General features: G+C 60.4%; 52 protein-coding genes and 1 riboswitch (1 of these 53 running past the window's edge). Of the genes, 40 read left to right on the top strand and 12 right to left on the bottom strand.

Annotated elements, in window-relative coordinates; translation table 11 throughout:
• The 25 genes from BN1125_RS14080 to tldD all read left to right on the top strand — a co-directional run.
• Positions 1–627, top strand: partial view of a hypothetical protein gene (locus BN1125_RS14080; protein ID WP_042013022.1) — the 3' portion only. It extends 237 nt beyond the left edge of the window; only the last 627 of its 864 coding nucleotides appear in the window; the start codon falls outside the window, past its left edge; the stop codon is at positions 625–627.
• 100 nt (positions 628–727) lie between these two features.
• Positions 728–1,321 carry a PilN domain-containing protein gene (locus BN1125_RS14075; protein ID WP_042013021.1) on the top strand — a complete coding sequence of 198 codons (594 nt, stop codon included), beginning with the start codon at positions 728–730 and terminating at the stop codon, positions 1,319–1,321.
• Positions 1,321–1,968 carry a hypothetical protein gene (locus BN1125_RS14070; protein WP_042013019.1) on the top strand — a complete coding sequence of 216 codons (648 nt, stop codon included), beginning with the start codon at positions 1,321–1,323 and terminating at the stop codon, positions 1,966–1,968. Before BN1125_RS14075 ends, BN1125_RS14070 begins: the two co-directional genes overlap by 1 nt.
• Positions 1,961–2,290, top strand: a complete 330-nt coding sequence (locus BN1125_RS14065; RefSeq protein WP_042013018.1) for a SctD/MshK family protein — start codon at positions 1,961–1,963, stop codon at positions 2,288–2,290. Before BN1125_RS14070 ends, BN1125_RS14065 begins: the two co-directional genes overlap by 8 nt.
• A gap of 70 nt (positions 2,291–2,360) precedes the next feature.
• The gene (gene mshL / locus BN1125_RS14060; RefSeq protein WP_042013017.1) at positions 2,361–4,040 is read left to right on the top strand and encodes a pilus (MSHA type) biogenesis protein MshL; all 1,680 of its coding nucleotides are present in this window, start codon (positions 2,361–2,363) and stop codon (positions 4,038–4,040) included.
• 92 nt (positions 4,041–4,132) lie between these two features.
• Entirely contained in the window at positions 4,133–5,023 is an 891-nt protein-coding gene (gene mshM / locus BN1125_RS14055) for an MSHA fimbrial biogenesis protein MshM (RefSeq protein WP_042013015.1), read from the top strand.
• Positions 5,020–6,114, top strand: coding sequence for a tetratricopeptide repeat protein (locus BN1125_RS14050; RefSeq protein WP_042013014.1), 1,095 nt, complete (start codon positions 5,020–5,022; stop codon positions 6,112–6,114). The genes mshM and BN1125_RS14050 overlap by 4 nt, the downstream gene beginning before the upstream one ends.
• A 74-nt stretch (positions 6,115–6,188) precedes the next feature.
• Positions 6,189–7,898 carry an MSHA fimbrial ATPase MshE gene (gene mshE, locus BN1125_RS14045; RefSeq protein ID WP_042013013.1) on the top strand — a complete coding sequence of 570 codons (1,710 nt, stop codon included), beginning with the start codon at positions 6,189–6,191 and terminating at the stop codon, positions 7,896–7,898.
• 3 nt (positions 7,899–7,901) lie between these two features.
• Positions 7,902–9,122, top strand: a complete 1,221-nt coding sequence (locus tag BN1125_RS14040; protein WP_042013012.1) for a type II secretion system F family protein — start codon at positions 7,902–7,904, stop codon at positions 9,120–9,122.
• A 248-nt stretch (positions 9,123–9,370) separates the two neighbouring features.
• The gene (locus BN1125_RS14035; protein WP_042013011.1) at positions 9,371–9,832 is read left to right on the top strand and encodes a hypothetical protein; all 462 of its coding nucleotides are present in this window, start codon (positions 9,371–9,373) and stop codon (positions 9,830–9,832) included.
• 77 nt (positions 9,833–9,909) lie between these two features.
• Complete coding sequence (locus tag BN1125_RS14030; RefSeq protein WP_042013009.1) at positions 9,910–10,581, top strand: prepilin-type N-terminal cleavage/methylation domain-containing protein; 672 nt, start codon at positions 9,910–9,912, stop codon at positions 10,579–10,581.
• A gap of 14 nt (positions 10,582–10,595) precedes the next feature.
• On the top strand, positions 10,596–11,033 hold the full coding sequence (locus BN1125_RS14025; protein WP_042013007.1) for a prepilin-type N-terminal cleavage/methylation domain-containing protein: 438 nt from the start codon (positions 10,596–10,598) through the stop codon (positions 11,031–11,033).
• Between the two features lie 56 nt (positions 11,034–11,089).
• The gene (locus BN1125_RS14020; RefSeq protein ID WP_042013006.1) at positions 11,090–11,590 is read left to right on the top strand and encodes a prepilin-type N-terminal cleavage/methylation domain-containing protein; all 501 of its coding nucleotides are present in this window, start codon (positions 11,090–11,092) and stop codon (positions 11,588–11,590) included.
• Complete coding sequence (locus BN1125_RS14015) at positions 11,577–12,203, top strand: type IV pilus modification PilV family protein (RefSeq protein WP_042013005.1); 627 nt, start codon at positions 11,577–11,579, stop codon at positions 12,201–12,203. Before BN1125_RS14020 ends, BN1125_RS14015 begins: the two co-directional genes overlap by 14 nt.
• The gene (locus tag BN1125_RS14010) at positions 12,203–13,072 is read left to right on the top strand and encodes a PilW family protein (protein ID WP_084202318.1); all 870 of its coding nucleotides are present in this window, start codon (positions 12,203–12,205) and stop codon (positions 13,070–13,072) included. Before BN1125_RS14015 ends, BN1125_RS14010 begins: the two co-directional genes overlap by 1 nt.
• Positions 13,062–13,529 (top strand): MSHA biogenesis protein MshP, encoded by a 468-nt coding sequence (locus BN1125_RS14005; RefSeq protein WP_042013003.1) that lies wholly within the window; start codon positions 13,062–13,064, stop codon positions 13,527–13,529. The genes BN1125_RS14010 and BN1125_RS14005 overlap by 11 nt, the downstream gene beginning before the upstream one ends.
• Positions 13,526–17,269 carry a DUF6701 domain-containing protein gene (locus BN1125_RS14000; RefSeq protein ID WP_244268504.1) on the top strand — a complete coding sequence of 1,248 codons (3,744 nt, stop codon included), beginning with the start codon at positions 13,526–13,528 and terminating at the stop codon, positions 17,267–17,269. Before BN1125_RS14005 ends, BN1125_RS14000 begins: the two co-directional genes overlap by 4 nt.
• A 203-nt stretch (positions 17,270–17,472) precedes the next feature.
• Entirely contained in the window at positions 17,473–18,513 is a 1,041-nt protein-coding gene (locus BN1125_RS13995; protein ID WP_005340051.1) for a rod shape-determining protein, read from the top strand.
• A gap of 42 nt (positions 18,514–18,555) precedes the next feature.
• Positions 18,556–19,446 carry a rod shape-determining protein MreC gene (mreC, locus tag BN1125_RS13990; RefSeq protein ID WP_042013002.1) on the top strand — a complete coding sequence of 297 codons (891 nt, stop codon included), beginning with the start codon at positions 18,556–18,558 and terminating at the stop codon, positions 19,444–19,446.
• Positions 19,446–19,931, top strand: coding sequence for a rod shape-determining protein MreD (gene mreD, locus BN1125_RS13985; RefSeq protein ID WP_042013000.1), 486 nt, complete (start codon positions 19,446–19,448; stop codon positions 19,929–19,931). Before mreC ends, mreD begins: the two co-directional genes overlap by 1 nt.
• A 2-nt stretch (positions 19,932–19,933) precedes the next feature.
• On the top strand, positions 19,934–20,521 hold the full coding sequence (locus tag BN1125_RS13980; RefSeq protein ID WP_042012999.1) for a Maf family protein: 588 nt from the start codon (positions 19,934–19,936) through the stop codon (positions 20,519–20,521).
• A 95-nt stretch (positions 20,522–20,616) separates the two neighbouring features.
• Positions 20,617–22,086, top strand: coding sequence for a ribonuclease G (gene rng, locus BN1125_RS13975; protein WP_042012996.1), 1,470 nt, complete (start codon positions 20,617–20,619; stop codon positions 22,084–22,086).
• Positions 22,087–25,980 (top strand): YhdP family protein, encoded by a 3,894-nt coding sequence (locus tag BN1125_RS13970; protein ID WP_042012993.1) that lies wholly within the window; start codon positions 22,087–22,089, stop codon positions 25,978–25,980.
• A 98-nt stretch (positions 25,981–26,078) separates the two neighbouring features.
• Positions 26,079–26,900 (top strand): carbon-nitrogen hydrolase family protein, encoded by an 822-nt coding sequence (locus BN1125_RS13965; protein ID WP_042012991.1) that lies wholly within the window; start codon positions 26,079–26,081, stop codon positions 26,898–26,900.
• 259 nt (positions 26,901–27,159) lie between these two features.
• A complete protein-coding gene (gene tldD / locus BN1125_RS13960; protein WP_042012990.1) occupies positions 27,160–28,608 on the top strand; it encodes a metalloprotease TldD in 1,449 nt (482 codons plus the stop codon).
• Positions 28,609–28,739: 131 nt separating this feature from the next.
• Here the strand turns inward: tldD and BN1125_RS13955 are convergent, their stop codons facing one another.
• From BN1125_RS13955 to BN1125_RS13945, 3 genes are all read right to left on the bottom strand, one after another.
• On the bottom strand, positions 28,740–28,943 hold the full coding sequence (locus BN1125_RS13955; protein WP_042013093.1) for a hypothetical protein: 204 nt from the start codon (positions 28,941–28,943) through the stop codon (positions 28,740–28,742).
• A 159-nt stretch (positions 28,944–29,102) separates the two neighbouring features.
• Positions 29,103–29,825: a MarC family NAAT transporter gene (locus BN1125_RS13950; RefSeq protein WP_042012989.1), complete on the bottom strand. Its 723-nt coding sequence runs from the start codon at positions 29,823–29,825 to the stop codon at positions 29,103–29,105.
• Between the two features lie 140 nt (positions 29,826–29,965).
• On the bottom strand, positions 29,966–31,282 hold the full coding sequence (locus BN1125_RS13945) for an MFS transporter (RefSeq protein WP_042012988.1): 1,317 nt from the start codon (positions 31,280–31,282) through the stop codon (positions 29,966–29,968).
• 196 nt (positions 31,283–31,478) lie between these two features.
• On the opposite strand from BN1125_RS13945, the gene BN1125_RS13940 reads away from it, so the two are divergent.
• Both BN1125_RS13940 and aphA read left to right on the top strand, forming a co-directional pair.
• Positions 31,479–32,153 (top strand): Dph6-related ATP pyrophosphatase, encoded by a 675-nt coding sequence (locus BN1125_RS13940; RefSeq protein ID WP_042012986.1) that lies wholly within the window; start codon positions 31,479–31,481, stop codon positions 32,151–32,153.
• Positions 32,154–32,259: 106 nt separating this feature from the next.
• Positions 32,260–32,979 carry an acid phosphatase AphA gene (gene aphA, locus BN1125_RS13935; protein ID WP_042012984.1) on the top strand — a complete coding sequence of 240 codons (720 nt, stop codon included), beginning with the start codon at positions 32,260–32,262 and terminating at the stop codon, positions 32,977–32,979.
• An 87-nt stretch (positions 32,980–33,066) separates the two neighbouring features.
• Here aphA and BN1125_RS13930 read toward each other — a convergent pair whose 3' ends face one another.
• The gene (locus BN1125_RS13930; RefSeq protein WP_042012981.1) at positions 33,067–33,330 is read right to left on the bottom strand and encodes a hypothetical protein; all 264 of its coding nucleotides are present in this window, start codon (positions 33,328–33,330) and stop codon (positions 33,067–33,069) included.
• 176 nt (positions 33,331–33,506) lie between these two features.
• Between BN1125_RS13930 and BN1125_RS13925 the strand changes: the two genes are divergently transcribed.
• Together BN1125_RS13925 and BN1125_RS13920 are read left to right on the top strand one after the other, a co-directional pair.
• Positions 33,507–34,328, top strand: coding sequence for an HDOD domain-containing protein (locus BN1125_RS13925; RefSeq protein ID WP_042012979.1), 822 nt, complete (start codon positions 33,507–33,509; stop codon positions 34,326–34,328).
• Between the two features lie 128 nt (positions 34,329–34,456).
• Entirely contained in the window at positions 34,457–34,960 is a 504-nt protein-coding gene (locus BN1125_RS13920) for a GNAT family N-acetyltransferase (protein ID WP_042012976.1), read from the top strand.
• A gap of 156 nt (positions 34,961–35,116) precedes the next feature.
• On the opposite strand, the gene BN1125_RS13915 is transcribed toward BN1125_RS13920, so the two are convergent.
• The 5 genes from BN1125_RS13915 to BN1125_RS13900 form a co-directional block, all read right to left on the bottom strand.
• On the bottom strand, positions 35,117–36,307 hold the full coding sequence (locus BN1125_RS13915; protein WP_042012974.1) for a MalY/PatB family protein: 1,191 nt from the start codon (positions 36,305–36,307) through the stop codon (positions 35,117–35,119).
• 1 nt (position 36,308) lies between these two features.
• The gene (gene nhaC / locus BN1125_RS13910) at positions 36,309–37,772 is read right to left on the bottom strand and encodes a Na+/H+ antiporter NhaC (protein ID WP_042012971.1); all 1,464 of its coding nucleotides are present in this window, start codon (positions 37,770–37,772) and stop codon (positions 36,309–36,311) included.
• Between the two features lie 114 nt (positions 37,773–37,886).
• On the bottom strand, positions 37,887–38,909 hold the full coding sequence (locus BN1125_RS13905; RefSeq protein ID WP_042012968.1) for a LacI family DNA-binding transcriptional regulator: 1,023 nt from the start codon (positions 38,907–38,909) through the stop codon (positions 37,887–37,889).
• Between the two features lie 261 nt (positions 38,910–39,170).
• Entirely contained in the window at positions 39,171–39,347 is a 177-nt protein-coding gene (locus tag BN1125_RS19130; RefSeq protein ID WP_005340085.1) for a hypothetical protein, read from the bottom strand.
• Between the two features lie 497 nt (positions 39,348–39,844).
• Positions 39,845–41,122 carry a cation:proton antiporter gene (locus tag BN1125_RS13900; RefSeq protein ID WP_042012966.1) on the bottom strand — a complete coding sequence of 426 codons (1,278 nt, stop codon included), beginning with the start codon at positions 41,120–41,122 and terminating at the stop codon, positions 39,845–39,847.
• Between the two features lie 216 nt (positions 41,123–41,338).
• On the opposite strand from BN1125_RS13900, the gene metH reads away from it, so the two are divergent.
• Together metH and rimK are read left to right on the top strand one after the other, a co-directional pair.
• A complete protein-coding gene (gene metH / locus BN1125_RS13895) occupies positions 41,339–45,034 on the top strand; it encodes a methionine synthase (RefSeq protein WP_042012963.1) in 3,696 nt (1,231 codons plus the stop codon).
• 231 nt (positions 45,035–45,265) lie between these two features.
• Positions 45,266–46,162, top strand: coding sequence for a 30S ribosomal protein S6--L-glutamate ligase (gene rimK / locus BN1125_RS13890; protein WP_042012961.1), 897 nt, complete (start codon positions 45,266–45,268; stop codon positions 46,160–46,162).
• A gap of 154 nt (positions 46,163–46,316) precedes the next feature.
• On the opposite strand, the gene BN1125_RS13885 is transcribed toward rimK, so the two are convergent.
• Both BN1125_RS13885 and BN1125_RS13880 read right to left on the bottom strand, forming a co-directional pair.
• The gene (locus BN1125_RS13885) at positions 46,317–47,546 is read right to left on the bottom strand and encodes a sensor histidine kinase (protein ID WP_042012960.1); all 1,230 of its coding nucleotides are present in this window, start codon (positions 47,544–47,546) and stop codon (positions 46,317–46,319) included.
• A complete protein-coding gene (locus BN1125_RS13880) occupies positions 47,543–48,211 on the bottom strand; it encodes a response regulator transcription factor (RefSeq protein ID WP_042012958.1) in 669 nt (222 codons plus the stop codon). The genes BN1125_RS13885 and BN1125_RS13880 overlap by 4 nt, the downstream gene beginning before the upstream one ends.
• 88 nt (positions 48,212–48,299) lie before the next feature.
• Here BN1125_RS13880 and BN1125_RS13875 point away from each other — a divergent pair, with 88 nt between their 5' ends.
• Together BN1125_RS13875 and BN1125_RS13870 are read left to right on the top strand one after the other, a co-directional pair.
• Positions 48,300–48,722, top strand: a complete 423-nt coding sequence (locus BN1125_RS13875; RefSeq protein WP_042012957.1) for a hypothetical protein — start codon at positions 48,300–48,302, stop codon at positions 48,720–48,722.
• Between the two features lie 86 nt (positions 48,723–48,808).
• Positions 48,809–49,294, top strand: coding sequence for a hypothetical protein (locus BN1125_RS13870; protein WP_042012955.1), 486 nt, complete (start codon positions 48,809–48,811; stop codon positions 49,292–49,294).
• 164 nt (positions 49,295–49,458) lie between these two features.
• Positions 49,459–49,571: riboswitch (TPP riboswitch) on the top strand.
• A gap of 61 nt (positions 49,572–49,632) precedes the next feature.
• Here the strand turns inward: BN1125_RS13870 and BN1125_RS19725 are convergent.
• Entirely contained in the window at positions 49,633–49,755 is a 123-nt protein-coding gene (locus BN1125_RS19725; RefSeq protein ID WP_280136082.1) for a hypothetical protein, read from the bottom strand.
• A gap of 98 nt (positions 49,756–49,853) precedes the next feature.
• On the opposite strand from BN1125_RS19725, the gene thiC reads away from it, so the two are divergent.
• From thiC to BN1125_RS13830, 7 genes are all read left to right on the top strand, one after another.
• Positions 49,854–51,845, top strand: coding sequence for a phosphomethylpyrimidine synthase ThiC (thiC, locus tag BN1125_RS13860; protein ID WP_042012954.1), 1,992 nt, complete (start codon positions 49,854–49,856; stop codon positions 51,843–51,845).
• On the top strand, positions 51,842–53,440 hold the full coding sequence (gene thiE, locus BN1125_RS13855) for a thiamine phosphate synthase (RefSeq protein ID WP_042012953.1): 1,599 nt from the start codon (positions 51,842–51,844) through the stop codon (positions 53,438–53,440). Before thiC ends, thiE begins: the two co-directional genes overlap by 4 nt.
• Positions 53,430–54,224, top strand: coding sequence for a HesA/MoeB/ThiF family protein (locus tag BN1125_RS13850; protein WP_042012952.1), 795 nt, complete (start codon positions 53,430–53,432; stop codon positions 54,222–54,224). The genes thiE and BN1125_RS13850 overlap by 11 nt, the downstream gene beginning before the upstream one ends.
• Positions 54,221–54,427 carry a sulfur carrier protein ThiS gene (thiS, locus tag BN1125_RS13845; protein ID WP_042012951.1) on the top strand — a complete coding sequence of 69 codons (207 nt, stop codon included), beginning with the start codon at positions 54,221–54,223 and terminating at the stop codon, positions 54,425–54,427. The genes BN1125_RS13850 and thiS overlap by 4 nt, the downstream gene beginning before the upstream one ends.
• A 1-nt stretch (position 54,428) precedes the next feature.
• Positions 54,429–55,196 carry a thiazole synthase gene (locus BN1125_RS13840; protein ID WP_042012950.1) on the top strand — a complete coding sequence of 256 codons (768 nt, stop codon included), beginning with the start codon at positions 54,429–54,431 and terminating at the stop codon, positions 55,194–55,196.
• 95 nt (positions 55,197–55,291) lie between these two features.
• Complete coding sequence (gene thiH / locus BN1125_RS13835; RefSeq protein ID WP_042012949.1) at positions 55,292–56,437, top strand: 2-iminoacetate synthase ThiH; 1,146 nt, start codon at positions 55,292–55,294, stop codon at positions 56,435–56,437.
• Between the two features lie 263 nt (positions 56,438–56,700).
• Positions 56,701–57,486: a substrate-binding periplasmic protein gene (locus BN1125_RS13830; RefSeq protein WP_042012948.1), complete on the top strand. Its 786-nt coding sequence runs from the start codon at positions 56,701–56,703 to the stop codon at positions 57,484–57,486.
• Positions 57,487–57,671: the final 185 nt, after the last annotated feature.

Here is a 57,671-nt window from a genome sequence, read left to right as displayed (position 1 = left end):
CCTGCCGTGCCTGACGCCGAGATGGCGGGGGCGCTCCCCTGGGCCATCAAGGACTATGTCAGCGAACCCGTGCTGCAACTGGCGATGGACTATGTGGACTTGCCCACCCCACCTGCCGGTCGTCCGCGCATTAATGTGATCTGCCTGCCCAAGAGCCGGGTGCAACAGCTGGCCGATGCCATCAACGGCATCGCCACCCTGCAATCCATCATCAGCGACGAATTGGCGCTCACCTCTCTCTATGACGCTGACGAGACGGTGCGCATGCTGCTGTGGCAGCCCAAGGGGCAGGATATGCAACTGCTGGTGTTCCATCTGGGGGGGCTCTGCTTCTCCCGCCAGCTGCGCGGTTTCACCAGCCTGACCGGCGAACAGGAACCGGATACCATGCAGCTCGATTCACTGGCGCTGGAGATCCAGCGCTCCCTCGACTATCTGGCGGGCCAGCTGAAATTGCCCGAGCTGGGGCAGATGCAGTTTGCCGTCGCCTCGCCCTTTATCGGTACCCTGGTGCGCCACATGGAGCAGACCTTCGGCTTTGCCGTCTCCGCCATGGCCAACAAGGCGGTCCTAGCCGGCGTCGAATACCTTTCTGCCTATGCCGCCGCATTGGGGGATGATCAATGAGTGTGTTAATCCCCCTCGCTGCCATGGCCAACAAGACAATGTTGCTGGCTGGCGTTGAGTACCTTTCTGCCTACGCTGCCGCCATCGGGGAGGATGCGTGATGAAACGTCAGATAAACCTCTATGGCGCCGAGTTTCGCCCCAAGCTGCAGTGGGCCAGCCTCAATCAGATGGCGCTGGTGTGGGGCTTTGCGCTGCTGCTGATCCTGCTGACGGGGGTCGGTTACAGCTGGCAGCAGCAACAGGTCAGCCGGGCGCTGGCGCAACGCTCTGCCGAGCTTGAGCTCAAGCGCGGCGAGGCGCAGCGGCTCGATGCCGAGCTGACGCGCCATCAGGCAGATCCCCGGCTGCAACAGCAACTGGCCAACAAGCAGGATGAACTGACAGCCAAGCAGGGGCTGATGCGCCAATTGGGCAGCCTGGCCCTGCAAAAATCCCAGGGCTACGCCAGCGTGATGGCGGATCTCTCCCGCATTCGCAACAGCAACCTCTCGTTGCAGCGCATCGAGATCAACGAAGGGCGGATCAACCTCTCCGGCTTTGCTGGCCGCAGTCAGGATGTACCAGCCTGGGTCAACCGCTTCAAGCAGACCCCGAGTCTGGTGGGCAAAGAGTTTGGTGAGCTGACCCTCGGCCGTGACAAGGAGGGTCGCCTGACCTTCCAGTTGAGCGGTATTGCGCGGGAGAAACCCTGATGAACCTGAAAGGACAATGGCAGGCATGGGGCCAGCGTATCGCCCTGTTGAGCCAGCGGGAGCGGGTGTTGATCCTGCTGACCGGTCTGGTACTGTTGGGCGCGGCTGGACTCTACGGCTGGCTCGAAGGCGCCGATACCCGTCTGCAGCAGGATCGCATGGCCTTGAGCGCCGCCGAGCGCGACCTCGAGATCATGGCGCTGGAGAACCTCGGCAAACAGGCCCGGCTCAAGCGGGATCCCAATCAGGGGGTGCATGACCAGCTGGCACAGGTCGACGCGGATCTGGCCCGGATCGATGATGAGCTAAAGGCCCAGACCGTCGATCTGATCCCGGCGCACGAGATGCCGCTGGTGCTGGAGGCGCTGCTCTCCCGCTCCGCCAGTCTTCACATGCTGGCCCTCAGTTCGCTGGAGCCGACCCCGCTGATGGCGGGGGAGCAGAAGGTCAATCTCTACAAGCATGGTATCCGGCTTCAGCTTGAAGGCGGCTATTTCGATGTGTATCAATATCTTAAAGCGCTGGAAGCCTTGCCGCGTCACTTCTACTGGAAGCAGTTCGACTATCAGGTCAAAGCCTATCCCGGCGCGGTGGTGGAGATGGAGATCTACACCCTGAGTACCAGCAAGGAGTTTATCCGTGGCTAGAGTGTGTGCGTTGTGCTGTTGCCTGTTCAGCTTGCTGGTACAGGCACAGCAGGTCGAAGTATTGCAGGATCCCACCGCGCCGCTGGCGGATGTGGCGGTTGACGCCCGTGCGACCGGTGAGAGCAGTGCCGGTTTGCCGAAGCTGCAGAGTGTCGTACTGGGCAATGGCCCGGCACTGGCAGTACTTAATGGCAAGAGTTATCGGGTCGGACAACAGGTGGACGGCTATACGCTGGTGGCCATCAATGCCGATGCCGTGGTGCTGGAAAAGGCGGGAAAACGCCATGCGGTAACACTGTTTGCCAGCAAGATCCGGGTTTGAGTCGTGCTTGCCTCTCGAGAGGTGGATCGGCTTTATCGAGTTTAATTGCAAGTCAGGGTGCCCTAATTACATGAAAAAACACCGTCTCTGTCTGATCACCGTGGCCATGATGGCTGCAGGCTGTACCACGTATCAGCACCCCGAGCCGACCCAGGCCAAGGATGCCCTCAAACAGGCCATGAACGAACAGCAGAAGCAGGCTGCCCCTCTGACCACCTTGCCCAAATCGGTGCAAAGTGAATTGCTGCAGTTGAACCGGCCGCAGATGCCGGTCGGTATGCCGGAGAAGCGGTTGCGCATTGCGGCGCACGATGTGGAGGCGGTGGAGTTTTTCGGTTCCCTGTTCAAGGGCTCACGTTACAGCGTGGCGGTGCACCCCGGGGTGGCCGGGCTGGTCTCCGTCGAGCTCAAGGATGTGACTCTGCCGGAAGTGCTGGCGGTGTTGGGCGACATGTATGGCTTTGACGTACAGCGCAAGGGCAATGTATTCCATATCTATCCGGCGGGCCTGCGTACCGAAACTATCCCGGTCAACTACCTGATGATGTCCCGACGCGGTCTCTCCCGCACTTCGGTCAGCACCGGAGGGGTGACGTCCAATGACAGCAATAACAGCAGCAATAACAATAGCTTCGACAGCGCGTCCAACAACAGCGGCAGCAGCAACAGCTCATCCAGCAACAACTCGGGTGGCGACAATAACAACGGCACCCGGATCGAGACCGATACCAACAGCGACTATTGGACCGATCTACGTGACTCTCTGCAGACTCTGATTGGTTCTGGCGATGGCCGCGCCGTGATCACCAGCCCGCAGGCGGGTCTGGTGACCATTCGCGCCTATCCGAAAGAGCTCAAGGCGGTGCGTGAATTCCTCAATCAGTCCGAGAGCCACCTCAAACGGCAAGTGGTGCTGGAGGCGCGGATCATCGAAGTCGCCCTTAGCGAAGGGTATGAGCAGGGTGTAGACTGGAGCGGTCTCTCCGCCAGTTGGGACGGCAACAAGGGGATCACTGGCGGTGGTTCACTGTCCCCCTCCACATTACCCATCACCCCCAACCAGATCTTTACCGCGCTGGGTGGTGGCGCGGGTTTCAAAATCTCGGACGGCAACTTCAACGTGGCGGTTAACCTGCTCAAGACCCAGGGGGATGTGAATACCCTTTCGAGCCCGCGGGTAACGGCGACCAACAACCAGAAGGCGGTGATCAAGGTGGGGACGGACGAGTATTTCGTCACCAACGCCTCGACCACCATCACCACCAACTCCTCCGGGGTCTCCGACAAGACCCCCAACGTGGAGCTGACCCCCTTCTTCTCCGGCATCGCCCTGGATGTGACACCGCAGATCGACGAAGAGGGCAAGGTCCTGCTGCACATCCACCCCTCCGTCATCGACACCGAGGAGCAGAACAAGGTGATCGATATGGGAACCACAGGTGGCAAGCTGGAGCTGCCACTGGCCAGAAGCTCCATTCGGGAATCAGATACCGTGGTGCAGGCCAACAACGGCGACATCATCGTCATCGGCGGCCTGATGAAGACCGACAAGCAGGAGATCGTCAGCAAGGTCCCCCTGCTCGGCGACATCCCCTGGGTCGGAGAGGCCTTCACCAATCGCCGCGAAGGCTCCAGAAAGGTGGAGCTGGTGATCCTGCTCAAGCCGACCGTGGTGGGGAAAGATACCTGGCAGAACGAGCTGCAGCGCTCCGCCGATCTGCTTGACAAATGGTATCCCTCCAAGGGTTGATGGTATGAGCGCGGATCCGGTTTTGCCCCATGGTTTGGTGCTCGCGGGTGGTCTGTTGCAGGCCGCCCTGCTTGTGTGCGGGAGCTGACGGCATGTACCTGAACCACTTTGGTCTGCAGGAGGCCCCCTTCGGCCTTACTCCCAATACCGGCTTCTACTACGGCCTGCCACCTCACGAAGAGGCGCTGCAGGTGCTCAACTGGGCGCTGGCGCAGGGGGAGGGCTTTATCAAGGTGACCGGCGAGGTGGGCACCGGCAAGACCCTGCTCTGCCGCAAGTTGCTCAGCGAGCTGGGCTCGGAAGCGCGCCCGGTGCGTCTGGCCTGGTTGCCCAATCCCCATCTCGCGCCGGCCGAGCTGCGTATCGCGCTGGCACTGGAGCTGGGGTTGGCGGTGCGGGATCAGAGCGAGCTGGATCTGACCGATCGCATCCATCGTCACCTGATCAGCCTGCACCAGCAGGGCAGTAGGGTGGTGGTGTTGATCGACGAGGCGCAAGCGCTGCCGGACGAGACGCTGGAGGCGATCCGCCTGTTCGGCAATCTGGAGACCGAATCGAGCAAGCTGCTGCAGATCGTGCTGTTCGGTCAGCCGGAGCTGGATGCCAGACTGGCCAAGCCGCATCTGCGCCAACTGCGCCAGCGGATTGGCTTCTCCTACTGCCTGCGGCCGCTGCGCTTTGACGAGACCCGCGCCTATCTGGAGCACAGATTGCAGGTCTCCGGTTATCGCGGGGCACCGTTGTTTGCCGGCCGCGCAATGCGGATGCTGTGGCGGGCCTCGCGGGGGATCCCGAGACTGATCAATATCCTGGCGCACAAGTGTCTGATGCTGGCCTACGGTCAGGGTGCGCGCCGGATCGACAGCCATCTGGTGCGGCTTGCCATTCGCGATACCGACGATGCCAGCCGCTTTGCGCCAAGGCGCTGGTGGCCCTTGTTACTGTTGCTGGGGTGCGCCCTGGCTTATGGAGTCTGGCCATGAGCGTCATCAACCAGATGCTGAAAGACCTGGATCAGCGCCAGCAAGGATCCGAAGGTGCAGCCGTCTATATTGCCCCTGCACACCAGCAGGGGTGGTGGATGTTGCTGTTGACCCTGATCTGCGGTCTGGCACTGGGGATCCTCGGTTGGCGAACCTGGATCTACTGGCAGCAGACTCATCCTGTAGTCACCGCCAGCGAAGTGGTCAACCCTGATGCGGTGGCTCCCGATGTGGTGACAAGGGCCGCTGGGCCAGTCAGCCAGCCCGAGCCGGTTGAGGTGGCGGCCGTGCTGCCGCTGCCAAGTCAGGATGACGCGAACGATGAGGTTGGGGAACACGAGGCTGGCGACACGGCCTATGGTGCCCCTTTTGATGCTTCCAGTCATTTTGACGAGTCGGAGCCGACCGATGAAGAGCTGCAACCCGAGCTTTACGCCGAACTGGCGGCAGAGCAGCAGGCCGTTGCTAGCGCGCCGCGCAAACCGGGCGTATTGAAGATCGAGACGGTGGAACTGTCGGCCAAGGAGCTGGCGGCGCTGGCGGAGCGCAAGGCGACTACCGCCATGGCCAAGGGAAGCCTGCGGGATGCGCAGGACAACTACTATCAGGTGCTGGCCCACGACCCCTACAACCAGGGGGCGCGTGAGCAGCTGGCTGGCTTGCTCTATGGCGAGGGCCGCCTGACCGAGGCGCGCCAGCTGCTGGAGGAGGGGATCCTGCTCGATCCCCAACAGGCCGATTTTCGTCTGCTGCTGGCCCGCCTTGCTATCAGCGAGGGGCAGCAGCAGCAGGCGCTTGGCTGGTTGTCCGGTTATCAGCCGGATCTCGCCAGCAACCTGGACTACTACGCCACCTGGGCGGGACTGACCCAGGAGCTGGGCCAGAATGCCGAGGCGGCGGTGCTCTATGTGGAGCTGCTACGCCAGCAGCCGGATCAGGGGCGCTGGTGGCTGGGTCTCGGCGTGGCCGAGGATGGTCAGGGGCACAGCCAGCGTGCGCTCGATGCCTATCGCAACGCCCTGCTGCACGGCAACCTCGGCGAGGCATCGACCAACTGGCTGGAACAACGAATTGGCCAACTAACCCCTTGATAAACCGCAATTTCGATTAGCGAAGCCTAATCAAATGCGGCAACGGGTGTGAAGTAACAGAGATCGGAGCAAACATGGCACAACCCAGACTGAAAATGCGCCTCGGCGACCTGCTGGTACAAGAGCAGATCATCTCTGATGATCAGTTGCAGCTTGCCCTGCAGCAGCAGCGTCAGACCGGCCGCAAGCTGGGCACCACCCTGATCGACCTCGGCTTTATCAGTGAGGTGCAACTGCTGCAGTTCCTCGCCCGCCAGCTGGATGTGCCCTTCTTCGATCTTAACAACCTCACCATCGACGCGGCCGCGGTGCCGCTGCTGCCCGAAGTGCAGGCGCGCCGTTATCGGGCGCTGGTGGTTAACCTCACCGACAACAAGGTGACGGTGGCGATGTCGGATCCGGCTGACTTGAGCGCTCTTGATGCCATCGCCGCCCTGCTGAGCCCGCGCGAGATGGTGCTGGCGGTGGCGCGGGAAGGGCAATTGCTGGAGTATTTCGACCGCCTCTATCGCCGTACCCGCGAGATCGAGAGCTTCGCCGAGCAATTGCAGGAGGAGTACCAGGACACCGGTTTCGAGCTGGGGGCCAGCAACCTGAGGGTGGCCGACGAGGGGGAGGCAACGGTGGCCAAGCTGCTGCGTTCCCTGTTCGAGGACGCGGTGCAGGTGGGGGCCTCGGATATCCATATCGAGCCGGACGAGAAGGTGCTGCGTATTCGCCAGCGGATCGACGGCATCCTCCACGAGAACATCCTCAACGAGGTGCGCATCGCCCAGGCGCTGGTGTTGCGCCTCAAGCTGGTAGCGGGGCTCGACATCTCCGAGAAGCGCTTGCCGCAGGATGGTCGCTTTAACATGAAGGTGCGTGGCCGCGATGTGGATGTGCGGATGTCCACCATGCCGGTGCAGTACGGTGAGTCGGTGGTCATGCGGCTGCTGGATCAATCCTCCGGCATCCTGTCGCTGAGCGAGACCGGCATGCCGCCCGATATCCTGACCCGTTTCCGTCGCCAGCTAAAACGCCCCCACGGCATGATCCTGGTGACCGGCCCGACCGGTAGCGGCAAAACCACCACCCTCTATGGCGCCCTCTCCGAGCTCAATCAGTCCAGCAACAAGATCATCACGGTCGAAGATCCGGTGGAGTATCGCTTGCCCCGCGTCAATCAGGTTCAGGTCAATCCCAAGATAGGCCTCACCTTCTCCCACGTGTTGCGCACCACTCTGCGTCAGGATCCGGATATCCTGCTGGTGGGCGAGATGCGGGACAACGAGACGGTGGAGATAGGCCTGCGCGGTGCCATCACCGGTCACCTGGTGCTGACCACTTTGCACACCAACGATGCGGTGACCAGTGCCCTGCGTCTCATCGACATGGGCGCGCCCGGCTATCTGGTGGCGAGCGCCCTGCGGGCCGTGGTTGCCCAGCGTCTGGTACGGCGGGTATGTGAGCACTGCGCCAGCGAGAAGGCGCCGGACGAAGGACAGGCCACCTGGCTCACCGTGCTCTGTGGCGAGGTGCCCGGCCAGTATACCTATCACAAGGGACGGGGTTGCCAGAGCTGCAACTTTACCGGCTACGCCGGTCGGGTCGGGGTCTACGAGCTGCTGGAGCTGGATCAGCCGATGATGGATGCCTTGCGCCGCAATGATGCACAAGGGTTCGCCAAAGCCGCCCGCGAACACGCACACTATCGGCCGTTGGCCCTCACTGCGCTCGATTATGCCCGTCAAGGGATCACCTCGGTGGACGAGGTGCTGAGGCTGGCCGAGGATTTGGGGTAAGCGATGGCCAACTTTGCCTACAAGGGACGCGACAGCCAGGGCAATGCCACCAGCGGCGTGGTCGACGCGGCCAACGAGATGGCTGCCGCCGAGCAGCTGATGCGCCGCGGGGTGATGCCCACCGAGCTCAAACCGGGCAAGGCCAAATCCGCCGCCATCGACTGGTCTTTGTTGCTGGAAGGGGGCGTCAAGCTGGACGAGCTGGTGATCTTCAGCCGCCAGATGTATGCCCTGACCCGGGCGGGGATCCCGATCCTGCGCGCCATCGCCGGGCTGGAGGAGAGCACCCACAGCAAGCCGCTCAAGCGGGCGCTTCACTCGCTGGGGGAAGATCTTGGCAACGGTCGTCCGCTCTCCAGCTCGATGCAGGCGCACCCCAAGGTATTCAGCAGCCTGTTTGTCGCCATTATCCATGTGGGTGAGAACACCGGTCAGCTGGAAGAGGCCTTTTTGCAGCTGGCTACCTATTTCGAGCTGGAGCTGGAGACCCGCAAGCGGATCAAGACCGCGATGCGTTACCCCAGCTTCGTGATGATTGCCATCGGTATCGCCATGGTGATCCTCAACGTCATGGTGATCCCGGTGTTTGCCGGCATGTTCGCCAAATTCGGGGTGGAGTTGCCGCTGGCGACCCGCATTCTGCTCGCCACCTCGCACTTTTTTGTCCACTACTGGTGGCTGCTGCTCGCCATTGTGGCGGGGATGGTGTTTGGCTGGCGCCGCTGGGTCGCCACCACCGGTGGCAAGCTGACCTGGCACCGCTGGCAACTCAAGTTGCCCATCGTCGGCACCATCATAGAGCGCTCCCTGCTGGCCCGTTTTGCCCGCAGTTTTTCCATGATGCTCAAGGCTGGCGTGCCGCTCAACACGGCGCTGACCCTGGTGGCCGACGCGGTGGATAACGCTTATGTTGCAGGGCGGGTGCGGGATATGCGCGTTGGTATCGAGCGGGGTGAGAGCCTGCTGCGCACCGCCAGCAGCAGCGGCCTGTTTACGCCGCTGGTGATGCAGATGATCGCCGTGGGGGAGGAGACCGGTCAGGTTGATGACCTGCTCCATGAAGCGGCCGAGTATTACGAGCGGGAGGTGGATTATGACCTCAAGAGTCTCACCGCCCGCATCGAGCCGATCCTGATCGGGATCGTGGCAGTCATGGTGCTGATCCTGGCGCTCGGTATCTTTACACCGATGTGGGACATGATGAGCGCCGTAAGAGGCAAGTAACTCGGCATCTTCACGCTTGAGTGGTGGGACATGATGCGCGTCGTAAGAGGCAAGTAACTCGGCATCTTCACGCTTGAGTGGTGGGACATGATGAGCGCCGTAAGAGGCAAGTAACTCGGCATCTTCACGCTTGAGTGGTGGGACATGATGAGCGTCGTAAGAGGCAAGTAACTCGGCATATTCACGCTTGAGTGGTGGGACATGATGCGCGTCGTAAGAGGCCACAGGGCAATGGAGTCGAGGGGCGGATGAGCAGACAGAGCGAGCAGGATGATCGCTGGCTGGCCGGATATCGGCAGATCGCCGTGATCATCCTGCTGATGGTGATCGCCACGACCCTGGTACGCAGCTATCAGGGCCATCGGGAAGAGGCGCAGCAGCTCACTCTCACCTTGCTGGGGGAGCAATTTGCCGAGCGGGCACAGCGTTTGCACGGCATTTGGCTTGATGAGCGGCGCCCCGACACCCTGCATAGCGCGGGTCGTGGTTGGCAATTTGATGAGCGTGGTTGGCCACTGGGGTTATTGCCCCTGCAATCCCCATCAGAAAATTGTCGTCAGTTGTGGCTGGCATTGGTGGGTGAGACGGCGGGTGGCATGCCCCCGTTGCAGGTTCTGGCCCGCCCCGATGGCAGTGGGTGCGAGATGGGGTGGGATGGTGATTGGCTGATTTATCATTTTTCTGACGGGCGGGTGATGAAAAAGCCTTGAATGAAACTAATCATATGACCCAACTACATGATTTTTTTAGGTATGCATGAAATAATGCGGGCCATTACGGAGGGAGCATGACAATGAAACCAATGGCACCAACAATGCCGGAACAGGGGATGATGAGACGGGCCGCCGGCTTCTCCCTCATTGAGCTGGTGATCGTTATCGTGATCCTGGGGATCCTGGCAGTGACTGCGCTGCCGCGCTTTCTCGATGTGACTGACGAAGCGAAAAAGGCCAGCGTAGAAGGGGTCTCTGGCGGTTTTGCCACCGGCGTTTCACTGGTGCGGGCGCAATGGGAGGCGGAAGGTCGCGCCAAACAGGACAGTCTCAATACCGTACTCTATGACGGCAGTCGCTTCTATCTGACCACTCCGACCGAAACCCAGATCAGCAACGGCGAGCTATCGCCCGGCTATCCCATGGATACCGTTGCCAGCGGTAATCCGGATGTGGATCCGGCTAATCTGACAGCCGAACGTTGTCTCAATATTTGGGAGGGGTTGTTGCAAAACCCGCCCAAGGCTACGGCCAGCTTCAATGAAGTGCGTGGTAGCGGCAATGACCTGAAATACTATGCCACGGCGAGCAGTAATGGACTGGATTCGGTCTGCCGTTACTATCTGGTCAATAGTTTGAGTAAGGGCAGTGATGGCAAGTATCAGGATCCGCAAGGCAAGACTGATGCATTTATGAGTTTCAGTTACCGCCCGGCCTCCGGTCAGGTGACCACCAATATTAATTAACAGAGGAAAGTGAAATGAAAAAACAGGCGGGTTTTACCCTGATCGAACTGGTTATCGTGATCATCATTCTGGGTATTCTGGCGGTCACCGCTGCACCCAAGTTCCTGAATCTGCAGGATGATGCTCGTCTGGCTGCTGCCAATGGCGTGAAGGCATCTCTGCAAAGCTCGTCCCAGTTGGTATATAGCAAAGCTGCCATTCTGGGAATTGAGGGTACCTCTGGTGCTGTTTCTGTAGCCGGAACCACAGTTAACACCAAATTTGGTTACCCACTCACCACAGATGCAGGTAAAACAGTTGCTCTGGATGGCTGGAGTGAAGTATCTGGTACTCCTGGTACTTTTAAACCCAGCAACGAACCTAACAGTAAGTGTGCTGTGACTTATGCGAATACTATTACTGCTGTAGGTGGTGTCCCTTCCATCGCCGTCAGTACTGATTGCGGTCAGTAATTGTTAAAAAGGCGAGGCTTCGGCCTCGTTTTTTCTTCTCCCTGATGAGGAACCCCATGCCTGCAACCAAGGGCTTTACCCTGATTGAATTGGTACTGGTGATCTTGCTAATCGGGATTCTGGCCGCCTTTGCCGTGCCCAAATGGCTGGGCAAAGGCGGCTTTGAAACTCAAACCGTGCGTGACGAGCTGCTGACCCGGTTGCGGCTGGTACAGACCGTCAATATGCATGAACCCGCCGACCGCTGTACTCAGCTGGTGGTTGCCTCTCCCCGTTTTGCCCACCGTACTTATGCGGCGTGTCCCGCCAGCGATGATCTGGATACCAATAGTGGCTGGACTCCCCAGTTGGAGACCCGTGGTCGACTGGTTACGCCCTCTGCCGGTATCTCCATCTCCCTTGATAACAACAACCGCTTCGTGCTGCGTTTCGATCAGATGGGCAGACCGCTAGGCAGCTGTGCCGGTGCCAACGGTTGTACCTTGCTGGTAAGTGATGGCCGCGAAACCAGCCGTATCAAGATTGAATCCGAGGGGTTTATTCATGAGATCCCTTAAGCGCGGTTTCACCCTGATTGAGCTGATCGTCGGCATCGTGCTGCTGGCGGTGGCCTTGACCGGCATCTTGGGGCTGCTTATCAATCAGGCGCCGCAGGCGGTGGACCCGGTGCAACAGGTGCGTGCCGCTCAGCTGGCCCAGCGTCTGGCTGGCGAAATCCTGCAAAAGTCGTTTGATGAAAAATCAGACCATAACGGTGGTCGTTATCGCTGTGGCGAGACCTTCGATGACCAGTTTTACGGGGACTGCAGCTGCCCTGTTGGCGTGGCCTGTACCCAGAGGCCTCCTGTTCCGGCGATGACTGTTTGGCAGCCCAGCCTGTATGGCCCCGATGGTGAGCCGGCGCCTTATGCCTACAACGATGTGGATGACTTTGATACTGCAGGTAACTGGCGCGATGCCAGCTGGTTTACCCAGACCTCGGCGGGCGACAGTGGCGACGAGTACCCCAACTATCAGGTGAAAATTGCGGTGAGTGCTGTGGTGTTTAAAGCGGATGGCAGCTTCGATAGTTGTAGCGACCGCTGTTCGATGGGCAAACGCATCGATCTGCAGGTGAAGCTGCCGGATGGGAGTGTGCTCGACTTTGCCCTCTACCGGGGGAACTACTGATGGGCAAGTCTGTGCCAACCCAGACTTTCGGTGTTGGGCTTCGCAGGCTCAGCACCAACCTACCGCGTACCCAGGGTTTTACCTTGGTCGAGTTGGTGATGGTGATCCTGCTGCTGGGGATCATGGCCACCTTTACCAGCCAGTTTATCGGTATCGGCACCCAGATTTATGGTGATGCCAGCAGTCGTGAGCAACTGATGAGCGATGCCCGCTTCGCCATGGAGCGGCTGAACCGCGAATTGCGCGATGCGGTGCCGGGCTCGGAGCGCATTGAAGATCAGGATGGTAACTGGCTGGACCAAGGCCCCTGTCTGCGGTTCTGGCCGATCAGCAACTCTGGCCGCTATCTTGCCCTCAATCGCCCGTCGAGCAGTGCTTCTTCTCTTGAGCTGGTGATGGTAGCGCCGCTGGTAGCGGTTGAGCAGAACAAGGACTGGTTGGTGGTGTTTCCCCAGCCCGTATCCAGCGGTACGCAGACGATACGGGACCGCTGTGATTATGGCCGCTGCGTGGCTCAGGTGGGGCCAGTGGGTCCGGTGATCTCTGGCGCCCAAACAATAGGGTATAGCGGTGCGCCGCTGGATGGGCAGTCGCCCGGCAGTCGGGTCTATTTTGCCCGAGAGCAGGTGCGTTACTGTGTGCAAAATGGTGCCTTATATCGCGCCAGTGCCGGGATCAGTGCCGCTGGCAGCACCTTGCCTCTGGGGATCTTGATGGCTGAGTCGCTCCGGCCTGGCAATGTCTTCTATCGGGAAACCTCTGCCTCGACTTTTAACGCAGCTGGGGGATTTGGCATGCGCTTTGTTTTTGAGCGCAAGGGGGAGTCGGTCACCTTCAACCACAAGATAGAGGTGTTCAATGTGCCCTGATCCACAGGCTTTCGGACGGATGCGCGGCAGCGCCTTGATGATCGCCCTGTTTGTCATCGTGGTGATGGCCCTGCTGGCGGCTGCTATGGGCCGTTTTCTGGTCGACAGTGGTGAGAAAAATACCGTGGAGGTGCGCAGCGTGCGCGCCCTGCTGGCCGCCCAGAGCGGGCTGGAGATTGCCCTGTATCAGCTTTTTCCGAACCGACAGACCGCGCCACCTGCGGATCGATGCAGCTTGGTGCAGGACCCGCCTCAGTTTAGCAATCCCGGCTTGGTTGGTTGTCAGGTAGCCGTAATTTGCCGGAAGGTACCGGTGACCTATAACAACCAGAGCAGCCCGGGCTACCGTCTCGAGAGTGTCGGCACCTGTGGCAGCTCGGACCTTAAAAGCGCCAATCCTGATTTTGCCGTCAGTCGTTCGATGGTGGTGGAAGCCTTTGAGGAGGGCGAGTCATGATCTTCAAGCGTATTCTGATGGCCAGTGCGCTGATGCTGGCAAGCGGTTGTGTTGCCGCGTTCGAACCGGTCGATATTGCCACCTATTTCCCGGCGGTGGCGCAGGGCCATCATGGCAACAATAACAATACGTGTCATCAGATAACCCCCCCCCAATTCCGGCAATACAACACCAGCCGGGTCAATGGCACGCAAGGCAATGCCCTGCAGTTTTGTGGTATCAACTCCTCTTATGAGCGCCCCCCGCTGGGGTGTGATTCCGCTATCGGTGGCGATGGTCGTTACTGCACCGTCACGAATAGTGATATTCGGGGGCTGGCGACGAATGGCAATAATGAGTTTCTGAGCAGTAACGGTACGGCTGGCAGCATTGGGTACTGCAATAATGGTGACAATCTGACGCTGGGAGGCAGCGGCAACCAATATGGTTCTGTCGCGCTATATGCCCGCTGCACTGTCAGTGCCAGCCCGAACTTTTCCGAATACCGGTTCAAATCGCTGGAAATTGGCAGTGGAGCCCGTTTGGTGTTGACCGAGGGCGACTATTGGGTCGATCGGCTGTCCCTCGTTCAAGGGGGGGAGATTGTATTGCAAGGGAATGCGCGGATCTTTGTCAACCAGAGTACAACCATCAGCGATAGCCTGGTGAACATCTCGGCTCGCAACAGCTTGCTGCTGATCGCCTATAACAATCTGACATTGACCGGTACCAGCCAGGTGACGGGCTATGTTTACGCGGATCAAACGATTTCATTGAACAATAGTGCCGTCATAAATGGACGGACTACCAGCCGTTACCTGTTTATGGAGGGGCAGTCCCGGATTAATGACAGCCTCTTTGCCCCTCCCCCGTTAACCTGTTTTAACGATGATTTTTCATCAGGTTCGCTCAGCGGTGATTGGGTGGTTAAAACCAGCAGCGGCTCATTTACCCCCTCTATTGTCGGTGGTCGCTTGCGTTTGACCCAAGCGGTTGGCGACCAGTCAACATCGACAACGTATCAACGTCTGTTTCCTGCGGCCAACAATCTGGTGACGATAACCTTTAACCACTATGCCTATGGGGGTAACGGGGCTGATGGGATGGCTGTCGTGTTTTCTGATGCCAAGGTCACCCCCCAACCGGGCGCTTTTGGAGGGCCGTTAGGCTATGGTTTCAAGCCTCGCATTCCCGGGTTTGCCGGAGGATGGCTGGGTATTGGTTTTGATGAGTATGGCAACTATTCAGGGGAGGGGGGCACATACAATGTTGGGCGGCGCCGACAAGCCGTTGCTATTCGAGGGTCGGGGTCAGGCACGAGTGGTTACAGGTATTTGAAAGGAACCTGTAACGATGGGACAACCAATATAAATACGAACTGTTTGAATCCTGGCGTGGATGGCAATGGTGGTGCCAATCACAAATATCAGCTGACTATCGACTCACGTATAAGTGGACAATCCATGGTCAAAGTGGAGCGCGATAGCGGGAGTGGTTATGTCACGCTGATCGACGGGTTCAATGCCCAAAACCAGAGCGGTCAGGCTCAGGTTCCAAGCGATTTCTTGCTCTCTCTCACCGGTTCCACAGGCGGTTTAACCAACGTTCACGAACTCGACAATGTGCAGATCTGTGCCTTGCGTTCCAATCCGGTCGGGGTGCAGATTGACCACTTTCAGCTCGATCACTCTGGCCAGGCGCTGACCTGCAATCCCGAGACGGTGACGGTCAAGGCGTGCGCCGATGCCGCTTGTAACACGCTTATCACAGACCCGGTTACTGCGACCCTGAGTCTTACCCCTACTTCTGCCAGCAATGGTTGGATTGGTGGCAATACGGTGACCTTTAGCGGCGGTTCGACCAAGGTGCAGTTGCGCAACAATACGCCGACCGCGGTGACTATAGGCGTTTCCGGCTCGACTCCGACGACCAAGCCATTCAGTACCACCTTGTGCAAGGCCGGGGCCGGTACGCCCAGTGCGGCAGCCTGTACCCTGAACTTTGCCGATAGCGGCTTCTTCTTCGATGTGCCTGATACTTATTCCAACCAGCCGCAGACGGTGACTATCAAGGCGATCAAAAAGAGCGATGTGACCAAGCAGTGTGTGCCGGGGTTTGCCAGTCAGACCAAGAGCGTCAAGTTCTGGAGCAGCTATATCTCCCCCACCGGTAACCCCTATAACAGCCAGATGAGCGTCAATAGCAGTGCGATTGGTGCCAGTCAGGGGGCTGCAACACCGCTCTCCCTCGCATTTAATGATCAGGGGCAGTCGACCATCACGGTTAATTATCCGGATGCGGGCAAGGTGCAACTGGATGCCCGTTATGATGGCACCGGCAGTGAAGCCGGTCTGGTGATGCTAGGCGCCGATCAGTTTGTGGCACGTCCGGTCGGCCTGTGCATTACACCCCCGCAAGGGGTCTGCGCGGCAGGTGATAGCAGCTGTCCGGTCTTCAAAAAAGCGGGGGAGACGTTTCAGGTAGATATCAAGGCGATGGCCTGGGAATCCGCCAATGATGGGGATATCTGCGTAGGGAATCAGACTACGCCCAACTTTGCTTTGACTAACATCGCTCTTGGTACTCAACTGGTTGCCCCGATTCCCGGGCAAAATGCGCAGGTCGGTACAGCGAGCTATAACCACTCTAACGGGATGGACAGCAACAATCTCAATAAGGTCACCCAGTCAGTCAGCGAGGTGGGGGTGTTCAGAATGACGGCGACCCCGCCAGCCAACGGCTACTTCAATTACACCATCCCATCAGCCCAGAGCCAGCCGGTGGGCCGTTTCGTGCCTTGGGATTACAGTTTGAGTGGTGGTTTTATCACGCCTGCCTGCAATGTCTTTACATACATGAGTCAGCCCTTTGCCAGCGGCTTTGTACTCACTGCGCGCAATCTGCAGCAAGGGACGACACAGAACTATCAGGGGGCGTTCGCTAAAGGGGTTGCTGAGATGGTGGCGGCGAATGCTCTGGATGGGGTCGCGCGTGACAAGCGTATTACACTATCTCCCTCGCTCAGCTGGGCAAGTGGTATTGCGAGCGTTAATCAGCAGTCACCTTTGGGGCTGAATACCCGCTTTGATCGTGCAGCGAGTCCAGAAGCACCTTTCGCCACGTTGAGCTTTGGTCTCAAAGTCGATGATCAGGATGGCGGTAATACGCGGCTTGCGATGATGAATATGAATGCGGGAGTAGTTGGGGATTGTTCCAAATCGGGGCAAGGGTGTAATGCGGTGCGGCTGGGTACTCAAAAACTGTTGTATGGCCGCCTTTTGGCCGGGAAAAATCGTGGTGTGAACAGTGCCGAGTTGCCGGTGACGTTACTGATGCAGCGTTTTGAACCGGGCGGATGGGTGACCAACGACGAGGACAGCTGTACTCAGCTCTCGCTGGCAAATGATGGCTTTGATCCATTACCCGGTGAGTCGCCGATAGACAAAGAGCGCAAAATCAGTTTTAACAGTGCGAGCTCTTCTTACCAGGTTACCGGTAATGTACCCCGGCCCTATAGCAGTACGCTAACGTTGAGCGGGCAACAAGGGGCGGCCAGCTCAGCCACGGCAAAAAAAGGCGAGATTATTTTTCATTTCTCTGCCCCCAATGCGGATGTCGTCATTCCCTATCGTGTCGATTTGGCAAAACAGCCATCTTCGCCGACGTGGTTGTCTGACCCGACAAGCCTGCAAGGTGAGGCTCGTTTCGACTCCAGCCGGGGGAATGACAGAATTATTTATCGGCGCGAAGTATTGCAGTAAATGATGTGTAAGGGGGCTGGCGCAACAGCATCCCCCTAACACCTTGTTTATTAGCGTTTGTAAGCCCGAGCCAGTGAGTGATGACTCGCACTTTTGTCGCGACTGATTGAGTGGCGACAGTTTGAGCGCTTGCCCATTGGGGTGGGCATTGGTAAAGTTAGCCGGTTTTCTGCACCTCCAAATTCTTAGGATTTCCCGTAGCCATGTTCAAAAAGCTCAGAGGCGTCTTTTCCAACGATCTGTCGATCGACTTGGGAACTGCCAACACCCTGATCTATGTAAAAGATCAAGGGATCGTCCTTAACGAACCCTCAGTTGTCGCCATTCGCCAAGAGCGCGGGAACGCCAAATCGGTCGCTGCTGTCGGTCATGCCGCCAAGCAGATGCTGGGCCGTACCCCGGGCAACATCTCCGCGATCCGCCCGATGAAAGACGGCGTGATCGCCGATTTCTACGTGACCGAGAAGATGCTGCAGCACTTCATCAAACAGGTTCACGACAACAACTATTTCCGCCCCAGCCCGCGTGTGCTGGTGTGTGTACCGTGTGGCTCCACTCAGGTTGAGCGTCGCGCCATCAAGGAGTCCGCGTTGGGCGCCGGTGCCCGTGAGGTCTACCTGATCGACGAACCCATGGCTGCCGCCATCGGTGCCGGTCTGCCGGTCTCCGAAGCGACCGGTTCCATGGTGGTGGATATCGGTGGTGGTACCACCGAAGTGGCCATCATCTCTCTGAACGGTGTGGTCTACTCCCAGTCCGTCCGTATCGGTGGCGACAAGTTTGACGAAGCGATCATCAGCTACGTCCGTCGCAACTACGGCAGCCTGATCGGTGAAGCGACTGCCGAGCGCATCAAGCACGAGATCGGCTCCGCCTATCCGGGCGAAGAGGTGCGCGAGATCGAAGTCCGTGGCCGCAACCTGGCCGAAGGGGTACCGCGCAGCTTCACCCTGAACTCCAACGAGATCCTGGAAGCGCTGCAAGAGCCGCTGTCCGGTATCGTGGCTGCCGTCATGGTGGCGCTGGAGCAGTCCCCGCCCGAGCTGGCCTCCGACATATCCGAGCGCGGCATGGTGCTGACCGGTGGTGGTGCCCTGCTGAAAGATATCGACCGTCTGCTGATGGAAGAGACCGGTATCCCTGTCGTCGTGGCCGAAGATCCCCTCACCTGTGTGGCCCGTGGTGGCGGCAAGGCGCTGGAGCTGATCGATATGCACGGTGGCGATCTGTTCCACTACGAATAAGACCCAAAGCCGGCCAGCGTGCCGGCTCTTTTTTGACGACCCATGAAACCCATTTTTGGTAGAGGCCCTTCGCTTCAGTTACGGTTGTTTCTCGCCGTCATCATCTCCATTGCAGCCATCGTCGCGGATTCCCGCTTCGGTGTGTTTACTCATGTCCGCGTCTACCTGAGTTCACTCGTCAGCCCGTTGCAATACATGGCCAATGCCCCCGGTACCCTGCTCGACACCATGTCGACCCAGGTGCAGACCCGTGCCGATCTCATCGAGCAGACCAAGCAGCAAGAGCAGCAGCTGTTCACCCTGCGCTCGCGCCTGCTCAAGATGGATCATCTGGAACATGAGAACCAGCGTCTGCGTGAGTTGCTCGGTTCGCCGGTGCACAAAGAGTCCCGCAAGATGGTGGCCGAGCTGCTGTCGGTGGACTCCGACCCCTTCAGCCATCAGGTACTGATCAACAAGGGGGCGCTGGATGGCGTCTACAACGGTCAGGCGGTGATCAATGATCAGGGGGTGATTGGTCAGGTGCTGCACGTGGGCTCCACCACCAGTCGCGTGCTGCTGATCACCGACTTCAGCCACGGCATTCCGGTGCGGGTGCTGCGCAATGATCTGCGCGCCATCGCTGCCGGCAGTGGCGAGCTCGACAAGCTGGAGCTGCGCAACCTGCCGCGCAACACCGATATTCAGGTGGGGGATTTGCTGGTCACTTCCGGTCTGGGTGGTCGCTTCCCGGAAGGGTATCCGGTCGCCACCGTGACCCGCTCCGAGTATGTGGAGGGCAAACCCTTCGCCCAGATCGAGGCCAAGCCGCTGGTGGAGCTGGATCGGCTGCGCTATTTGCTGCTGCTGTGGACCGACAAGAAACCCGAAGTGCATGATGATGAGGGCGAGCGGGTGGCACCTGCTGCCTCCGCCGCAGGAGCCACCCGCTGATGCTGCAACCCGCAAGTGGCAGGATCTGGATCTGGATCTCGATCCTGCTGGCCTTGAGCCTGTCGATCCTGCCGCTTCCTTTCGAATTTGACCCATTCCGTCCAGACTGGCTGGCCATGGTGCTGATTTACTGGGCACTGGCCTTGCCGCACCGGACCAATGTCGGCACCGCCTGGGTGGCAGGCCTGCTGCTGGATGTGCTGCTCGGTAGCACTCTGGGGGTGCGGGCGATGGCCATGGCCATCACCACCTATCTGGCCGCCTTCCAGTTCCAGAAGATCCGCAACTTCTCTCTCTGGCAGCAGGCACTGATCATCGGTGGTCTGTCGCTGGTGGGCAAGCTGACGATATTCTGGGCCGAGCACCTGTTCAGTCGGGCCAGCCTTAACTTCGCCTACTTTTGGTCGACGTTGACGACGATGCTAATATGGCCCTGGGTGTTTTTGGTGCTGCGCAAGGTGCGGCGCCGCTTCAATATCAGGTAAATATGAGCAAAAACAAAGAACTGCAACTCTATCTCGCCTCGGGTTCGCCCCGCCGCCACGAACTGCTGGCCCAGCTTGGCTATCGTTTTGATGTGCTGAAACTGGATGTGCCGGAGCAACGGGAAGAGGGAGAGAAACCGCAGGATTACGTCTGCCGTCTCGCCCGCGACAAGGCGATGGCTGGCGTAGCGTGCGCACCGACAGCGTTGCCGGTGCTGGGGGCCGACACCATAGTGGTGCTGGGGGATCGGGTGCTGGAGAAGCCCTCCGATCTGCTCGATGCCAAGGATATGCTGGAGGCGCTCTCCGGCAAGGTGCATCAGGTGATGACGGCGGTGGCGCTGGCCACCCCCGAGCGCTGCGATGTGCGACTGGTCACCACCAACGTGGTGTTTCGCAAGCTGGATGAGGCCGAGATAGAGGCCTACTGGCAGACCGGTGAGCCCTGTGACAAGGCCGGGGCTTATGGCATTCAGGGTATTGCGGGCAAGTTTGTCAGCCGCATCGAGGGGAGCTACAGCGCCGTGGTCGGCCTGCCCCTGCTGGAGACGGATCTGTTGATCAAGCAGCATCAGGAACAACACAAGTAATTTTCCGTCAGCTGTGCTCTGCTGCGTTCTTCCTTGCGCGCGTTGTACCGGATTGGCTGTATAAGAATTCAAAACTGGAACAGGCAAGGTTAGTTATGTCGGTAGAACTGCTGGTTAACGTTACCCCCTCCGAAACCCGGGTCGCCCTGGTCGAAAACGGTTTGCTGCAGGAAGTGCATGTGGAGCGTCAGGCCAAGCGCGGCATAGTGGGCAACATCTACAAAGGCAAGATCAGCCGGGTGCTTCCGGGCATGCAGGCTGCCTTCGTCGATATCGGCATGGACAAGGCGGCCTTCCTGCATGCCTCCGATATCGTGCCCCATACCGAGTGTGTGGCGGTGAAGGAGAAGGAGCAGTTCCAGGTCGGCAACATCGCCGAGCTGGTCCGTCAGGGGCAGGACATCATGGTGCAGGTGGTGAAAGACCCGCTGGGTACCAAGGGGGCCCGTCTCACCACTGACATTACCCTGCCCTCCCGCTATCTGGTCTTTATGCCGGGCAGTGCCCATGTCGGCGTCTCCCAGCGCATCGAGTCCGAAGCGGAGCGGGAGCGCCTCAAGCGCAGCGTGGCCGGTTATGTGGACGAGTTGGGTGGCTACATCATCCGCACAGCCGCCGAAGGGGTGGGGGAGCAGGAGCTGGAGCAGGATGCGGCTTTCTTGAAGCGCTTGTGGCGCAAGATCCTCGAGCGCAAGCAGAAGTATCCCCCCTGCAAGATCCTTTACGCAGATCCCAGCCTGGCCTTTCGGGTGGTGCGCGACTTCGTCGGCGCCGAGCTCGACAAGATCCGGGTCGACTCGCGCCAGAGCTTCGACCAGCTCAAGCGCTTCACCGAGGAGTATGTGCCGGAACTGGCCAATAAGCTTGAGTACTACTCCGGCGAGTCCCCCATCTTCGATCTCTACGACGTGGAGAACGAGATACAGCGCGCGCTGGAGCGCAAGGTCGAGCTGAAATCCGGCGGCTACCTCATCATCGACCAGACCGAGGCGATGACTACGGTGGATATCAACACCGGTGCCTTCGTCGGCCACCGCAATCTGGAAGAGACCATCTTCAATACCAACGTCGAGGCGACGGCGGCCATCGCCCGCCACCTGCGCCTGCGCAACCTCGGTGGCATCATCATCATCGACTTCATCGACATGCAGTCGGAAGATCACCGCCGCCGGGTGCTGCACAGTCTGGAGCAGGCGCTGTCCAAGGATCGCGCCAAGACCAACGTCAACGGTTTCTCCCAACTCGGTCTGGTGGAGATGACCCGCAAGCGCACCCGCGAGAGCCTGGAGCATGTGCTCTGCTCCGAGTGCCCCGAGTGCAAGGGGCGCGGCCGGGTCAAGACGGTGGAGTCGGTCTGCTTCGAGATCCTGCGGGAGATCATCCGGGTCAATCGGGCCTACGACGCGGATCAGTTTACCGTTTACGCCGCCCCGGCGGTGGCCGACTACCTCCACGGCGAGGAGTCTCACAGTCTGGCGGAGCTGGAGGTGTTTATCGGCAAACAGGTGCGGGTAGTGAGCGAACCCCTCTGTGGTCAGGAGCAATTCGACGTGGTGATGATGTAATTGGTCTATCGCTGGCTGAGTCGGGGCTGGTTGGCCCTCGGGGTCCTGTTCGTACTGATGGCCATGCTGGTTACGCTGGTACGGGTTGGGGGTCCTTTGCTGAATCAGTATCGGGAGAGTCTGATCCACACTCTGCTCGGCGATTCGCAAATCAAGGTCAGTGTGGAGCAAGTGGGACTGGACTGGACACAATCAGGGCCAGCCCTCGAGTTGCAGCAACTTGCTATCGCCCCGGATTCGGGGCGTTTTACCGTACAGCTCGGCAAAGCCTGGGTGCATCTCGATGTCTGGCGCACCCTCAACGAGCTCAAACCGGTGTTTGGCGAGCTGATCCTCAGCGACGGCGATATCACCCTCGACTTGCGCCAACCGGCTGATGACAGTCCCTCCGGCGATCCTCAGCAGGGCGCCCTGCTGCGCTTCCTGCTGACTCAGCTCTCCACCTTTGATGTGCTCAACACCCGCCTCAACGTCACCACCGCTCTCGGTGAGTTGCGAGCTCTGGATATTGCCCAGTTGCGCTGGCAGAACCGTGGCAAGCGCCATCAGGGGGTCGGCAAGGCTTATCTGATCAACGGGGTGGGCGAGAGCACCATCGATCTGATTCTGGATGTGGATGCCCCGACTGCCCGCCTCGATCGCCTCAAGGGGCAGCTCTATCTGGGGGCGCGTCAGCTCGATATCACCCCGACCCTGGCCAAAATTCACGCAGGCGAACCCAAGGTCGCCGGTCAGCTCGACTTCCAGCTCTGGAGCGAGTTTGACAGCGGCAAGCTGGGCAACACCCTGCTGGAATTTGGCAACAACTATCTGATCTGGAAGGACCCCAAGAAAGGGGAGATGCACCGTTTTAGCCTTGACGGCGGCAAGATCCAGCTGCGCCGCGATGGTCAGAATTGGCAGTTGGCCAGCCACGATGTGGTCTTCACACTGGATGACAGGCCCTGGCTGCACAGCCGGTTGCAACTGGAGCGGTTCGACGAGCGGGTGCAGGGCTATGTGCCGCAGATCGATCTCGATCAGCTCGCCCAGTTGAGTCAGCTGATCTCCGCGATTTATCCGGCCCAGAGCGAGTTGCTCAAGCAGACCAGACCCAAGGGCAAGCTGACAGATTTGACCCTGCAGGCCGATGCCGATTGGCAGGATCTCTCCCTCAGCGGCCAGATCACCAATATCACTCTGGATGCCTGGCATGATGTGCCTGGCGTCAAGGATCTGAATGGCGAGTTCTGGCTCACCCCCAAGGGGGGGAGCGCCAGATTGGCGCTGGTGAACGACAAGGTGGATCCCGCCCGTCACTTCAAGGTGCCGATCCCGGTGAACCGCTTCTCGGCCCGCCTCGACTGGTGGCGCGAGGCGCAGGGCTGGGTGCTCTACGGGCAGGATATCGCGCTGGATAACCCGGACCTGACTCTGGCCAGCCGTTTTCGCCTCGATCTGTTCGAGCACCCCTTCCTCGCTCTGACCGGTCGCATCGATGTGAAGAATGCGGGCCATGCCGATCGCTACTTCCCGCTACAGGCGATGGACAAGGGGCTGGTGGATTACCTGAGTGGCGCCATCAAGGGGGGCAAGGCCAAGGGGGCCGACCTGCTCTGGTATGGGGAGTTCAGGGATTTCCCTTATGAGAAGGGCGATGGCATCTTCCAGGTGGCGGTGCCCCTTGAGCATGCCACCTACCAGTTCTTCCCCGGTTGGCAACCGCTCACCGACCTGCAGATCGATCTGTTGTTCCAGAATGCCGGTCTCGATATGCGCAGTCGCTCCACCCGGCTCGGCAAGGCGAGATCTGACTCGGTGCATGCCTGGATCCCGGATCTCTCCTCCGGCGCTCACCTCTATGTGGATGCCAGGGTGCAAGGGGAGGGAAAGGCCATCAGCGACTACCTGCAGGAATCCCCGTTGGCCGGTTCGGTGGGACAGGCGTTGCGGGAGATCGAGATCCGCGGCCCGATGGCCGGAACGGTCAAGCTCGACATTCCTCTCGATGGCGAGAGCGAGGTGAAGGCGAGCGGTGATGCCACCTTCAGCAACAACCAGGTGCGGGTCGCCAGCCTGGATCTGCCATTGGAGAAGGTGCAGGGGCGCCTTGAATATGACAACGAGCAGACCCGTTTCAGCAATCTCAAAGCAAGCCTGTGGAACCAGCCGCTGACCCTCAACTATCAGGGGCGCCAGCATCCGGATCACTATCAGGTCGACCTCGATTTCAAGGGGCAGTGGGATAGCCGACGTCAGCCTGCAGTCATCACCTCATACGGTATCCTCAACGGCCGCAGTAACTGGGGCGGCAAGCTGGGGTTGATGCTGCCGGAGAGCAAACCGTTAAGTTTCCAGTTGGCGCTCGATTCCAACCTGCAAGGGATGGGGCTGGATCTGCCGCTGCCGCTGGCCAAGGCGGCGCCGGAGCAACTGCCGTTCAAGGTGACCGTGCGCGGCCGCGACGGCAGTGCCGATATTCGCGCCGTGCTGGGGGCCGATGTGGATATGCAGACCCGGCTGGTCTACGGCGAGGGGGAGCCGCATCTCAGCCGGGTGCGGGTCGATGTGGGGCAGCCCGGGGCCAGGATATTGCGGGATGCGCCCATGTTGCTCGCCATCAACCAGCAGGAGGCTGACGTGGGCGGCTGGCTGGCCCGGCTCAAGCAGTGGCTGCCGGCGCAGAATCAGACCGGTAATGCGGTGGTCGGCCCCGCCTTCCTGCCGCAGGAGTGGTGGGTCGATGGTCAGCTGGCCCGCGCCTATATAGGCAGCGCCACCCTCAAGGCGGCGCGCTTCACCGTGGGGCCGACCAATCAGGCGACCGAGGTGATGATCGACAGCCCCGACGTGATGGGGGTGATCCGCCTGCCGGTTGTCCCCAATCAGCCGGTCGATGCCAAGTTTGCCCGCCTCTACTGGTCCGGCAAGAGTGCGGATCTCAGCCCGGATCCCGATGCGAAGCAGGATAACGCCATCATGGCCTCGATCCCTTGGCTGCGGATGAGCTGTGTCGATTGCCGCTTTGGCGAGCTGCCGCTCGGTGAAGTGAAAGGGGAGCTGGTCCCCGGGGTCAACAAGGTGACCCTCAAGGGGCTCGATATGCGGCTGGCGGGCAGTCAGTTCACCGGCAGTGTCGACTGGCTGGCCGATGGCAACCGGATGGAGACCCGCGCCCGCGGCAAGCTGACCACCAACAACAGCGAGCTGCTGCTCAAGCGGCTCGGCTACACCTCGCCCATTGGTGATGCCCCCGGCTCCTTTGCCTTTGATCTCAACTGGCAGGATGTACCCTATCGTCTGAGTCTGCCGACCCTGTGGGGAAGTGCCAACTATCAGCTGGAGGGGGGCACCCTGCGGGAGGTCAACGACAAGGGGGCGCGCCTGCTCTCCCTGCTCAGTCTCGACTCCCTGCTGCGCAAACTGCGCCTCGATTTTCGCGATGTGTTCGACAAGGGCTTCTATTTCGAATCCATGTCCGCTTCTGCCACCATCAAGCAGGGGCAGATCAGCAACGATGACTTCTACATGAAGGGGGCGGCAGGCAATCTGCGCGGTGAAGGGATCGCCGACCTGGTGCGCTGGCAGCTGGACTTTGATCTGAGCTTCTCGCCCAATCTGGGAGGCACTCTGCCGGTGGTGGCGGCCTTCTCCATCACGCCGGTCACGGGGCTCTATGTGCTGGCCCTCTCCAAGTTGCTGGAGCCGGTGGTGGATGTGGTGACCCGCATCGATTTTCGCGTCTCGGGTCCGATTAACGCACCCAAGCTGGTCGAGGCGGGCCGGGATCGGGCTCGCATCAAGCTCAACCAGCAGCAGAAAAAGGCGGTCGATGCCGCTGCCCCCGGCCTGCCGACACAAGAGGTGACCCCCTTCCTGCTGAGCCCCAAACAGGCGGGGCCAAGCCAGCGTTGAGACGGGCAGGCTTTCTCTCTGTGGGGGAAAGGCCATAGTGCACCATGAGAGCTCGGGACAGCCAGCCTCCCAGCCGAGAACACGACAAGGAGTGAGTCATGTGGTTAGCCGCAGTACAGCTGGTATCTGGTCGTCACTGGCAGGATAACCGGGCGCAGATCGCCGTCGAACTGGCGACACTACCCACCGAGCGGCCGCTGCTGGTGCTGCTGCCGGAGAACTTTGCCCTGTTTGGCGAGCGGCAGGGCTATCTGGATGGTGCCGAGGCGATGGGCTCCGATCTGAGCGGAGCCGCGCCGATCCAGCAACAGTTGGCCGAATGGGCGCGAGATTACGGCATCTGGCTGGTGGCGGGAGCTATGCCGACCACCATCGCAGGCTCCGACCATATCCACACCAGCTCGCTGATATTTGACCCAAGCGGTGAGCTCAGGGGCCACTACCACAAGATCCACCTGTTCGATGTGGATGTGGCGGACAATCACGGTCGCTATCGGGAGTCGGAGACCTTCAGCCCCGGGGAAGCACCTGTGCTGGTGGACTCCCCCTTTGGTCCCCTCGGCCTCTCGATCTGTTATGATTTGCGCTTTCCCGAGCTCTACCGCCAGCTGGCCCGTGCCGGTGCCCAGGTGCTGCTGGTGCCCGCGGCCTTTACCGCCGTGACCGGCGAGGCGCACTGGGAGCCGCTGCTGCGGGCTCGCGCCATCGAAAACCAGTGCTACGTAGTCGCTGCCAATCAGGGCGGCACTCACGAGACGGGGCGCCAGACCTGGGGCCACAGCATGGTGGTCGACCCCTGGGGTCGGGTGCTGGCGAGCAAAGAGTCCGGGCGCGGCACAGTGCTGGCGAAGATGGAGCCTGGGCTTATCGACGAATTGAAACGCACCATGCCAGTGCTGCAACACGCCCGTTTGCTCTGATGGTGTGGTGAAAAATTGAAACGCAGCCGTTTGCTCGTGCTGGAGCACGCCCGTTTGCTCTGATGGTGTGGTGAAAAATTGAAACGCAGCCGTTTGCCCGTGCTGGAGCACGCCCGTTTGCTCTGATGGTGTGGTGAAAAATTGAAACGCAGCCGTTTGCCCGTGCTGGAGCACACCCGTTTGTTGTGATGGGGTGGCTTGTTGCCAACCCGTCGGCAAGACGATTTAAAACATCTCGTAACGAGAATGGAGAAGAAGATTGAGTCTATTGAGCCAGGTTAGTGCCTCCCTGTTGGCCCCGAACGACCTCGATGAAGGGCGCCTGCAGCAACTGCTCGGCAGCCTGATGAGCCATCAGGTGGAGTTCGGCGATCTCTATTTCCAGCGCAGCTGGCATGAGTCCTGGATGCTGGAAGATGGCATCGTCAAGGATGGCAGCTACAACATCGATCAGGGGGTCGGGGTGCGCGCCGTCAGCGGCGAGAAGACCGGCTTCGCCTATTCGGACGAGCTGAGCCTGCTGGCGCTGCAACAGTCGGTGACCGCCGCTCGCGGCATCGCCGCCGCAGGTGCTCACGGCAAGGTGAAGGCGTGGGCTCGCACCGAAGCAAATCTGCTCTATCCGGCGCTGGATCCGCTGCAGACCCTCGACAAGTACCAGAAGATCGCCCTGCTGGAACAGATGGACAAGTTTGCCAGAAGTCTGGACCCCGCCATCAATCAGGTGATGGCCTCCATCAGCGGTGTTTACGAAGAGGTGCTGGTGGCCGCCACAGACGGTACCCTGGCCGCCGATGTGCGTCCGCTGGTGCGTTTGTCGGTGACCGTGATCGCCGAGAAGGGCGATCGCCGCGAGCGTGGCAGTGCCGGTGGCGGTGGCCGCTTCGGTTACGATTATTTCCTCGAACTGGATGGGCTGGAGAGCCGCGCCTTTGGCTATGTGCGCGAAGCGGTGCGTCAGGCGCTGGTCAATCTGGAAGCCATCGACGCCCCAGCTGGTACCATGCCGGTGGTGCTGGGATCCGGCTGGCCCGGCGTGCTGCTGCACGAGGCGGTGGGTCACGGTCTGGAGGGGGATTTCAACCGCAAGGGCTCCTCTGCCTTTGCTGGTCGCATCGGCGAGCAGGTGGCTTCAAAGCACTGCACCATCGTCGATGACGGCACCCTGCCGGGTCGGCGCGGCTCCGTCTCTATTGATGACGAGGGGACGCCGGGTGGCTACAACGTGCTGATCGAGAACGGTATCCTCAAGGGCTATCTGCAAGACAAGCAGAACGCCCGCCTGATGGGCGTGCCGCTCACCGGCAACGGCCGCCGCGAATCCTACGCCGCCCTGCCGATGCCGCGCATGACCAACACCTACATGCTGGCGGGTCAGTACGATCCGGCCGAGATCATCGCCTCGGTGAAGAAAGGCATTTATGCCCCCAACTTCGGCGGCGGTCAGGTGGACATCACCTCCGGCAAGTTTGTCTTCTCCGCTTCCGAGGCCTACCTCATCGAGGATGGCAAGATCACCGCCCCCATCAAGGGGGCGACCCTGATCGGCAACGGCCCCGAGGCGATGAGCCAGGTTTCTATGGTGGGGAGCGATCTGGCGCTGGATCGCGGGGTCGGCATCTGTGGCAAGGAGGGGCAGAGCGTGCCGGTCGGTGTCGGTCAGCCCACCCTCAAGCTGGATCAGCTCACCGTGGGTGGCACCTCGTAGGTTGGGTTAGCCGCGCAGCGGCGTAATCCGATGCGATCAAGCCCCGGCCTCTGCCGGGGTTTTGTCATTCAGGGGATCGCAGGCAACAAAAAGCCCCGATCGGTGGAGCGGGGCTGGCGGGTTATTCGGTATCAGTTGATGGATATGGCGCGAGCGTCGATGAAGTAGCGGGCATTACCCTGCTGGTCGACCTGGATCTTGGCAACCAGTTGATCCTGATCCTTGTACTCCCAGCGTTGCTCGATCTTGGCGAGGGATGGGCTCGCAATCCCAACCACGTTCAGGTACTCGTGAAACAGGCTATGGCTCCCTATTTCGGTCAGCATCTTGTCCATCTGCATACTCTCCTGAAGTTGAGTGGGTATTCATCAACAAACCTATCAGCGTCCATCTGAATACAGTCTGTATAAAAAACAAACTAACCCATTTGTGTGTCAATAACATGATCAGGAACAAGATAAGTGCAGATCGTCAGGGACTTTTTGATACCGTTTTCAATCAGAGCTGGTGGGCTTTTGCGGCAACTGATCAAACGAGCCGGAAACCTGTGGTAGCCTGGGTGAGGTTTGCTCGATATGGCCACCGTGGAATACTGGATCCTGTGCCACTTCCTTGATGCCATTGATGCAAAATTGCATACCCATGCAAATCAGCAGGAAGCCCATGATCCGGGTCATGGCATCGATGCCGGTGGTGCCGAGGATCTTGCAGACAGGGTCCGCCAGTTTGAGCACGCCCCAACTGATCAGGCTCATCAAGGCAAATGCCGTTACCACACCGCCATAGATGGGCAGACGCTCGTATTCGGCCGGCAGCGCGGCAATCTGGGCAGCGCCACTGATCACCAGCGCCATGGTACCCGGCCCGCACATGCTCGGCATGGTCAGCGGCACAAAGGCGATGCTCTGGTTGATGTCGACCCCGTTGGCCTGACTGGGTGCCGGGAACAGCATGCGAAAACCGATGAAGCCGATGATCAGGCCACCTGCCAGCCGCAGACCCGGGATGGAGATCCCGAACAGATGCAGGATGGAGGAGCCGATAAAGAAAGTGATGCAGAGAGTACAAAAGAGATAGATGGCTGCCAGCTTGACCTGACGGCGCACATGCTCGCGCGACATCCCCTTGCTCAACCCCAGCAGCAGGGTGGCCGTGGTGGGCGGGTTGACCATGGGTAACAGCGCCAGCAAGGCGAGAAATACAACCTGAAAGAACATGTTGAGCCTCGGATAACAGGGGTGAATGGGAAACCATTGAAACAGGACATCGCCTGAACCAAGAGGGAGGCTATCTTATGTTGGCCAAGCTGAACACAGGCAGTACAAAAAAAGCCCCGAACCGGGTTCGGGGCTTGGACTCAGGCCGGCTGGGGTTGCTGTTGCCGGATAGCCCGTTGCTGGAGCCAGAGCCAGAGGCCGATGGCACAGCCCAGTAACGAGAGGCTTACCACATAGTGGGAGGGGGCCAGTATGTCGCTCTTCATCCAGAGGGTCACCGCCATCGGAGTGAGACCGCCGAAGATGGCGTAGGCCACGTTGTAGGAGAACGACAAGCCGGAGAAACGCACTACCGGCGGGAAGGCGTTGACCATCACGTAAGGCACGGCGCCGACGATACCGACCGCAAACCCCGCCAGCATATAGAGCGGCACCAGCTGGCTCGTATCTGCCGCCAGACCGTGATAGAAGGCGTAGCTGGAGCCCGCCAGCAGCAGGGAGCCGAGTATGAAGGTGAGGCCGCTACCCAGCAGGTCGATCAGTCGGCCATAGACGATGCAGCCGAGGGTCAGGGCCACAATGGCCAGCGAGTTGGCGGTCAGGGCATCGGCTGGGCTAATGCCATAGACCTTCTGCAGGTAGGTGGGGGTCATCAGGATCACTACCACGATACCGGCGGAGAGCAGCCAGGTGAGCAGCATGGAGACCACCACGCTGCTCTTGTGGTTGCGCAGCACCGTCTTGAGGGGCAGCTCGTCGGCCAGGGTCTTGTTGGCCTTCATCTCGGCGAAGACCGGGGTCTCGTGCAACCAGCGACGCAGGTACATGGCAACGATGCCGAAGATACCGCCCAGCAGGAAGGGCACCCGCCAGCCCCACTCACTCACTTCAGCCGGGGACAGGCTCTTGTTGACCGCAGTGGCGATGAGGGAACCGAGCAGGATGCCGGCCGTCAAGCCCGCAGTGAGCGTGCCGCAGGCGACCCCGACCCGACGAGCCGGGACGTGTTCGGCGACAAACACCCAGGCGCCCGGCACTTCACCACCGATGGCGGCACCTTGCAGGATGCGCAGGCCCAACAGGGCGATGGGGGCGCCGATGCCGAGCACCGCATAGGTGGGCAGCAGACCGATCAACAGGGTCGGCAGCGCCATCATGATGATGCTGAGGGTGAACATCCGCTTGCGACCGATGAGATCGCCGAAGTGGGCCATGATGATGCCGCCGAGCGGGCGAGCCAGATAACCGGCGGCGAAGATGCCGAAGGTCTGGAACTGGCGCAACCACTCGGGAATATCGGCGGGAAAGAACAGCTCGCCGATCACCACGGCGAAGAAGACGAAGATGATGAAGTCATAAAACTCCAGCGCACCGCCGAGGGCAGCCAGACTCAGGGTTTTGTAATCCTGACGATTGAGGGGGCGGGCGTGATCGTGTTGTTGCGCTGTTGTGGTCATATCCTTATGTTTTCCATCGTTTTTTTAGTTATTGTCACCCCGGGCAAGGGGCATATACAGGAAATCGAGAGTATGCTGCCTGCCTGTTGTGTGTAAATCGCGCAATTCGCAACACAGTCTTGCATCTTTTTGGGGCAACCTTTTTGGGAAAACCAGATTGTTTGGGAAACCAGAGCGTCCCGCTGGCGGAGGAATAATGGAAAAGAAACGGGTGCTGCTTTCCTGGAGCAGCGGCAAGGATTGCGCATGGGCACTGCATCAGTTGCGGCAAGATCCCGCCATCGAGGTGGTGGGGCTGTTTACCACCCTCAATCAGGCATTCGAGCGGGTGGCGATGCACGGGGTACGCAAGCAGCTGTTGACCGAACAGGCCGCCTGTGTCGGGTTGCCGCTCATCACCCTCGATCTGCCTTGGCCCTGCAGCAACGAGGATTACGGCCGCATCATGACCGGTTTTATCGCCGATGTGGTGGCGCAGGGGATCCGCCATATGGCCTTTGGCGACTTGTTCCTTGAGGATGTGCGCGCCTACCGTGAAAAGCAGTTGGCAGGCACCGGCATCGAGCCGTTGTTCCCGCTGTGGGGCAGCAATACCCGTGAACTGGCGCCGCAGATGGTGGCCGCAGGGTTGAGGGCGCGGATCAGTGCCCTCGACCCGAACAGGCTGGATGCCAGCCTGGGTGGCCACGAGTTTGATGAGGCGCTGCTGGCGGCGCTGCCGGAAGGGGTCGATCCGTGCGGTGAGAACGGCGAGTTTCACACCCTGGCCTATGATGGCCCCATGTTCTCCCGTCCGCTCGGCATTCGGGTCGGCGAGACAGTGCTACGCGATGGCTTTGTCTTTACCGATCTGCTGCCAATCGAAGATTAATTATCGGGCGTCAAATGCTCCCTTTTGCAGGAGCATTCACAGATTTGAGAGGCGAGATGGGGGCACTATTGGCCCCCTCTTTTGATTGAAGATGACAATCTGCCTTATGAAACACGTCTCTCGTCCAGCGCTGCTTGCCTCCTTGCTGGCTGCCGCCCTCTCTCTGCCTGCCGTTGCAGGTGAAGCCGCAACCGTTCAGCCGGTCTCTGCCGGTGTCACCACCGTCACCCTGGCCCAGCAGGCGCCGATCCACTGGGTGTCGGTGGAGCAGATTGCCAAGAGTCTGGATGGCCTGCCCCCGATGGCGGTCGGGTTTGATATCGACGATACCCTGCTCTTCTCCAGCCCCGGTTTTTATCGCGGCAAACAGGAGTTCTCGCCCAACGACGAAAGTTATCTGAAGAACCCCGCCTTCTGGGAGAAGATGAACAACGGTTGGGATGCGTTCAGCATGCCGAAAGAGGTGGGCAAGGCGCTCATCGCCATGCACCTCAAGCGCGGTGACCACATCTATTTCGTCACCGGTCGCTCGGCCACCAAGACCGAAACCGTGAGCCAGACCCTGCAGCAGACCATGGCTATTCCGGCCGACCAGCTCAATCCGGTGATCTTTGCCGGTGATCAGCCGGGCCAGAACACCAAGGTGCAGTGGCTCAAGGATAAGCAGATGAAGATCTTCTACGGCGATGCCGACGGGGATATCAATGCGGCGCAGGAAGTCGGCATTCGCGGCATTCGTCTGCTGCGGGCCGCCAACTCCAGCTACCGGCCACTGCCGCTGGCAGGTGCGCTGGGGGAAGAGGTGATCATCAACTCCCAGTTCTAACCATTTGACCTTCCACATATGCAAGAAGGGCGGGGCCATTGGCACCCGCCCTTCTGTTTTATCGCCGCCATCCATGGGCGGCTTGTGTCAGTCAGCCCACGGCATCTCGGGCAGGCTGTCGAGAAACTCGCCATAGCGGGTCAGATTGAAGGGGCCCTGTTCGGCCTCCATCGCCATCAACTCGGCACCGAGGGCGCAGGCGATATATTGCAGCGCTTCTTCTCGCGGCGCGCCCTTCATGACCAGCCGCATCAGGGTCGCCTTCACATGGGGCGGGTGACCGTCATTGAGCTGGTTCTCCACCATCTCCAGCAGCGTCTCTTCGTCAAAAAATTCCTGAGTGTCGTTCATGGGATATCCGCAACAGTGAATGTGGCGGCCAGTATAGCCTGAATGGGGCTAACACCTTGAACAGCCTGCGAATAAACAATCCGATGAAGAGGCCATTTGTTACCCATAATTAGGAGGCGTTTGCCACGGCAAACAGCAAACAGGTTGGAACACAGATAACATGGATGGACACGCCTATGCCCACGATAGATTCCCTGCTGGCTGAGCCCCGCCTCCTGCCGCAGATCCCCGAAGTGATGCGCGATTTGATCCAGACCTTTAATGAAAAGGATCCGGATCTGCTCAAGATCAGCAAGTTGATCAACAAGGACCCCGTCATCTCTGCCAAGCTGCTGCGGCTGGCCAACTCGGCCAAGTTTGGCAGCAGTCGCCAGATAGGAACAGTCAATGAAGCCGCTGTGCGACTGGGGTTGGCGATGGTACGCAACATGGTGCTGGCCTGTGGCCTGACGGAATCGGTCAAGGTGGTGCCCGGCATAGATCTCAAACATTTCTGGGGCTGCATTTTCAATGTGGCCCAGCTCGCTCGCCGTCTGGCGATCAAAAAGGGGATGAATGGAGAGGCGGTCTTCACCTGCGCCCTGATCCATGACCTCGGCCGATTGGTGATGCACGTAGGGTTGCCGGAAAATACCGTCCATCACATCCATGATCTGGAGTTGCACAAGGGACGGGCCAAGGCGGAGGAGCTGGTGGTCGGTTTCAACTATGCCCAGGTCGGGGCAGCCATGGCCAGATACTGGAAATTTCCCGAGACCATCTGCAATGCGGTGGAGTATCACTACAACCCCATGCTGGCCAAGGAGTTCTCTACCGAAGCCGGGCTGGTCCATCTGGCCATCGTGCTGGCGGCCCAGTCCGATGTGGGTGAAGAGGCACCGCCCGAGTGGCCGCATAAGGTGGCAGACACGCTCGGATTGAGCTGGGCCGATTGTGCCGCCCAGTTCACTGCGCTACGCGAGCAGGGGAATGGTTATGCCGGGTTGCTGGCCGCCTGAGTCAGGGGAGCCATGTCATCAGGGGCCGCACAGCGGCCCTTTTTTATGACTCACCATCCCGTAGGCTTGCCAGCCAGAGGGAGGCGGGGCACTCTTTGCCCTTCACTTTCCGTCTGAGAACCCTTGCCATGATTGCTTCCTCCCGTTTGAGCTTGCGTGAACTTGTCGCCACTGACGCCCCCTTCATCCTTGAGCTGCTCAACGACGGCGATTTCTATCGGTTCATCGGTGATAGGGGCATCCGCACTCTGGAGCAGGCGCAGGAGTATATCCAGCAGGGGCCGGCAGTCAGCTATGCCCGCTATGGTCACGGGCTCTATCTGGTGGCGCGCAAGGAGGATGGTGTCAGCCTCGGTATCTGCGGACTGATCAAGCGCGATACCCTGGAGCTGGTCGATATCGGTTACGCCTTCCTGCCGCAATATCGCGGTCAGGGCTACGCCATTGAAGCGGCGCAGGCCGCCCTTGCCGATGGCAAAAGCCGGCTGGGGATCGGGCAGGTGGTCGCCATCGTCACTCCGGGCAACGAGCGTTCCATCGGCCTGCTGGCCAAGCTGGGGCTGGTACGCAGCCGTCTGGTCAAGTTGAGCGAAGATGCTGACGAATGCCTGCTGCTGGAGCAGGAGCTGTGATGGTTCTGGCTGGGTGTTTAATGGGCTGTACTACCACATTCGGGCAGGAGTGTTCAGTTTTCTCGGATCTTGTCATGGAAGGTTGACGGCTTGCGAGCTTACTTATAGCGGCGCATGAGATAAAAGTCGGGGCAGTGCAGCCCCAACTCGCTTCACTCAGGCCGGTGTATTGCTGACCAGCGCCTCCAGGCCATCGAGAGCCTGCTCCAGATAGCTGCGCGGGCAGCCCAGATTGAGGCGAATAAAGCCCTGCCCCCCTTCGCCAAAGCCGATCCCCATCGATGGTACAACTCTCGCCTCTTCGATAAGCCGCTGTTTCAGCTCATCGTCATCCAGCTCCAGCTGGCGGCAATCGATCCAGGCAAGATAGGTGGCATCGGCGTCCATCAGTTGCAGACCCGGCAACCGGGTTGCCAGCTGCGTGGCGAACCAGCGGCGATTTTCCGTCAAATAGGCGAGCAAGCCGTTTAGCCATGCCTCGCCGTGTTGATAAGCCGCGGTAGCCGCCTCCATGGAGAGCGCATTGAACACATCCAGACCATGGGCGTCGAGACGCTGTTTAAAGCGCTGGCGCAGCGCAGGATCCGGAATGATGAAGTTGGATATGCGCAGCGAGGAGAGACCGAAGCTCTTGCTGGCGGAGGTCGCCACCACCATGTTTGGCAACATATGGGCAGGCAGGGAGAGCACCGAGGTATGTCTGTGTCCATCCAGCTGCAGGTCTGCCCAGATCTCGTCTGATACCAGCGTCACGCCGTGTTGCTGGCAGAGCGTTGCCAACTCATAGAGCTCGGTGAGCGTCCAGCTTCTGCCGGTCGGGTTATGGGGATTGCAGAGGATCATCATGGCGGGGCGTTCCACCTTGAAGAGGTGAGCTAGTTGCGGCAGATCCATCTGGTAGCTGTTCCCTGTGCGTTGCAGTGGATTGTCGAGCAGGCGTCGCTCATTCAGACCGATGACCTTGGCAAAAGATCCATAGCAGGGGCCCTGGATAACCACCCCTTCTCCTGGTCGTGTCAGCATTTGCAACAGCAGTGAAATACCGGGGAGCACCCCCTCGATGGAGTGGATCCACTCCCGTTCGATGGTGAGCTGATGGCGCCGGGCAAACCACTGTTGCATGGCGGTGAAGTAGTCATCCCGCCGTTCGCTGTAACCAAAGACGCCGTGGGCCACCCGCTGTTGCAGTGCCTGCTGCACGGCTGGTGGGCAGGCAAAGTCGAAATCGGATACCCACATCGGCAGCAGGTCGCTGCCATCAATGCCAAGGTATTGGGGCATGCAGTCCCACTTGATGGAGCTGGTATTGTGGCGATCAATCACGCTGTCGAAGTTATGGTCTGACATCTTATTGCTCCTTGGCCACAGTCATGGTCAGTGGCTCCCTGCTCAACTCTTGCTGGCCTGTACGCGCAATGCCGATGCCGGTAAAGCCGTAGGCAAGAGCGAAGAAGATGGCGGCATAGCATTGAATGGCCCAGGGCAGGTAATCGAGCGTCGAGACACCAAGGGTGCCCGCCATATAGACACCAGCGGCAGTCCACGGGATCAGGGGTTCAATCACTGTGCCCGCATCTTCAATGGTGCGGGAGAGGTTCTTGGTATCCAGCCCCATGCGGCGGTAGGCATCCTGAAACAGCTCGCCCGGGATAAGCAGTGCCAGCTTGCCATCGCTGGTGGCTCCGGTGACCAGCAGGGTGGTGGCGATGGTTGAGGCGATCAATTGGCCAGTGGAGTGAATGAGCGTCAGCAGGCGATTGATGATGAGGTCGAGTGCGCCCGTCAGCGTCAGTACCCCCGCGAAGGAGAAGGCGCAGAAGACCAGCAGAATGGTGCTCATCATCGAGAACATGCCGCCGCGATTGAGCAAGCGGGGAATATCGGGGATAAGCTGGCTGATGTCATGACCCAGCGGGGTAAACATGGTGAGGTTGAAGCCGTCGATCAGGGCATTGAAACCGGACTGGAGCGGCAATCCCTGCATGGTGATCCCGAGACCGATAGCGATGGCGCTGGCCAGCAACATCAAGGGGATGGTGGGCTTCTTGGCGATCGCACCCCACAGTACAATCAGCGGGGGCAGCAGCAGGAGAGGGTTGAAGTGGTAAAGCTGCTCCAGCGTGGACAGGATGGTAAGTACCTTTTCCGGTGTGGCCACCTCTTCCCCGATGGCAGAAAAACCGGCGAAAAAGAAGACGCAGGCAGCTAGCAAAAAGCTGGGCAACGTCGTCCAGAGCAGATGCTGGATATGAGCGTAGAGCGTGGTATCGGCCACAATGGCGGCAAAGTTGGTTGAGTCGGAGAGGGGAGAGATCTTGTCTCCGAAATAGGCGCCGGATACCACGGCACCGGCTGCGGCAGCCAGAGAGACATCCAGGCCGTGAGCAACCCCCATCAGGGCCACCCCGACCGTGCCCGCCGAACCCCAGGATGTACCGGTACAGACCGAGACCAGACTGGTAATGAAGAAAGCCGCGATAAGAATGTACTGCGGGCTAATCAGCTTGAGCCCCCAATAGACCATGTAGGGGATGGTGCCGCTGAACATCCAGCTGCCAATCAAACCGCCGACACAGACCAGAATAAGGATGACAGGCATCGCCTTGGCCAGCTTCTGGACGATGGATTGGATGATCTCGTCCCAGCTGTAGCCTTGCCAGCAGGCCAGCAGCGCGGTGAAGACGGCGGACAGCAGGAGCAGTGGCTCGATGCGCAGTCCCATCAGAACATAGCCAACGATCAGGAGCCCGAGCATTACCAGAATGGGTAATGCAGCCAGCCCCAGGGTCAGGGTTTTTCTCTCTTGTTTCATCACAGTGGATCCATCGCTTCAGAACATGTCGCCATTATGTGGTGAACAGGTTGGTGAAAATGTGAGCCTTGCATGGTGGTCATGTAACCGGTTACATGGCGTCATGAAACGTGATCATGGTCGCAGGATTGGGGCTTGAATCAGTGGCGAAACAGACTCTCGAATAACCAGTGAAGGGCTGAATTCATGGCGGCCCGGGCCCGGCTCCTGCTGTTGCAGGCGGGTGATGGCCAGCTCTGCAGCCCGTTTGGCCATCGTCTCTATGGGGTAGTGAAGGGTGGTGAGCGTCGGGTAGAGATAGCGAGCCAGCAGAATGTCATCAAACCCGATAATCGACAGATCCTCGGGGAGTCGTCGCCCGCATTTTCTCAGGTGCGCCATCATGCCTGCTGCCATTACATCGTTGAAGGTGAGCACCGCAGTGATTTCCGAGCACTCAGCCAGCAAGTGTGCAGCGGCCAGCTCGCCTCCCTCCTCGGTAAAGGGTTGACTGATAACCCAGCCTGGTTTGATCTCCAGATGATATTGAGACATTCCTTGCTGGTATCCCTCCAGACGCAGCTGCCGATCGGCGATCGGCAGATCGCAAGTGATGAAACCGATATGACGATGGCCCTGGGTCACCAGATGATCGATGGCTGCTCTGGTGCCTGCCCGGTTGTCCAGCCAGACGCTGCGGTGAGCCAGCTCTGGCAGATAGCGATTGATGGGGATTAGCGCTGGCATATGGGAGGCGTAACGGAGCAGTTGCTCGTCAGAGAGGCGAGTGGTGTGGGCAACGATCGCCTCGCAGCCCTGATTGATCAGGAACTCGAGTCCATATTGTTCCTGCTCGCTCTGATGGGAGCCGCTGCACACCATCAAGCGAAAACCGTGCTGCCGGCTGATGGCCTCCACTCCGCGAGCCAATCTGGCAAAGAAGGGGTCGGCGAGATTGCCTGTTAGCAAACCAAGCATATTTCCGCTCCGCTTAGCCAGCGCGACCGCAGCCATATCCCGACGATAGTTGAGTGTGCGCATCGCCTTCTCAACCCGTTCCCGGGTTGCAGGTTCAACGTAGGCGGAGTTGTTAAGCACCCGTGAGACGGTCGCTGTCGAGACTCTGGCTAGTGCAGCGACCTGTTTGATCGTGGCCATCTGATTGCCTTTTGGTGCGCGGTAGATAAGGAGCTTCCTTATAACGACAACTTGTTGTGTCAGCTATCTCCGCTGGTTTTCTTTACTGGGATCTGTGAGCGAAGTGGCGTTATGTATGGTTTATCAGTCGGACAAGCGACAGAGAGGGGAACAGCGGCGAGGCTGACTTTTCAATCATGAAATGATAGTTTGGGAAGAAGCAAAGAGGCCGCCGTGAGTTGCGGCCTGTCTGCATCGGGCGCTGCCGGTTGGCAGGCAGGATCAGTTGAGGTCTTCGATGGAGAACTCGCCAGCGATACCATCACAGGAGATGGCGAAACCGCCGCTGAAGCGGGTGCTGAACTGGATCAGAAACGCATCATTGTCGTGCTCTTGCACAGGCAGGTTGATGGGTTTGCTGCGACGCAGAGGCTTGTGTGTTTGTACTGCTTTCATCATGGTATTTCTCTATATAAATTAGGTGTTTGCTCCTTGTATTGGCAAATGTCAGGTCAATGGGCGCGGTCGGTTGTATGAGCGACAAGCGCGCAGGAATACCCAGCCCGGTTCAGGGGCGTCTGCACTTTTCAAGGAATGCGCAAAGGAATATGCGGATGCATAGTTCATTTGGGTGGGCAGATCGGGTCTGCACCGTGAGAGCCGGGCAACGCAGGCAGACAGCCTGACGGTTCTCAAGGCGAGTAAATCAGAAGAAGGTTATGCGGGAACTGACAGGATTCATCGTGAGGTGAAGCATTGCAGGATAAACATAAACAGGGCTGATTAACTAGCCGGTGCGCATTCTCTCCTCGACATGAATAAAAAGCAAACAATTATTTGGTGGAGTTGCATGAAAGTCGTTTTTTCTTTGTACGATCAACGACCAGCACTAAGTAACAAAGAGGGCTCCCGTCGGGAGCCCTCTTTTATTTTGCAATCGGTGCCCGCGGGGTGACTCAGTAGTCGCCACTGGCCTTCTTGGCAGCGGTGATCATCGGGGTGATGGTCATGCCCTGCACCACGATGGAGAACATCACCACCGAGTAGGTCATCACCAGGATCACCTGACGCAGATCGACCCCGTGTTCCGGGATCATCATGACCCCGGACGGGAGCGCCAGTGCCATCGCCATGGCCAGACCCCCGCGCAGGCCACCCCAGGTGAGGATCCGTACCGAGAAGGTGTTGTAATTGCGGAATCGACGGAAAGCCACATAGGGCAGCGACACGCTGATGAAGCGGGCGGCCAGGCAGAGCGGCACCGCGATGACCAGCAGGATCCAGTCACGCCAGGCGAGTTCCAGTAGCACCAGTGCCAGACCGATCAGCAGGAACAGCAGGGCGTTGAGGAACTGGTCCATCAACTCCCAGAAGTGATCCAGGTGATGACGGCTCTGCTCGGAGAAGCCGGATTGGCGGGTCCAGTTGCCGATCATAATGCCGGTCACCACCATGGCCAGGGCGCCGGAGACGCCGATCATGTTGGCAAAGGCAAAACCGGCGGTCGGAATGCAGAGGGTCAGCAGCAGCTCGAGGGAGCCGTCATCGGTGGCGCTGATCATCACGTGGGCGATGAGGCCAAGCACGGCACCGAACAGGATGCCGCCGAGGGCTTCGTGCAGAAACAATCCCGCCACGCTGCCCAAGGTCGGTTCGACACCGCCAAAGGCGATGGCAAACACGGTGGCGAAGATGACCAGACCGACACCGTCGTTGAACAGGGATTCCCCTTCGATCTGGATGGCAATCTGGGGGGGCGCCTGCATCTTCTTGACGATGGCCAGTACGGCAATGGGGTCAGTGGGTGAGATCAGCGCGCCGAACAGCATGCAGTAGACCAGCGGCAACTCCCAGCCCAGCAGCTTGGCGATATACCAGAAGCCGTAACCGATGATGAAGGTAGAAAGTACGGTGGCAATAATGGCCAGAATGGTGATCTCCCACTTCTGGCTACGCAGCGCCTTGAGGTTGATGCCAAGGCCACCAGCGAACAGCAAGAAACCCAGGATCCCCTTCAGCAGGAAGTTCTGGAAGTCGATGCTCTCCATGGTCTTGACGGCAAGAGGTTCCAGATTGAACCAACCCAGTTTGCCAAACAGCACCATCAGTGCGGAGATCAGCATGGAGCCCGCGGTGATGGCGATGGTGGTCTGGATCTTTACAACATACTGGTTGGCAAAGGCGATAAAGATCGCCAACGCTGCCAGGAAGCAGAGTGTGTAGTAGACGCTCATAGTTATTTTTTTCTCGTTGGTAGACAGCAAGCACGCATCCCTATGCAGGACGAGCATAGGTTACCCTCGGGCCTCATGTTACTCATTACCCATAAATGAGTATATGGAGGCGTATTTAGACTGATAGACGGCTAGATTTCCATTTTATTTGTTTGCTGTTAGGATGTTTGTCACGCAGTTGCATGGATGTAAGAGGAATACGCGGTGTCGAATGAAATGTCGAGCAGAGAGCCGAGCAATCAGTCGGTCGTAACAAAGAAGCTGGAAGCCTGCCTCAAGGAGCGGATCCTGATCATCGACGGGGCCATGGGCACCATGATCCAGGGCTACAAGCTCGGTGAGGCGGACTACCGGGGGGAGCGGTTTGCCGACTGGCATACCGATATCAAGGGCAACAACGATCTGCTGGTGCTGACCCGTCCGGCGGTGATCCGCGAAATCCACCAGCAGTATTGCGCTGCCGGGGCCGACATTCTCGAGACCAACACCTTCAACGCCACTCGCATCGCCATGGCCGATTACGAGATGGAAGAGTTTTCGGCCGAGATCAACCGGGAAGCCGCCCGTCTGGCCCGCGCCGTGGCCGACGAGTGGACGGCGAAAGATCCCGCCAAGCCGCGCTTCGTCGCAGGGGTCTTGGGCCCCACCAACCGCACCTGTTCCATCTCGCCGGACGTCAACGACCCCGGCAAGCGCAACGTCACCTATGACCAGCTGGTGGCCGCCTATACCGAATCGACCCATGCCCTGATCGAGGGCGGCGCCGACATCATCCTGATCGAGACCATCTTCGATACCCTCAACGCCAAGGCGGCCGCCTTCGCGGTGGAAGGGGTGTTCGAGGCGCTGGGTTACAGCCTGCCGGTGATGATCTCCGGCACCATTACCGACGCCTCCGGCCGTACCCTCTCCGGCCAGACCACCGAAGCCTTTTATCACTCGCTACGCCACGTCAAACCGGTATCGTTCGGCCTCAACTGTGCGCTTGGCCCTGACGAGCTTCGTCAGTATGTGGAGGAGCTGTCGCGCATCAGCGAATCCTGCGTCAGCGCCCACCCCAACGCCGGTCTGCCCAACGCGTTCGGTGAGTACGACCTCGACGCCGTCGAGATGGCAGAGCATATCCGCGAGTGGGCCCAAAGCGGCTTCCTCAACATGGTCGGCGGTTGCTGCGGCACCACCCCGACCCATATCCGCGCCATGGCCGAAGCCGTGGTGGGCATCAAGCCGCGTGTGCTGCCCGAGCTGCCGGTGGCCTGCCGTCTGTCGGGCCTCGAGCCCCTCATCATCACCCCTGAATCCATGTTCGTGAACGTGGGGGAGCGAACCAACGTTACCGGTTCGGCCAAGTTCAAGCGGCTGATCAAGGAGGGGCTCTACGACGAGGCGCTCGACGTTGCCAAGCAGCAGGTAGAGAGTGGCGCCCAGATCATCGATATCAACATGGACGAGGGGATGCTGGACGCCGAAGCTGCCATGGTGCGCTTCTTGAACCTCATCGCCGGCGAGCCGGACATCGCCCGGGTGCCGGTGATGATCGACTCCTCCAAGTGGGAGGTGCTGGAAGCGGGCCTCAAGTGCGTGCAGGGCAAGCCGGTGGTCAACTCTATCTCCATGAAGGAGGGGGAGGAGAAGTTCATCCAACAGGCCAGACTGCTGCGTCGCTACGGCGCCGCCGTGATCGTGATGGCGTTCGACGAGAAGGGGCAGGCCGATACCCGCGCCCGCAAGTTCGAGATCTGCCAGCGCGCCTACCGGATCCTGGTTGATCAGGTGGGTTTCCCGCCGGAAGATATCATCTTCGATCCCAACATCTTTGCGGTGGCGACCGGCATCGACGAGCACAACAACTATGCGGTGGACTTCATCGAGGCGGTGAAGGACATCAAGACGAACCTGCCCCACGCCATGATCTCCGGCGGCGTTTCCAACGTCTCGTTTTCGTTTCGCGGCAACGAGCCGGTGCGCGAAGCCATTCACGCCGTTTTCCTCTACCACGCCATCCAGAACGGCATGGACATGGGGATCGTCAACGCCGGTCAGCTCGCCATCTATGAAGACATTCCGGCGGAGCTGAAAGAGAAGGTCGAGGCGGTGGTGCTGAACCTCAACGACAATGCCACCGAGGAGCTGCTGGCCATCGCCGAGACCTATCGCGGAGCCGGCGCCCAGGCGGAGGATCCGCGGGATCAGGAGTGGCGCAGCTGGCCGGTGGGCAAGCGGCTGGAGCACGCGCTGGTCAAGGGGATCACCGACTTTATCGAAGAGGACACCGAAGAGGCGCGCGCCGGTGCCGAGAAGCCGCTGCACGTCATCGAAGGGCCGTTGATGGATGGCATGAACGTGGTCGGCGACCTGTTCGGCGCGGGCAAGATGTTCCTGCCGCAGGTGGTGAAATCGGCGCGGGTGATGAAGCGGGCGGTGGCCTATTTGCAGCCCTATATCGAGGCAGAGAAGTCCGGCGGCTCCAGTAACGGAAAGATAGTGCTGGCCACCGTCAAGGGGGACGTGCACGACATCGGCAAGAACATCGTCGGGGTGGTGCTGCAGTGCAACAACTTCGAGATCATCGACCTCGGGGTCATGGTCTCCTGCGAGACCATCCTCAAGACGGCGCGGGAAGTGAACGCCGATATCATCGGCCTGTCGGGCCTCATCACACCCTCGCTGGACGAGATGGTGCACGTGGCCAAAGAGATGGAGCGTCAGGGCTTCAAGCTGCCGCTGCTGATTGGCGGCGCAACTACCTCCAAGGCGCATACGGCGGTCAAGATCGAGCAGAACTATTCCGAGCCTGTGGTCTATGTGTCGAACGCTTCCCGCGCGGTGGGGGTGGCTCAGAGCCTGCTCAGCCCGGACCTCAAGGCGGCGTTTGTCGCCCGTATCGACAAGGAGTACGAGATTGCCCGGGATCAGCATGCCCGCAAGCAGCCGCGCTCCCGCCCGGTCAGTCTGGCCCATGCCCGTGCCAACCGGCATCAGCTGGACTGGGTCGGCTATCAGCCGCCTGCGCCCCGCGAACCGGGGGTGCAGAGGTTCGAGGATGTACCGGTTTCTGTGCTGCGCCCCTACATCGACTGGACACCGTTTTTCCTCAGCTGGGAGCTGGCGGGCAAGTATCCGCGCATCCTTGAAGACGAGATCATAGGCCCAGAGGCAACGGCCTTATTTGCCGATGCCAACGCCATGCTGGATCAGCTGGAAAAGGATCAGAGCGTGCGCTGCGCCGGGGTGATCGGCCTGTTCCCGGCCAACGCAGTGGGGGACAGCATCGAGGTCTACAGCGACGAGTCCCGCACCGAGGTCATCAAGGTGCTGCACCACCTGCGCCAGCAGAGCGAGAAGCAGGGCTTCCCCAACTACTGTCTGGCGGACTATGTAGCACCGAAAGAGAGCGGCAAGCCTGATTGGATCGGCGCCTTCGCGGTGACCGGCGGCATCGGTGAGGAGGCCATCGCCAAGGCCTACAAGGCGCAGCACGATGACTACAACGCCATCCTTATTCAGGCGGTGTGCGACCGTCTGGCCGAGGCGTTTGCCGAGTATCTGCACGAGCAGGTGCGAAAGCGGCACTGGGGTTATGCTCCCGACGAGGCCCTCAGCAACGAGGAGCTTATCCGCGAGAACTATCAGGGCATCCGCCCGGCCCCCGGTTATCCGGCCTGCCCGGAGCACACCGAGAAGGGGAGCATCTGGGCGCTGCTGGATGTCGAGCAGGCCATCGGCATGCAGCTCACCGAATCCTTCGCCATGTGGCCGGGGGCGGCGGTGTCCGGCTGGTACTTCTCTCACCCCGAGAGCAAATACTTCGCGGTGGCGCAGATCCAGCAGGATCAGGTTGAGGATTACGCTGTCCGCAAGGGGCTGACCCTGGCAGAGGCCGAGCGTTGGTTGGGGCCAAACCTGAACTGACTCCCGCGTGACACAGGTTGATCTTTAACGAGAAACGGCGGCATCCTTGCACGGGTTGAACAACCTGCGCAGAGCCGCCGTTTAACCTGTTGGTCACAGTGACATGGTAGCGTGCGGTTTGGCGTGGTTTGTCTTGTTGTCAGGAGAAACAATTGGCGTTGTCTTGGCGCTGTGGCACCTTATACTCTCCCGCCCCATCCTGCCCAGGCACAGCCTTCTAGCGGAATTGTCATGAAGATCGCCATTTTATCCCGTGAGCCGAAAAACTACTCCACCCGCCGTCTGGTCGAGGTGGCGCAGGCGCGCGGTCATCAGGTAGAGGTGCTCGACACCCTGCGCTGCTATATGAATATCGCTTCCCACAACCCCTCCATTCACTACGAGGGTGGGGAGCTGGGAAGCTATGACGCCGTGATCCCCCGGATCGGTGCCAGCATTACCGCCTACGGCACCGCCGTGCTGCGCCAGTTCGAGATGATGAACACCATGGCCCTCAACAGCTCGGTGGCCATCAGCCGTTCCCGCGACAAGCTGCGGGCGATGCAGCTGCTCTCCCGCCACGGTATCGGCCTGCCCATCACCGGCTATGCCCACAGCACCCACGATGTGCCCGACCTCATCACCATGGTGGGTGGGGCGCCGCTGGTGGTGAAACTGCTGGAGGGGACCCAGGGGATTGGCGTGGTGCTGTGCGAGACTCAGAAGGCCGCCGAGAGTGTGATCGAGGCCTTTATCCAGACCAACAACAACATTCTGGTGCAGGAGTATATCCGCGAGGCCAATGGCGCCGATATCCGCTGTCTGGTGGTCAACGGCAAGGTGGTTGCCGCCATGCGCCGTCAGGCCCAGCCGGGGGAGTTTCGCTCCAACCTGCACCGTGGCGGTACCGCCGAGGCGATCAAGATCACCTCGGAAGAGCGCGCCACCGCCGTGCAGGCCGCCAAGATCATGGGGCTGGATGTGGCGGGGGTGGACATTCTGCGCAGCGCCCGCGGGCCGCTGGTGCTGGAGGTCAACTCCTCTCCCGGCCTGCAAGGGGTGGAAGCCGCCTCCGGCAAGGATGTGGCTGGCAAGATCATCGAGTTCCTCGAACTCAAGGCGAGCCGCAAGAACAAACCGGCGGAGTGAGCCTCGGGCTTGTATCCGTCAGAAACAAACAGGGCGCCCTCGGGCGCCTTGTTGTTATCTGGCTGGTTGGCAGCGGGCTTGCCGGGGAGTGTCTGTTGTCTCCCTTCTCCCACTATTTTGAATAGACGGGGGGGAAGGGCCAGGGATGAGGGGGCTATGCCTTTGCGGGTTCGGCGGTGATCATCGCCAATCGGGCGCTAAATACGCCATCTTCCAGCCGGGTGTCGATCTGCCAGCCCAGCTTCTCGCAGATGCGCTGGATGATGGTGAGGCCGCAGCCGTAGCCAAGGATCTGATCCGGCGCCGCTGCCGTCGGGTTGCTGATGGTGAGCATCGGGCCACACAGCTCGATCTCGATATGTCCCTCGGCATAGCTCAGGGCATTTTTCAGCAGGTTGCCGAGGGCGATGGCGAGCAGGGAGAGGGGGGCGTTTACTGCGCTGGTCTCGTCCAGATTAAGCCGGATATCGAGCGCCTCCCGCTGCAGCAGCGGAGCGAGGCGGGCCAGCTCCTGACGGATCAGCGGGGTCACCTGTTGCAGTGGCCGCTCCACTGCCTCCTTGCGACCCAGCAGCAGGAAGGTCTCGGTGAGTCGCGCCATCTCGTCGGCGGCGGCGCGGATGCGGGTGGTGGCGCGGGCAGCAGGTGCGGGCAGATCCGTCACCTTGCCGAGCAGGGCGGCCGAGCCCTGGATCACCATGTTGGGAGTACGCAACTCGTGGCTGGCGAAGCGGCTGAACTCCTGCTCGCGGGCGAACACAGTGCTGACTTCCTGCTTGCCGGCCAGCAGCGCCAGCTCGATATCCCGCAGCTCCTGCCAGGGGGCATCGGGCTCGAAATTCGCCTGATCCGGGGTGAGGTGGGCGACCCTCTGTTGCAGCCGTTGCAGCGGCCCGGTGATATGGCGCACCAGCCAGATGCCGAAGCCCAGCGAACTGAGCAGCAGCGCCAGCCCGATCAGCCGAGTGGCCAGATGCAGCTTGTCTTCGTAGGGGTCGAGGTAGTCGTCGGCGTCGTCGTTGAACACCAGATAGAGCAGTCCCTCGCCGGAGGGGTGACGGGCCACCAGAAAGTGTTTGTCCTCCTTGCCCAGCTGGTGCTCGAAAAAACCGGGGCTCTGGTAGGGCTTCAGCCACTTGGGCAGGCGGCCCGCCTCGGTCCAGTAGCTGGAGAACTGTCTGGGGCTCGGGGCTGCGGCCGCCGGGCCGAGCCGCAGCCAGTCATCGCTGTAGCGGGTCACTTCCGCCTCCAGCCAGTGGCGCAGGCTCAGCTCCTCCATCTTGTCTTCGGCCACCAGCATCAGGCCGGAGAGCAGGATCAGCAGCACCACCCCGGCGCCGCCGAGTGCCATGATCAGGCGGCGGCGCAGGCTCGGCAGGCTCATGCGCTCACCAGTCGGTAGCCCTGACCGTGCAGGGTCTCCAGCATGGGAGTGGGGAAGGGTTTGTCCAGCGCGTTGCGCAGGGCGTAGATGTGGCTGCGCAGGGCATCGGAGTCGGGCTCCTCATCCCCCCAGACGGTGTCGAGCACCTCCTGACGGCTGACGATGGCGGGGGCGCGGCGGGCCAGCAGGGCGAGGATCTGGAATGGGATCTTGCCGAGCTTGAGGGGTTCACCGGCGCGGATGGCGCGGCCGCTGGCGACATCGACCGTCAGATCGCCAACGCTGATAGCCCCCACATCGCCGCGCGGGCCGCGCAGACTGAGGGCTTGCAGCCGCACCTCCAGCTCCTCCATGGCGAAGGGCTTGACCAGATAGTCATCCCCTCCCGCCTTGAAGCCTGCCAGCTTGTCCTCCAGGCTGTCGCGGGCGGTGAGAAACAGCACGGGAGTGGCAATACCCTGCTCGCGCAGGCGCGCCACCGTGCTGAGGCCATCGAGGCGCGGCATCATCACATCCATGATGATGACGTCGAAACGCTGCTCCTCCAGCAGTTGCAGCGCCGCCTGACCGTGATAGGCACAATCGAGGCGGTGACCGGCCAGCTCCAGATAATCCATGATGGTTTCCGCCACCTGAGGATTGTCTTCCACTACCAAAATCTTCATGCTTTGCTCTCCTGGTTGGCGAGCGTTTCACGATCTTTTCACACCGGATTCGGCATCCTGTTTGCCAGTGTAACCCCGAGGATCCCTGATGAAGAAGTCTCTCTGCGCCCTCCTGTTGTTGATTTTGTTGCCACTTGGCACCGCACAGGCGACCGAATTCAAACTGACCGGCCGCACCACCTGGCAGCTTGGCCAGTTGATGGTCAACGGCATGCCGTTCGTGATCGACGACCAGACCCGCTTCAAGGATTGGCTCAACGAGGATGATCTCGGCGGCACCTGGGTCGAGATGAAGGGGGTGGTGGAGAATGGCGTGCGCTATGTGCGCAAGGTCGAAGCCCTCGACGAAGATGACAAGGAGGAGATGGATCTGGAAGGGCCGGTCGAAGGGGGGCGGATCTGGGGCTACACCACCTCGGACAACAGTCTGGCGCCGTTCGAAGGGCGCTGGCTGGAGCTGGAGTGCCAGTTCGACGGCATGCGCCTGAGCCGCTGCCGTGAGGATGACTGATCCGATCTCTGCATTCCGATTAGAAATGCTCCCGAATGAAGCCCATGCTTGTTTAGCATGGGCTTTTTGTTCAGGGAAGAACGAAGATGGAACAATCGAGAAAGTGGTGTGTATGGATGTTGGGTGTGCCGCTCTGGGCCGCCCAGGCGGGGGCCGATGAACTGTGGCTGGTGGAACTGGAGCATAACGACGGCATCCGCCTGCAATTTCAGGGGGCCGAAGTGGAGCAAGGCAGTGCCGCCGTCTGGCGGCAAGGGGAGAGTTGGCAGCAGCCACTCAAACCCGGCGACCAGCTCGCCCTGCTGGTCGCCGATGGCGTTGCTACCCGAATTGAGCTGCTGGCCGCCAGAGCGCCGCTGGCCAATCAGCCCTGGCAGCGGGCGCAGGATCGCCTGAGTGCCTTCGATGGCAAGCGGTTGGTACTGACCCGTCTCGGTGTCATACCGCTCAACCCCGATGTGCATTGGGTCAATGGCTCGGCAGTTGATCTGCACGTCGGCAGCGAGCTGGTGCTGACTCGGGATCTGGAGGGGCGACTGCGCGAAGTGCTGGTGGTCAACCCGGAGGAGTGAGCCTTGCTGCCGGTGCTGCCGTGCCCCTTGTCGCGTATCTTGCCGTTGATCCGCGACAGGTTGCCGCCGTCCGTTCCAGGGTCATTGGTTGGCGAGCTGAGAGGGCTGGCTCACCTTCCTATTGTTAATGGCTTGTACTTTAAAATTCCACACTTATACTGGCGACCATCTTGTCGGAGTGCTGACCGTCGAACGACGCTAAGCTGAGACCGTTAATTCGGGATCCGTGGAACCTGATCAGGTTAAAACCTGCGAAGGGAACAAGGGTAACTTGCGGGTTACCGCGCCGGAGGAGGAACAAGCCTCTTCCGCTCATCGAAGGGATCATCCTTGATGGGTCAGGGCGCACAGGAGGGGGTCTGTCCCGTCCGGTTGTCCAGCACGTGGGGCGCCTTGCCCACAGCATGCAGGCAGAGCGGGAAGTGGCAGAGCAGCAGAGCGGAGATCCATCCCGCACGCACTCCCTCCCGAGATACACGCCCCGCCGCAAGTTCATCTTCTCCTCGAACTCCAGACAAGCAAACACCCATAACTTCAACCAGTTAATGTGAGTTTTGCTATGTCTACTTCCGTATCTGATACCACCAAATCCAGCCGCCGCGAGCAGCGCTCCAGCGCCCAGGCCTTTATCGACAGCCTCAAGGGGATGGCTCACCCCAACTCCCGCCGCATCTTTATCGAAGGCTCCCGCGCCGATATTCGTGTCCCGCTGCGGGAGATCCAGCTGGCCGACACCTTCGTTGGCGGCACCAAAGAAGATCCCCGGTTCGAGCCCAACGAGCCGATCCCGGTCTACGACACCTCGGGCCGTTACGGGGAGGAGGGGGTCGCCATCGACGTGCGCCGTGGCCTGCCGCGCCTGCGGGAGAACTGGGTGCTGGAGCGGGATGATACCGACGAACTGCCGGGGCTCAGCTCCACCTTCACTCAGGAGCGACTGGCCGATGAGGGGCTGGATCACCTGCGCTTCGAGCACTTGCCGAAACCGCGCCGTGCCAAGCCGGGTCGCCGGGTCACCCAGCTCCACTACGCCCGCGCCGGTATCGTCACCCCCGAGATGGAATTTATCGCCATTCGCGAGAATATGGGGCGTGAGCGGGTACGATCCGAACTGCTGCGCACCCAGCATCCGGGCCGCGATTTCGGTGCTCGCCTGCCGGAAAACATCACCCCCGAATTTGTGCGCGATGAGGTGGCCGCCGGTCGCGCCATCATCCCCAGCAACATCAACCACCCGGAAGCGGAGCCGATGATCATCGGCCGCAATTTCCTGGTGAAGATCAACGCCAACATCGGCAACTCGGCGGTCACCTCCAGCATCGAAGAGGAGGTAGAGAAGCTGGTCTGGTCGACCCGTTGGGGCGCCGACACCGTGATGGATCTCTCCACCGGCCGCTACATCCACGAGACCCGCGAGTGGATCCTGCGCAACAGCCCGGTGCCCATCGGTACCGTGCCCATCTATCAGGCGCTGGAAAAGACCAACGGCATCGCCGAAGACCTCACCTGGGAGCTGTTCCGTGACACCCTGCTGGAGCAGGCCGAGCAGGGGGTGGACTACTTCACCATCCACGCCGGTGTCCTGCTACGTTTCGTGCCGATGACTGCCAAGCGCCTCACCGGCATCGTTTCGCGCGGCGGCAGCATCATGGCCAAGTGGTGCCTGTCCCACCACAAGGAGAACTTCCTCTACCAGCACTTCCGCGAAATCTGCGAGATCTGCGCCGCCTATGACGTGGCCCTGTCGCTCGGCGACGGTCTGCGTCCGGGCTCCGTCTATGACGCCAACGACGAGGCCCAGTTCGCCGAGCTGCGCACCCTGGGCGAGCTCACCAGAATTGCGTGGGAGTACGACGTGCAGGTGATGATCGAGGGGCCGGGCCATGTGCCCATGCACATGATTGAGCGCAACATGACCGAGCAGCTGGAGCACTGCCACGAGGCGCCGTTCTACACCCTTGGCCCGCTCACCACCGATATCGCGCCGGGTTACGATCACTTCACCTCCGGCATCGGCGCCGCGCTGATCGGCTGGTACGGCTGCGCCATGCTCTGCTACGTCACCCCCAAGGAGCATCTGGGGTTGCCCAACAAGGAGGACGTGAAGCAGGGGCTGATCACCTACAAGATCGCCGCCCACGCCGCTGACCTTGCCAAGGGGCATCCGGGTGCCCAGATCCGCGACAACGCCATGTCCAAGGCGCGCTTCGAGTTTCGCTGGGAGGATCAGTTCAATCTGGCGCTGGATCCTGACACCGCTCGTGCCTACCACGACGAGACCCTGCCGCAGGAGTCCGGCAAGGTGGCTCACTTCTGCTCCATGTGCGGGCCCAAGTTCTGCTCCATGAAGATCACCCAGGACGTGCGTAATTACGCAGCAAAGCTGGAGGCCGTGGAGATCAAGCTGGTCGGCATGGATGGCCAGCAGGAGCAGGTGGTAGCTCAGGTGGAGAGCGGCATGGCCCGCATGGCGGAGACCTTCAAGGAGACCGGCGGCGAGATCTACCATCAGGCGGCGGCGCTGAAACAGGCCGCAGGGGAGGAGGCGTGAGCAGCGCTGTCAGCCCCGCCGACCTGTCGCCCGTAACGGACTCGCTACCAGTGGTCTGGACCATCGCCGGTTCAGATTCCGGCGGCGGTGCCGGCATTCAGGCCGACTTGCACACATTGCACGACCTTGGCGTGCACGGCTGCTCGGTTATCTCCGCCATCACCGCCCAGAACTCGGTGGCGGTGAAGATGGTCGACCCCGTACTGATGCAGACCTTCACCGCCCAGATCGACGCCCTTGGCGTCGATCTGCCCCCTGCCGCCATCAAGATTGGTCTGCTGCCGACCCGGCTGCACGTCGAGGTACTGGCCCGTCGACTGGCAACTATCGAAGCCCCCTTCGTGGTCTACGACCCGGTGGCCATCGCCAGCAGCGGCACCCCGATGGCGGAGCCCAATATGCTGGAAGCGGTGCGTGAGCAGCTGTTGCCGTGCCTCTCCTTGATCACCCCCAACGGCCCCGAACTGGAAGCCCTGACCGGCATTCCCGCGACCAGCCCTGTGCTGGTGCGTCTTGCGGCGACGCGGCTGCGCGAACTGGGTGCCCGCGCCGTGCTGGTCAAGGGAGGCCATCTGGGCTGGAGCGGCGATCTCTGCCTCGACTACTACCAGGACGAGAGCCGCGAATTCTGGCTGGCGGCACCGCGCCTCGATACCCGCCACGGGCATGGCACCGGCTGCTGTTACGCCAGTGCCATTGCCGCGGTGGTGGCGCAGGATTATCCGGTGGAGGACGCCATCACCCTGGCGCGAGCCTACCTGCAACAGGGGTTGGCGGCGGCACAGGGGGTGGGGGCAGGCCCGGGGCCCATCGCCCATCTCGGCTGGCCCGCCAACCTTGCCCACTTCCCCCGTGCCGTGCTGGCGGGGTCAACCCTCGATCGCCGCTTCGGACTTTATAAAGCGAGCAGCGCCCGTCTGCCGGATGGCCCCTTCGCGCCGACCGAACACAACCTCGGTCTCTATCCGGTGGTGGATTCGGTCAAGTGGCTCAAGCGTCTGCTGGGGCAGGGGGTCAAGACCATCCAGCTGCGCATCAAGAATTTGCCCGCCGCAGAGGTGGCGCCGGCCATTCGTGATGCGGTAGCGCTCGGTCGCCGCCATGGGGCGCGGCTGTTTATCAACGACTACTGGCAGCAGGCCATCGAGGCGGGCGCCTGGGGCGTGCATCTGGGGCAGGAGGATATGGAGACCGCCGATCTCGCCGCCATTCAGGGGGCCGGGCTGCGCCTTGGCATCTCCACCCACGGCTACTTCGAGCTGATGCGGGCCCGCGAGCTTGCCCCCTCCTATATCGCGCTGGGCCATATCTTCCCGACCAACACCAAGGCGATGCCTTCGCGTCCGCAGGGGCTGGCGCGGCTGCACCGCTACCGCGCCCTGATGTGCGACTGGCCGACGGTGGCCATCGGCGGCATCAGCGAGGAGCGGGTGGCTGCGGTCAAGGCAAGCAGGGTCGGCAGCATTGCGCTGGTTTCGGCCATTACCGCCTGCGACGACTGGCAAGGGGCGACCGAGCGACTGCTCGCCGCCGTGGGGGCGGGGGATGAGCCACGCTCGGCCACCGCCATAAGGGAGGTGGAACATGCTCTCTGAGGCCGCTTCTCTTAGTGACAAAGAGTATCTGAGATACGGCCGCCAGCTGATGCTGGCGGAAGTGGGGGAGGCCGGTCAGACGCGACTGAAAGATAAGTCTGTGCTGATCGTGGGCTTGGGCGGGCTTGGCTCGCCGCTGGCCCTCTATCTGGCCGGGGCCGGGGTGGGCACCTTGTGGCTGGCCGATGGCGATACGGTCGATTCAAGCAATCTGCCGCGCCAGATCCTGTTCGATAGCGAGGCAGTCAACCACTCCAAGGCCGAGCTGGCCCGCGAGCGCTTGGCCGCCCACAACCCGTTGGTGGAGCTGATCGCCATCAACCAGCGGCTCGATGCCGCCAGCCTGCCAGCGTTTGTGGCCGAGGTGGATCTGGTGGTGGATTGCTGTGACAACCTCGCCAGCCGTCACGCCATCAACGCCGCTTGTGTCGCGCAGGGCAAGCCATGGATCTCCGCCGCCGCGGTGGGCTGGCAGGGGCAGCTGATGGCGCGCACAGGTACGGACCATGCCTGTTACGCCTGCCTCTATCCGCTGGATACCCAAATCGCCGAGCGCTGTGAGACCAGCGGCGTCACCGGCCCGCTGGTGGGGGTGATGGGCTCCTTGCAGGCGCTGGAGGCACTGAAACTGCTGCTCGGGATGCCGAGCCCGGTGGCCGGCACATTGCGCCGCTTCGATGCCCTGACCCATCAGTGGCAGACCCTCACCCTGACCCCCGACCCTGATTGTCCGGTTTGCGGGCAGCGCCGATGCCCGACACACGATAAGGAGATCACCCCATGACCCTCACCATTCGACTCAATGATAAAGCCCAGCCGCTGGCGGTTGGGCAGAACGTGGCCGACCTGCTGGCGGCGCAAGGAGTTAATCCACAGGGGGTGGCGGTGGCCCTTAACGGCGCCGTGCTGCCCCGTGGCCGCTGGGCCGAGACCCGTCTCAATGACGGGGATGAACTTCACCTCTTCACTGCCATTGCCGGAGGCTGACATGCTGACCATTGCCGATCACACCTTCTCCTCGCGCCTCTTTACCGGCACCGGCAAGTTTGCCCGCCCGGAATTGATGGCCGCCGCCATCGAGGCGAGCGGCTCCCAGCTGGTCACCATGGCCATCAAGCGGCTTGAACCGGGCAAGGCTCACGACGATATCCTGAGCCCCTTGTTGCAACTCGGGGTCAAGCTGCTGCCCAACACCTCCGGCGCCAAGACCGCCGCCGAGGCGGTATTTGCCGCCCATCTCGCCCGCGAGGCGCTGGGGACAAACTGGCTCAAGCTGGAGATCCACCCCGACCCGCGCTATCTGCTGCCCGATCCTATCGAGACGCTGAAAGCCGCCGAACAGCTGGTGAAAGAGGGCTTTGTGGTACTGCCCTACTGCGGCGCGGATCCTGTGCTCTGCAAACGGCTGGAAGAGGTGGGCTGCGCCGCCGTGATGCCGCTCGGCGCGCCCATCGGTTCCAATCAGGGGCTGGTGACCCGGGAGTTTCTCTCCATCATCGTCGAGCAGGCCAATGTGCCTGTGGTGGTGGATGCGGGGATCGGTGCGCCGAGCCATGCCGCCGCGGCCTTTGAGCTGGGCGCCGACGCCGTGCTGGTCAACACCGCCATTGCCGTGAGCGGCGACCCGGTTGCCATGGGCCGCGCCTTTGCGCTGGCTTGCACTGCCGGGCGCAGCGCCTATGAGGCTGGCCTCGGCGCTCGCGCCCTGCAGGCCCAAGCCTCCAGCCCGCTCACCGATTTTCTGGGGGCGTTATGAGTCAGGAGATGGTTAGCACGGTGCAAGGCTATTTATCCCCTCTCGACTCTTCACAAAATAAGGAAGAGGGGCTGGGGGTGAGGGCTCCGGGGGTGATGGAATCTGAGGTGAAGGGGGATGCGCCCTCCTTTCTCGACCGTTGGCGCGAGCTGGAGTGGGACGATGTCGGCATGCAGATCCGTGCCAAGACGGCGGCGGATGTAGAGCGGGCGCTGGCTAGCCCCCGCCGAACGCTGCAGGACTTTATGACGCTGATCTCCCCAGCCGCCGAGGCCTATTTGCCGCAGATGGCGGCCGAGGCCGAGCGTCTCACTCGCCAGCGTTTTGGCAACACCATCGGCTTCTATGTGCCGCTCTATCTCTCCAACCTGTGCGCCAATGACTGCAGCTACTGCGGCTTCTCCATGAGCAACCGTCTGAAGCGCAAGACTCTGAATGCAGAGGAGATTGAGCGCGAGTGTCTGGCCATCAAGGCGCGGGGCTTCGACAGCGTGCTGCTGGTGACCGGCGAGCACGAGCACAAGGTGGGGCTCGCCTATTTTCGCGAGGTGATGCCGGTTATCCGCCGCCACTTCAGCACGGTAGGGATGGAGGTGCAGCCCCTCTCGCAAGCTGAATACGCCGAGCTGAAGACCCTCGGCCTCGATGCCGTCATGGTCTATCAGGAGACCTATCACGCCTCCACCTACGCCCGCCACCATCTGCGCGGCAACAAGCGGGACATCCATTGGCGCCTCGCCACGCCGGATCGGCTCGGTCGTGCCGGTATCGACAAGATCGGGTTGGGGGCGCTGATCGGCCTCTCCTCGGACTGGCGCGCCGACAGCTACTTTGTTGCCGAGCATCTCGCCTGGCTTGAGCGCCACCACTGGCAGAGCCGCTATTCGCTCTCCTTCCCGCGCCTGCGCCCCTGTACCGGTGGGCTGGAGCCTGAAGTCATCATGTCTGATCGCCAGCTGGCCCAGCTTATCTGCGCCTGGCGGCTCTTCTCGCCAACGCTGGACTTGTCGCTCTCGACCCGCGAGTCGGCCACCTTTCGTAACGGTGCGGTGCGCCTTGGCATCACCCAGATGTCGGCCGAGTCGCGCACCCAGCCGGGAGGCTATGCTGAAGGAGATTCTGAGGAGCTGGAGCAGTTCGCTATCCACGACGACCGTTCAGTCGGCGAAGTAGCCGCCGCCGTGCGGCAGGTAGGGTTGCAGCCGGTGTTTAAAGATTGGGAACCGTTTTTGGGGAGATAGAGGGCGATTTCACTTTGCCATACGCAGATCGGGGAGTGTGATGCCGGAACTCAATAGCTATTCGCGGTAAGCGTTGGGCGTCGCTGGCGCTCAACCCAACCTACCAGAGCGGCAAGAGTGACAAATTGCCTTGCCCTGGGTTATCCCCATCAAAACGGCTCGGTGATTACTAGGCATTTTCAAGGGCACACCGGCCTTAGAAAACGATCATAAGCCGCCCTGCCTCTACTAACCTATTAGCAGGTAGCCGAATGGAGCAACACATGAGATTCTGTACTTTTCGAGCCTGGAGTCTCTGCTATCTGCTAGGTATCTTGGCCATGCCCTGTATGGCTACAGCACAATGCGACACGCTGGTTTATGCCACCAATCCCTCCTACCCACCCTACGGCTGGAGCGAGGATCAGCACAGCTATCGAGGTGCCGGTATCGATCTGTTGCCTTTACTCATCCCTGACCATATCAAATTGCAGGCCGTGGTTTACCCTTGGAAACGAGCACAACAGATGGCGCAGAAGGGGCGTATCGACTTATTACTGAGCCTGCGCAAAACGCCGGAACGCGAAGCCTATCTGCTTTTCTCTCATCATCCCATCTTTGCCAATCCCATCGCTATTTTCAGGCTCAGGGGCAAACAGGAGTCAGTGGCTGATTGGCAAACCTTGGTCGGGCTGCGGGGTGGCGTGAGCCGGGGTGATAGTTTCGGGAAAAAGTTTGATTTCTTCTTGCAGCAAGAGCTGACCGTAGAAGAGGCTGGCTCCATGCAGGAGAACTTTGAAAAACTCAGACGAGGGCGGATTGATTACTTTGTCTCCGGTCAATATGCCGGAAACTATTATCTGCGTGAACATGGCATGGAGCATGAAATTATTGCCCTCCAGCCTCCGGTCACAGACGAGTCAATTCATATTGGCTTTAGTCGCCTCTCGCCATGTCAGGCATTGGAACCTTATGTCTCGCAGCGCTTGGAGGAGCTGGGGCGCTCGGGCTATATCCAGCGCCTGCTTGATGGTTATCTGCACGAGACCACCACCCAGCAGACGCGTTAACTGACTATCTCCGGATCATATACAGGATCTTTAGCGGCAACCAATTGAAATAGATATAAAAAAGGCTTCGTTTGTGATCTGGTTTTATCGCCTAACAAAACCGCCACGCCCGAAGCCATGACGATTATCCACGCCAACCACTATCTCAATCAACTCCTCGCTCCCGCCGCCGAGCTTGAGCGCAT

Origin of the sequence: Aeromonas fluvialis (assembly GCF_000819885.1) — a bacterium.
GTDB classification, from domain to species: Bacteria; Pseudomonadota; Gammaproteobacteria; order Enterobacterales; family Aeromonadaceae; genus Aeromonas; species Aeromonas fluvialis.
The sequence above is the reverse complement of the archived record's forward strand: the minus strand, read 5'-3'. Positions and strand labels throughout refer to the sequence as shown.

Coding starts and splice junctions, on each gene's coding strand:
- BN1125_RS13900 (WP_042012966.1), bottom strand. CDS start 41,122: ATGAGCGTCTACTACACACTCTGCTTCCTGGCAGCGTTGGCGATCTTT.
- thiS (WP_042012951.1), top strand. CDS start 54,221: ATGACCCTCACCATTCGACTCAATGATAAAGCCCAGCCGCTGGCGGTT.
- mreD (WP_042013000.1), top strand. CDS start 19,446: ATGCTGCAACCCGCAAGTGGCAGGATCTGGATCTGGATCTCGATCCTG.
- BN1125_RS13945 (WP_042012988.1), bottom strand. CDS start 31,282: ATGACCACAACAGCGCAACAACACGATCACGCCCGCCCCCTCAATCGT.
- BN1125_RS13875 (WP_042012957.1), top strand. CDS start 48,300: ATGAAGAAGTCTCTCTGCGCCCTCCTGTTGTTGATTTTGTTGCCACTT.
- BN1125_RS13915 (WP_042012974.1), bottom strand. CDS start 36,307: ATGTCAGACCATAACTTCGACAGCGTGATTGATCGCCACAATACCAGC.
- BN1125_RS13830 (WP_042012948.1), top strand. CDS start 56,701: ATGAGATTCTGTACTTTTCGAGCCTGGAGTCTCTGCTATCTGCTAGGT.
- rimK (WP_042012961.1), top strand. CDS start 45,266: ATGAAGATCGCCATTTTATCCCGTGAGCCGAAAAACTACTCCACCCGC.
- thiH (WP_042012949.1), top strand. CDS start 55,292: ATGGAATCTGAGGTGAAGGGGGATGCGCCCTCCTTTCTCGACCGTTGG.
- BN1125_RS13930 (WP_042012981.1), bottom strand. CDS start 33,330: ATGAACGACACTCAGGAATTTTTTGACGAAGAGACGCTGCTGGAGATG.
- BN1125_RS14010 (WP_084202318.1), top strand. CDS start 12,203: ATGGGCAAGTCTGTGCCAACCCAGACTTTCGGTGTTGGGCTTCGCAGG.
- BN1125_RS14070 (WP_042013019.1), top strand. CDS start 1,321: ATGAACCTGAAAGGACAATGGCAGGCATGGGGCCAGCGTATCGCCCTG.
- BN1125_RS13940 (WP_042012986.1), top strand. CDS start 31,479: ATGGAAAAGAAACGGGTGCTGCTTTCCTGGAGCAGCGGCAAGGATTGC.
- BN1125_RS14020 (WP_042013006.1), top strand. CDS start 11,090: ATGCCTGCAACCAAGGGCTTTACCCTGATTGAATTGGTACTGGTGATC.
- BN1125_RS14035 (WP_042013011.1), top strand. CDS start 9,371: ATGAGCAGACAGAGCGAGCAGGATGATCGCTGGCTGGCCGGATATCGG.
- BN1125_RS13955 (WP_042013093.1), bottom strand. CDS start 28,943: ATGGACAAGATGCTGACCGAAATAGGGAGCCATAGCCTGTTTCACGAG.
- BN1125_RS13905 (WP_042012968.1), bottom strand. CDS start 38,909: ATGGCCACGATCAAACAGGTCGCTGCACTAGCCAGAGTCTCGACAGCG.
- BN1125_RS14075 (WP_042013021.1), top strand. CDS start 728: ATGAAACGTCAGATAAACCTCTATGGCGCCGAGTTTCGCCCCAAGCTG.
- BN1125_RS13965 (WP_042012991.1), top strand. CDS start 26,079: ATGTGGTTAGCCGCAGTACAGCTGGTATCTGGTCGTCACTGGCAGGAT.
- aphA (WP_042012984.1), top strand. CDS start 32,260: ATGAAACACGTCTCTCGTCCAGCGCTGCTTGCCTCCTTGCTGGCTGCC.
- thiC (WP_042012954.1), top strand. CDS start 49,854: ATGTCTACTTCCGTATCTGATACCACCAAATCCAGCCGCCGCGAGCAG.
- BN1125_RS13980 (WP_042012999.1), top strand. CDS start 19,934: ATGAGCAAAAACAAAGAACTGCAACTCTATCTCGCCTCGGGTTCGCCC.
- mreC (WP_042013002.1), top strand. CDS start 18,556: ATGAAACCCATTTTTGGTAGAGGCCCTTCGCTTCAGTTACGGTTGTTT.
- BN1125_RS13920 (WP_042012976.1), top strand. CDS start 34,457: ATGATTGCTTCCTCCCGTTTGAGCTTGCGTGAACTTGTCGCCACTGAC.
- BN1125_RS13880 (WP_042012958.1), bottom strand. CDS start 48,211: ATGAAGATTTTGGTAGTGGAAGACAATCCTCAGGTGGCGGAAACCATC.
- BN1125_RS14000 (WP_244268504.1), top strand. CDS start 13,526: ATGATCTTCAAGCGTATTCTGATGGCCAGTGCGCTGATGCTGGCAAGC.
- nhaC (WP_042012971.1), bottom strand. CDS start 37,772: ATGAAACAAGAGAGAAAAACCCTGACCCTGGGGCTGGCTGCATTACCC.
- BN1125_RS13840 (WP_042012950.1), top strand. CDS start 54,429: ATGCTGACCATTGCCGATCACACCTTCTCCTCGCGCCTCTTTACCGGC.
- BN1125_RS14005 (WP_042013003.1), top strand. CDS start 13,062: ATGTGCCCTGATCCACAGGCTTTCGGACGGATGCGCGGCAGCGCCTTG.
- mshE (WP_042013013.1), top strand. CDS start 6,189: ATGGCACAACCCAGACTGAAAATGCGCCTCGGCGACCTGCTGGTACAA.
- BN1125_RS13995 (WP_005340051.1), top strand. CDS start 17,473: ATGTTCAAAAAGCTCAGAGGCGTCTTTTCCAACGATCTGTCGATCGAC.
- mshL (WP_042013017.1), top strand. CDS start 2,361: ATGAAAAAACACCGTCTCTGTCTGATCACCGTGGCCATGATGGCTGCA.
- BN1125_RS13850 (WP_042012952.1), top strand. CDS start 53,430: ATGCTCTCTGAGGCCGCTTCTCTTAGTGACAAAGAGTATCTGAGATAC.
- BN1125_RS13870 (WP_042012955.1), top strand. CDS start 48,809: ATGGAACAATCGAGAAAGTGGTGTGTATGGATGTTGGGTGTGCCGCTC.
- BN1125_RS13885 (WP_042012960.1), bottom strand. CDS start 47,546: ATGAGCCTGCCGAGCCTGCGCCGCCGCCTGATCATGGCACTCGGCGGC.
- metH (WP_042012963.1), top strand. CDS start 41,339: ATGTCGAGCAGAGAGCCGAGCAATCAGTCGGTCGTAACAAAGAAGCTG.
- BN1125_RS14015 (WP_042013005.1), top strand. CDS start 11,577: ATGAGATCCCTTAAGCGCGGTTTCACCCTGATTGAGCTGATCGTCGGC.
- BN1125_RS14030 (WP_042013009.1), top strand. CDS start 9,910: ATGACAATGAAACCAATGGCACCAACAATGCCGGAACAGGGGATGATG.
- BN1125_RS19130 (WP_005340085.1), bottom strand. CDS start 39,347: ATGATGAAAGCAGTACAAACACACAAGCCTCTGCGTCGCAGCAAACCC.
- BN1125_RS14025 (WP_042013007.1), top strand. CDS start 10,596: ATGAAAAAACAGGCGGGTTTTACCCTGATCGAACTGGTTATCGTGATC.
- BN1125_RS13950 (WP_042012989.1), bottom strand. CDS start 29,825: ATGTTCTTTCAGGTTGTATTTCTCGCCTTGCTGGCGCTGTTACCCATG.
- BN1125_RS13925 (WP_042012979.1), top strand. CDS start 33,507: ATGCCCACGATAGATTCCCTGCTGGCTGAGCCCCGCCTCCTGCCGCAG.
- BN1125_RS14040 (WP_042013012.1), top strand. CDS start 7,902: ATGGCCAACTTTGCCTACAAGGGACGCGACAGCCAGGGCAATGCCACC.
- rng (WP_042012996.1), top strand. CDS start 20,617: ATGTCGGTAGAACTGCTGGTTAACGTTACCCCCTCCGAAACCCGGGTC.
- mshM (WP_042013015.1), top strand. CDS start 4,133: ATGTACCTGAACCACTTTGGTCTGCAGGAGGCCCCCTTCGGCCTTACT.
- BN1125_RS14050 (WP_042013014.1), top strand. CDS start 5,020: ATGAGCGTCATCAACCAGATGCTGAAAGACCTGGATCAGCGCCAGCAA.